Raw genomic sequence first — 57,671 nt, 5'->3', positions numbered from 1 at the left:
TGGTGATTGCCGGACAAGGTACCATTGGTCTTGAGCTAACTCAGCAATGGCGCAATATGGATTATGTGTTCGTCGCGGTTGGCGGTGGTGGTCTCATCTCAGGTGTCGCGGCATTTTTGGGCGAAGTTGCGCCGCATGTCAAAGTGATTGCGGTGGAAGCAGAGCAATCAGCTTCTCTTAAAGCGGCTCTTGAAGCCAATGAGCGCGTTAAGCTTGAGCAAGTTGGACTGTTCGTCGATGGCGTGGCAGTTGCTCAAATCGGCGAATTGCCATTTGAAATTGTCCGCATGCAAAAGAGTGATAAATCAGGTCCTTTAGTCGAGCCTGAAGTGGTGACTTGTACCAATGACGAAGTATGTGCGGCGGTTAAAGACATCTTTGAAGAAAATCGCAGTATCGTTGAGCCTGCGGGCGCGTTACCCGTTGCTGGTATGAAAAAATATATCGAAGCCCATAATCTGCAAGGTAAAAACTGCGTCGGTATTATTTGCGGTGCCAATATGAACTTTGACCGCCTACGTTATATCGCTGAGCGTACTGAAATTGGTGAGAAAAAAGAAGCCATCTTTGGTGTGACGATTCCTGAGCAGACAGGCGCTTTCTTAAATTTCTGCCGTAGCTTACATGGACGCAATATCACTGAGTTTAATTATCGCGCCGATAGTAAAAAATCACCTGACTCTATGGAACCTGCATCAATATTTGTCGGTATCGCACTAAAAGAAGGCGACAAAGAGCGTAAAACCATTCGCACCCAATTGGCAGCTGATGGCTATACAGCTCATGATTTGACCGATGATGATATTGCCAAATCACATATCCGCCATTTGATTGGTGGTCATGCGCATGTTGCAAACGAGCAATTATTAAGTGTGGTTTTCCCTGAACGTCCAGGGGCATTGCTGAAGTTTTTAGAAAAACTGGGTGATGACTTTAATATCACTTTGTTTCATTATCGCAATCATGGTGCCGCCGAGGGTCGCGTATTGGTCGGTTTGCAAGCGTCTGAGGGTAACTCTCGTCAATTACAAGACGCGTTACTCGATATCGGCTATGACTGCACCATGCTCAATGACAATATTGGCTATCAATTATTTTTGAAATAAAAATAGACTATCAATCCATCAATGGCTGTTTGTTAATCACTAAAAAGCCGCCATTGATGAATGAACAGTGATTATGCATTAGTAGCTTTCATTAATTCATAGCGACCATGATGAGGTGGTAAAGTGTGACTCAAAAGATATTGATCTTTGTATTATTACTGGTTTTAGCACTTTTGGGTTATAAGATGCTGCAACCTAAAAACACGACCAGTAACCCTATTGCTGACGTTGCGACTGATACTCCAGTTGACGCTGCTTTTACCTCAACTGATCTGGATGACATACCGCCAACGTACGTCGATTCAGATGCAACGTCAACATCAGTCTCGGCAGTAAAACCAGTACTCACGTCGTCAGCATCAAGCTTTACCTGTGATGGCAGAAAGCATTGCTCTCAGATGACGTCATGCGCAGAAGCCACTTACTTTGTACAACACTGCCCGAATACCAAAATGGATGGTAATAATGATGGTATCCCATGTGAGCAGCAGTGGTGTCGCTGATTTTATATCAAATATAAACTGAGAACAGCATGCATATTCCTGCTATTTTTGCCGAAGAAAACCTAGAAAATATCATTGGATTTATCGCAGCCAACCCCTTAGCGACCTTGGTTGCTCAAACCAAAGATGGCATCGAAGCCTGCCATATACCGCTCTTCTGGCATAACGATAACTTTATGCCTGATGCTAGTGTTGGTGTTGGTGTTGATTCTGATTCTGATTCTGATTCTGATATTAACTCTAATGCTCAGCACGGCTATCTTTACGGTCATTTCGGTCGTAAAAACCCTATTTATCGGAACGCCTTACCAGATACTGCGTGGTTAATTATTTTTCAAGATTCTGGACATTATATCAGCCCCAACTGGTATCCTAGTAAAGCGAAAACCCATAAAGAAGTGCCCACTTGGAACTATCAAAGCGTCCATATTCAATCCAAAATTGAACTGCTTGAAGACACCGATACGCTGAAATGGATATTAGCAACCATGACTGCGCAGCAAGAGGTGCTATCCGACCATCCTTGGTCATTAGATGAGGCACCTGCTACTTATATCGATGCTATGTGCCGAGGGATTATTGGCTTTAAGCTGCCCATCGATTCTATACAAGCCCAATTTAAATTAAGCCAAAATAAAACCGTAGAAAATATCACAGGTGTGATTAACGGTTTAGCGCAGTTAAAGACAAATGATGCGGCAGAAATGGCGATGAAAGTTGCCAATCAGAATAATGGCTAAGACGAGACTTTCTCTCTTTACCATAAGAATCTATTTTTAAACATTTTGATAGCGCAAGGCTCTTTCAATTTGCAAAAAAAGCACCATTAATATTATCTTACTTTATGGATATCTATGAGGTTTTGATGAGTAAACACAACAAAAACCACAATCAGCCTAGCCATAGCCAACCTGATGTCGTGCGTATGCGTCTCGATAAGTGGTTGTGGGCAGCACGATTTTATCGGACACGTAATCTCGCCAAAGAAGCCATCGAAAGCGGACGGGTACATTATGCGGGTAGCCGCGTAAAGACCAGTAAAGAGATTATGGTTGGCGATGAACTACAGATTCGTCAAGGCTCAGCCACTGCCATGACTGAAAAGACCGTCGTCGTTGAAGCACTAACGGCGCAACGTGGTAATGCGCTCGCTGCTGAAGTCTTGTATTCAGAAACTGAAGAAAGCGAAGAGCGCCGCGCTTATCATGCTGAGCAGCGCAAACTTGCCAATCTTGCACGGCCTGATAATAAACCCAACAAAAAAGAGCGCCGTGACCTTCAGCGCTTTAAGCACAAACAAGAATAAGCTGGTCAAAGTACAACCTTAGATTATAAATAATATCATCGAAGATTCGTGAACAGATGACCGTATTGTTTAGCTTCTACTCTTGCCATTCAAGGCATTAACCGTTACGCTGACAGCCGATTTACTTAATTAATTGCATGCTAATAAAAGCCGCACTAACATGCCGGTCTCTTATAGCATGTTTTTTTGTTATACAAGGTCATATTATGCTGATGAAAACCTGTACTCCGTCTTCTGTATTATTGGTTTGTTTGGGAAATATTTGCCGATCGCCAACGGCTGAAGAAGTCTTTCGTCAGCAAGCAGCGATTGCTGGATTGTCAATCAAAGTAGATTCAGCAGGAACGAGTGACTCGCATATTGGTCATGCGCCCGACACTCGCTCGCAACGCCATGCAAAAGCGCATGGTTATAAAATCAATAAACTGGTCGCCCGCCAAGTCAGTGCCGATGACTTTCGTAATTTTGATTTAATTCTAGCGATGGATACACAGAATTTAGCTGATTTACAAGCCGTTAAAGACAGCTTGATAGAGACAGAAGACAATTTGGCCAAGTTGGCTTTATTTAGTGAAGAAGATCCTACTTATGGCGGCGACGATGTGCCAGATCCTTATAAAGGCGATGATGACGACTTTGAAGAGGTGATTGAGCGTATTGAGTCAAGCGCACAAGCGTGGATTGAAAGCTGGAAAGCTTGCTAACGATAAAGCTAACTTTCTGCCACCTTTTTATCTTTCATCCTTTATAATAAACACTGTGTAATCCATTATCTATCTGCCACATGGGCTATGTTATGACCTCAGTTTCACGCTTGGATTCTAGTACTCAATTTGCCATGACCACTGATTTGCCAGCGAGCTTATTGACCCGTGAATTAGTCGATTTGTCACATGGTAATACCATGGCCTTAGCCTGTGTCGCAGATACTGTCGTGACACTGACGGCTGAAGCACAGCTTGATGATTTTATGGCAAATTATACAAAAGACATAGCACAAAATAAGCCATTATTTGTGTTGTCTGGCGGTAGTAATGTGTTATTACCAGCGCATCTGAATGCTATCGTATTGCAGCCCCAAATGCGCGGTATCAGCCTAACCGCTCAGACAGATAGTTACGTCGATATCGCAGTAATGGCAGGCGAAAACTGGCATGACTTGGTGGTATATACGGTCAGTCAAGGTTGGTATGGGCTAGAAAATCTGGCACTAATCCCAGGGCTAACTGGTGCGGCACCCGTACAAAATATCGGTGCCTATGGTGTCCAACTAGAAGACTGCTTACAGTATGTACGAGCTATCACTTACCCACTCAAACTTGGCATCATCTCACAGCCGCCGACTGCGAGTTTGGCTATCGTGACAGCATTTTTAAACGTGCGCCTAATACCTGGTTAATCAGCTGTGTTGGATTCAGATTACATACCGATGCAACCAAAATCCTAGCCAGCTATGGTGATGTGCAAACCGTTGCACAACGATATGCCGAGCAAGACGATCGTACGCAGCCAGTGCCTGCGGATATCATGCAAGCGATTATTGATATTCGTCAGCAAAAACTCCCTAATCCCAAGCATCTGCCAAATTGTGGTAGCTTTTTTCAAAACCCCATTATTCCTCAATCGCACTTTATTGCTTTACAATCGACCTACCCTACTATCGTCGGCTACGCTATGCCTGATGCATGGTAAAGGTTGCGGCAGGCTGGTTGATTGAACAGACAGGCTTGAAAGGTGGTGGTATTGCACCGATTGTCACCCATCAGCAGCAAGCCTTGGTGCTGACCAATCATGCCCCTTATCACGCCACTCAAGATGATGTAGCAGATGCCCAACGACATATCGTCGATACGGTTTATGAAAAATTTGCGATTCAGTTAGCGCGTGAGCCAGTTTGGGTAAATACTGACGGCTCTATTGGGTATGATGAGCATGTGGTCTAAGCGGCTATTATCTAAGCGACTATGGCGTTATTACCTGCGTTCAGCTGAGCGTATGATAAAGCTATTTCGCATTATTAATATTACCTTTTTACTTGGTTCAACGACTGTTATTTTAGTACTCATCAGCCTATTCACGCCGCTGTTCTCCCAAGCGATTGTTTATCTATTTACGCTTTTGCCATTGCCCAGCCTACCCTCTGCTGCGTTGAGTTCACCGCCTACCGCTTATGTGGTGTTAGGCGGCGGACTAACCAATGATCATGACAATCAAATTATTCTTAATAGCTACAGCCTCAACCGTGCCCGTACCGCTGCCAGCGCTTATCACGACTTACCCCTACCTATTGTGCTAAGCGGTGCTGAAGCGCCATGGCTTGGTCAATGGCTCATTGAGCATGGTATTGATGCTGATAAGCGAAAATGCCAGTATGAATACCTGCGAAAATGCGCGTTTTACCGCCAAACGTATTCCACTGCATCATGTGTATCTCATTACTGACAGCTACCATATGGCACGTGCTCGTAGACAGTTTGCCTTAAATGGTATCAATAGCACACCACTTAGCGCCCCTTTACCAGTGAGCCGTGACTGGATGAGACCTGCGCAAAACTTAAGTCATTCTCGACGCGCTGTTTATGAAGTTGCCGCTTATTTACGCGATGTGATACGTCCTCAAATGAATTGTCGTCATGCCAACGACGTGACTTCACAGCAGCTGTTAACTCCTAGAGGTAACGCAGCAAAAAAACCTGACGAATAAAGTTAAATACAAGCAGGTAGCCAGTTCAATATCTTTTGATAACTCATCCTAATCACTACCGATCATCCACTATACTTGTGATGAGTGTATAATAATAAAAGAAAATGCTATTTAAGAGAGTTACCATGCTCAGTATATTTTTGTTAATTCCATTAAGTCTCATGCTGTTTGTGGTTGCCATTTGGGCAGTACGCTATGCGGTCAAATCAAACCAGTTTGAAGATCTGGACAATGCATCACAGCGCATCATATTGGATGATCGCCAAGAGCGACGGCAAACCATACAGCTCATGATTACTCAGCGCCTATTTCGCAGAATGACGATACCACAGTGACTGATATAGTCGCTGATGATAAGGTGAGCCATCCTGATACAGAGTCAATCACTCATTCTGACCTTGATAAACAGCCAAAAATCTAGCATTGAGCCACCTTATCTATAGTGGAAGCTATTAAAAGTGTGAATATATGGCAACCGAGCGCAAATAGTACGACTTAGTACATTGAACGAGGTGGATGCCATAACCACTTATCAAGGCTTGTACTATCTGCGCAGCCTACTGTTAAGTGTTGGTTAAACGCCGATTGTATGCGTAGGTTTGCTTTTCATTTTTTAGGAGAATCGCCCCATGACCACCGCTTTACTTATTGCGGCACTACTGATGGGATTTTTTGGTTCACCGCATTGCTTAGGCATGTGTGGCGGTCTGGTGACAGCATTTGGGCTATCGATGAAAGACGTCAGCCCTACCAAACGCCGTGCTCTTGTGGCAACTTACCATTTAGGTCGTTTAACCAGTTACGCATTTTTGGGTTTGATGGCAGGACTGATTGGCACCACTGTACTAGAGCCCTTAATGAAAGGTAACAGTACGCCACGTATCTTGCTAGGCTTGGTGTTAGTATTCGTCGGCGTGACCATGCTTGGCGCACCATTTTTAAAAAATCTTGAGCGTTTTGGTATGAGATTTTGGCAATATCTCAGTCCACTTCGTCAAAAAGTATTTCCACTCAACACCTTTCCGCGAGCATTAACGGCTGGACTGCTTTGGGGATTTTTGCCTTGCGGATTGGTTTACGGTGCATTATTGATTGCAGTAGTCGCTCACAATCCACTAAGCGGTGCCGCACTCATGTTTGTGTTTGGCTTAGGAACCGTTCCGATGCTAGTCGCCACGCACGAAACCGTTGGCTGGTTACGTGACAAGATTGGACGTTTTCGCTTGAGACAGCTTAATGGCGCTGTCATGGTATTATCTGGCTTAGCCGTTGTGTTTGTCCCTATAGCAATGTCTAGCATGCATGGGGGCCATGATATGTCCAATATGCAAGGCGATCATATGCAAATGAGCGATCCACAAATGACGGATATGCCGATGGATACAAATATGGATCACAGCAGCCATAATATGATGCCAAATGATAACAGCACAACTCCCCAAGGTATGGATCATATTATGCATGATATGAGTGATGGCGCGATCAACATGAACCACGATGAATATTCTGAAATGATGGAACAAGCTCAATAGAATCATCGATAATAGATATTGTTAAAATATAAAATCATTTAACATCACAATCCACCATATAAAAAAGCCCTTAACATCAATCATGACGTTGAGCTTTTATGATTCCGACAGCTGTACACTATAGTAGAACTGACGGCTTATAAATCACTACTCTTGCCACTGCTCAAGGGTAAACTTAGTATCTAAGTGCTTCTCTAGCGCGGGTATATTAAAAGCATCATCTTCACTCACAAAACTAATGCTGATGCCTGTCTGTCCAGCACGACCCGTACGGCCAATACGATGCACGTAATCATCTGGCTGATCAGGCAAAGTATAATTAACCACGTGGCTAACATCATCGACATGGATACCGCGTCCTGCGACATCAGTTGCCACCAAGATAGAAGCATGACCATCTTTAAAACGCTGTAAATACTTTTCGCGTTTTTGTTGAATGACATCGCCTGACAACATCACAATTTTATGCGCTTGACGCAGCTTATGATAGAGACGCTTGACTTGGTCTTTACGATTGGCAAAGACAATCACTTTATCCACTGCCGTATCACTGATGATACGCTGCAACGCTTCTAATTTTTGATCTTCTGTCAGTAAGTAAAAGTGCTGATCGACTAACTCACTGGTTTTATGTTCTGGCTCTATTTCAACAAACTGCGGCTCATGCAACCAGCGATAGGCTAGATTCATCACATCTTGGTTAAAGGTGGCAGAAAACAGTAAGCTTTGACGGTCTGTATTGGCTGGCATCCGACCGACCAAACGCTTGATGTCAGGGATGAAACCCATATCTAGCATGCGATCTGCTTCATCTAACACCAGTACTTCCACTCGATCTAAATAAACCATGCCTTTATTGGCAAGATCAATCAAACGACCAGGTGTCGCGACCAAAATATCGACATATTGACGCTCAAGCTCATGCTGCTGAGTCTCATAATTGGTGCCACCCATAATACAAACGCTGTGTAGCGAAGTATATTTGGTCAAAGCGATACAATCATCAAATATTTGCTGAGCAAGCTCGCGAGTGGGCGCCATGACCACTGCGCGCGGCTCACCCAAATAACGCTCTTCATCATTGGTAAAAGGACGTTTAAGCAAGGCTTCCATAATAGTCAATAGAAAGGTTGCCGTCTTGCCAGTACCCGTCTGCGCCTGTCCAATAGCATCTTGATTTGCCAAGGTATGCGGTAATATTTGTGCTTGTATGGGCGTTAATGCCGTAAAACCTAGATCACTTACGGCACGTAAGGTCGGTGCTGAAAGTGGCAAATCAGTAAACGTGGTAAAATTACTCAAAAAAATATCCTTTTAAATTAATCACTTGTTCATTACTAATAATAAGTAGACTCATGATAAATAGGCTCATGATAACCCGTTATATTGCTGTCTAAATTAAGCAGCAACAACAATATGGAATCTATATACAGCTGACTGAGATACGGGCATAAAAAAAGCCAAGCCTAACGCCTGATCCCACCAAACATGCTGATTTTGACTCAACATGGGTAAGATAAAACGGGCTTGACTCAGTAGTATATCAGTAGTGTCTACAGACATTATAGCTAAACCGCTCTAATGACCGGATAGATTACTCTTCTACTTTTCTGACTTCTTCAGCTTGAAGGCCTTTATCACCTTCTACCACACTGAATTCGACCTTTTCGCCATCTTTTAGAGAACGATAGCCATCACCTTGAATCGCGCGGAAATGGACAAAAATATCTTCTCCGCTGTCACGTTGAATGAAGCCAAAGCCTTTTGAGTCATTAAACCACTTAACGATACCTTGCTCACGAGCTGACATAATATTGCTTCCTAAAAAAGTCCGCTTAGCCCCAAATTCCTTTGCAACATTGCATATAAACGGGATCTAAGATGATGAAATCAAAAACTTAAGAGTACTATACTCACTACTATCACCTACATACCGCATCTATAGCAAATAATGGTATGTAGCAACACAGTGAGTATTTACAAACATAACGACTGCCTTACTGATTGCTCTACTTCGGCAGTAGCAACAAACTTGCAATAATTATTGCATAAAAAATATCATAGCACGGGTTTTTAGCAACATAAAGACTTTTAACATGATTTTTTGGCTTTAGCTTTATTTTTCATGTAATTTTTTTATAACCTCGCCATCAAGCTGTTATCATAAAGAGAAAGCTTTGATTAAACTGTGCAATTTTACGCTTATGCCATTTTATGCTTATATAGTATCTAAACCTTATAACAAATAATAAATCCTCAACCTCGTTTCATCGTTATAGAGACCATTATGACCTCTCCCTCTCAGTCTATACCAACCGTCACGCCTTCAAAGCAAAATGCCGATAAAACACTCACTCATAAGTTATTGCTCGTTAATGGGGTCAATTTGAATTTATTGGGTAAGCGCGAACCTGAGATTTATGGTCATACGACACTAGCAGATATCGAGGAACGTCTGATCGCACGTGCAGCTCAGCACGGTATTGAATTGATATGTATACAATCCAATTATGAAGGTAAACTGATAGATGATATCCAATATCATGGACTTTTAGCGGATACCGCCCTGCAAGTCGATGCCATTATCATTAATCCCGCCGCCTTTACTCATACCTCGGTTGCGTTACGTGATGCGCTCTTGGCCACACAAAAACCGTTTATAGAGGTACACTTATCCAATGTGCATGCGCGCGAGCCTTTTCGCCATCATTCTTATCTAAGCGATGTCGCCGTCGGTGTTATTTGTGGTTTGGGGCATCTGGGTTATCAAATGGCATTGTCCTACTGGCTTGATAGCCTCTACTCTGTCACAATCAGCAATTAATGCTCAATCCTGATTACCGAAAATCATGAATTGTATAACTATGCTTTATCAATAGCACACGAGTTAAACAGCAATTGTTTGACTAAAATACTAAAATTATGACTGAGCAAGCAAACAACCCACTACATGGTGATATGAATGGCAAAATCGTCTGGAAAGCGCTTTATGAAATTGGCTGGCATGACAGCAAGCATTGCCGGCAAAGCAGCTAAAAACTCATTTAAGCACCTCTCAAGTGACGAAGAAAAACGTTTGCAAGCACGCTCAGAGCTGATGCAAGATGTGGGCATTCAGATAGCCGAAACGTTGGGTGAAATGAAAGGCGCGGTGATGAAGGTCGGGCAAATTGCCTCGCAATATAAAGACGTGTTCCCACCAGAAGTAGCGACAGCGTTAGAAAAGCTGCAAAAAGATGCGCCGCCCATGCCCTATGCGCAGATACGTGCACAAATTGAGCGCGAGCTTAAAGCGCCTGTCGCAGAATTATTTAGCGAATTTGATGAAACACCGTTTGCGGCGGCTTCCATCGGTCAAGTGCATAAAGCCGTTTTGCCATCTGGTCAAAAAGTGGTGGTTAAAGTTCAATATCCTGATGTCGATGAAAACTGTGATAGTGACCTCAAACAAGTACGCATGGCACTAAAAATCGCGGGTGTGCTCAATATGAGCAAGCAGTTGCAAGAGCAACTATTCAACGAGATTCGCCAAAGTTTACATGATGAGTTGGACTATATTAAAGAAGCGCATAACTTACGAGTGTTTGGCGCATTTCATGCAGAAGACAAAGGTCTTATCATTCCTAAAGTCATTGGCAGCCACTCTTCTAAACGGATTTTAACCCTAACAGAAGAGATGGGAGAAACCCTGACCGTCGCGGCGACTTGGGACAATGACATCAAACAACACATAGCCAAGCGCCTGTTCCACTTTACCGCAGGACAACTATTTGGCTTATACCGTATGCACTGTGACCCACATCCCGGCAACTTTGCCTTTCGCAAAGATGGCAGTGTGGTGGCTTATGATTTTGGCGGCATCCGTAGCTATAGTGACAGCGAAGTTCAATTGTTCCGCCGTTTTGCCAAGCATGCCATTAAAGGAGATGTTACTGCCCTTGAGCAGGACCTCATCGCTCTTGATATTCGCCGTGATGACGATAAAAATATCCCCGGAGAGTTTTATGAGAAATGGCTATCCATTGGGCTAAAGCCTCTGTCTATTCAACCTTATCAACAAGGCGCTTTTGATTTTGGTCAAAGTCAGGTTCATCACGAAGTCATTGCTCAAATGCGGACGTCGTTGAAGTACTTTGGTCAATTCCAACCTTCTGCAACCACCATGATGCTAGATCGCACAGTGTCAGGACAATACTGGAACTTGGTCAACCTCGGTGTTGAGATTGACTTATCACCGCTCGTTAGTGAATACATTGATGTATAACGATATAAAATATAGAGTGTTAAGAAAGTAAACAACGCACAAACACGGCTAAATGTGCAAAGCGTGTCCACAACGATCACAGAATTCTGCTGCAATGGCATGACCGAACTTGCCACAATTAGGACAGGTGACGGGATTGAGTTGCGGACGCATATTACGTGCCAGCTCAGAAGTAAAAATCCCCGTTGGCACTGCAATGATCGAATAACCCGTAATCATGACCATGCTCGCAATCGCTTGACCTAGCGGCGTTTTGGGTGACATATCACCGTAACCGACCGTGGTCATGGTGACGACTGCCCAGTAGATAGACAGCGGAATACTGGTAAAGCCATTTTCAGGACCTTCTACCACGTAAATAATCGAGCCGAAAATCGTGACCAATAATACCAGCGACAAAAAGAATACCGTGATTTTTTGCTGACTGGTTTTAAGCGCCGAGGCCAAAAATCCCGCTTGCTGCATATAAGCTTTGAGCTTGAGAACGCGAAACACACGTAAAATACGCAAAACCCGTATCACTAATAGATACTGTACCCCCACAAACATGAGGCTTAGGTAACTTGGCAGCACAGACAATAAATCGACTACCCCAAAAAAACTAAAGACGTAACGCACGCGGTTAGGCGCTGAAAACAACCTGAGCGCATACTCTATCGTGAATAAAATGGTAAAAAACCATTCAGCATAAAAGAATATAGTGCCATATTGCAGGCGCATGTATAGCACACTGTCAAGCATGACCACAGCCACACTGGTCAAAATCGCAATCAATAATACAATATCAAAAAGTTTACCCAAACGGGTATCTGTGCCTTCAATAATAATATGAATGCGGTTGCGCAGGTGGGTAATGGCTTCAGCCGTCGGTTGCTTCATATAGTCAGTAGTATCGAGTCAGTAGCGATATAAAATTAATGGCTTGATAGCAACCAATGATTTAAAATACGCTGGATAAGCCAAGTTAGTCAAAATAGATAAAATTGGTTTATAATATTGCTCACAGGTCACCTGTGAATACAATCACTAAGTTGCCACAGTGTAGCAAAAAAGCACTCTCAACAAAATACAAATCGTTAACGTCTCGGTAGCTCTGTTACTTCAAAGAGATAGTGCAAGCTATATCATAGAAACAGGCGATTTGAGGTGTGTCATCATGCAGATTGAAAAATCTTAAAATGTATAAATACGCTCATTCATGACACACTCATAGTAAAAGATTGTTATTAAAACTTGTTTTAAGCACAATAAATAATACGCAAAACTTAAGGATGTTATATGGCAGGCCATTCAAAATGGGCAAATATTAAACACCGTAAAGCCCGTCAGGATGCGGTAAAAGGTAAAGTATTCACTAAAATTATTCGTGAAATTGTCTCTGCTGCCAAGCAAGGTGATCCTGACCCTAACAAGAATCCGCGCCTACGTGCTGTCATTGAAAAAGCCCTATCTGTCAACATGACGCGAGACACCATCAACCGTGCAGTAGCTCGTGGTACAGGCGGTGATGACAATGACAATATGGACGAAGTAGCTATGAAGGCTATGGTATCGGCGGCGTCGCAGTACTTGTCGAAACCTTGACTGACAATCTTAACCGAACAGTCAGTGAAGTACGCCACGCCTTTACCAAAAATGAAGGCAATCTGGGTACTACTGGCTCGGTCGCTTATCTATTTAATAAGCGCGGTGAAATCATATTTAATGATACAAGCCTAGAAGATGAAGTCATGCTAGTGGCATTAGATGCAGGCGCGCTTGATATCGAGAATGATGGTGAAAGCTTGCTCGTCATCACTGAATGGGAAAATTTCGGTCATGTCAAAGATGCGCTTAATGCTGCAGGTTTGGTCTCTGACAATGCTGAAGTGACCATGGCACCGTCTACCAGTGCTGAAATAGACAATGTCGATGATGCACTAAAAGTCATGAAAATGATTGATATGTTAGAAGATATTGATGATGTGCAAGAGGTTTATAGCAACGTGAACTTTTCTGCTGACGTAATGACCCAACTTGAGCAATAGTTTTATCCCGCAACCCTTTATGTCTCAAACATCAAAAAGCCAAACGTTTAAAAACGTTTGCTTTTTGATGTTTTATGACTCAATATTTTCTATGATGCAATAACAACCATTTAATAATGAAAAATCGGATTTACTAAAGCGCATTCGCTGCATCGTATGCTGACTTGGTTGCATATGATATATCAGCAACCTCACAACAATCACCTACCTGCACGACCTCAATACCTTTAACGCTCAAAGCCTCTGTATCGAAGACTACGGGACGCGCACCACTAGCGATAACGACATAGTCGTATGGAATTTGGGCAATACTGCCATTTTTATCTTCGCAACTTACTTCACCGCTGTTAATGCTTGTTACCATATATCCAGTATATTGTTCTACACCGTATGCCTTATAATTTTCGAGCATGCTAGGTAAAACAGTCACGCTGATATCACTACCAATCTGATCACGCATCTCTATTATCGATACCTTGCAGCCTTGTGTAGCAAGATATTCAGCGGTCTCACAGCCGACCACACCACCACCGATTACCGCCACGCGCCCAGATACTTTATACTTACCTGCCAGCACCTGCCACGCATCATAGACGTTTTTGCCATCTATACCTGGAATTGGCGGTATAAAACTTGACGCACCGACTGCGACGATAACAGCATAAGGCTCTAGCGCTAGTATGCTTTGAATATTCGCTGTTTGACCCAATTTTAGCGTTACACCCTGAGTGTGTACGGCATGTACCAAGTCTTCTATGGCTCGGCGTATTTCATTTTTACGCGGCGGGACGGCAGCGATGTGCAACTGCCCACCCAGCTCAGTAGCGGTTTCAAACAGGGTTACACTATGACCTTTCTTTGCAGCCACACGGGCAGCTTCCAACCCTGCAGGACCGCCACCGACGACCACAACATTCTTCTTCATTTGAGCAGGCATAATAAAACGCGTTTCTTCAAAGCCATTTTCAGGATTGACTACGCAAGCAATAAACGAGCGATTTAAGACATTATCAACGCAGCCTTCGTTGCAGCATATACAGCGAACGATATCAGTGGCTTTATCTGAGCCCACCTTGTTCGCCCAATCAGGATCCGCTAAGAGCGCACGACCAATCCCAATCATATCAGCCTTGCCATTTTGCAGTATACCCTCACCCATGTCAGGATCGATAATACGCCCTGAGGTGCTAACCGGGATGGAAACCGCTTGCTTAACGGCACCTGTGATATCAGCAAAGAAGCAGTAAGCTGCACGCCCATCGGCGGGATCGTGTCTGCCATATTGCCCGTATGGTTCGCTTGCCCAACATGCAACATATCCACGTTAGCTGCTTCAAGCCACTGTGCAAACTCTGGCGCGTCGATTTCATCAACACCACCTTTACCGCGTTCAGGTGTGACAACCGATAATTTATAATCGATAATCATATCTGGTACGACTTTTTTTAGTGCCTCTACTAACATCAAAGCAAAGCGTGTACGATTCTCAAGAGAGCCGCCAAACTTATCCGTGCGCGTGTTCATTTGTGTGCTGCATAGCGCGCCGACCAGTCTGTCGCCATGCACCTGAATGACATCTACCCCCGCTTTTTGTGCACGCACTGCACAGGCACACATCTTGTCGATAATATCCATCAAAGCGTCTTCTGACACCTCATTAACGAAATGTTGCATGTCATGATTGAGCTGGGTGCGTACCTTGTTCATCTCGCCAGCAGCAAACAAGGCGTTAAGGACGTTAACGTCATACTCAGGATAAAAAATCTGCACGCCAAGCTTGGCACCGTAAGCATGCACATTATCAGCAAGTAGCCGGAAACTGTCTATTTGGCTATCATCAAATAATTTAGGCGTCGGCGCAAAACTACGGACAGGTGCGACGTCACCTAACACGATATAGCCTGTGCCACCCTTGGCAAGACGAGTATAAAAGGCACGGCTCTGTGAGCTGATATTGCCGTCTTTGTCTTCATAGCCAGTCGTCAATGGTGGAAACATCGTACGGTTTTTAAAGATGACACCACCAATGATGATAGGTTGTAATATTTTCATAGCCGATATTTTAGTGGTCGTATTATTCATAATATTCTACTTTTAGCCTATCCTTTGTACACATGCTATTGATACTATTTGCATCGGAAATTTATATCGGAAAAACGATATCAGACTTGTACAATCAAAAGAACTAACGCTTAACCTCGACACCTTCAAGCGCTAACAAGTATGTTTTCTTATCCAGTCCACCTGTATAGCCACCAAGCTTACCATCGCTAGCAATGACTCGATGACACGGAACGATAATGCTAAAAGGATTTTTACTATTAGCATTAGCAACCGCGCGAAACCCTTTGGGACTAGCGACATTTTGTGCCAGTGTCGCATAGCTTATTGTTTCGCCATAGCCAATATCTTGTAACGCTTGCCAAACTCGTTGCTGAAACTTGGTTCCTAAGCTGATATCTAATGGCAAATCGAATGCCTGACGATCACCTTTAAAATACGATTTTAATTGCGCTATAGTCTCTATGAGTAGCGCTTGGGCAGGCTCATTTTTGCTTAGGCTATCCTCATTGATGAACGTAAAGCTCTGATCGACAAGCCCATAGTGTTTCTTAAGTTTAGGAATAGATTTTGAGCTGTGCCAAGAGTCACCCGCTTGCAGCCAGTTGACTTCAACCAGCTTAGGACGACTATGCTCATTGACACTCGCAATTAACGTTAGCTGGTGTGCGCCAAAAGCGGCTGTGGTGACTATCATGATGCTTCCTTTCAAATGATGATATTTTCAAAAATCGTTCATCGACTAAAACCACCTATCGAGCGCTACTCTTTATCATCGGTCTCAAATAAGGCAGCGACAAATTGTTTTGGACTAAAGGCACGTAAATCATCAATCGACTCACCGACACCAATATAACGAATAGGAACATCCGTCGTTTCAGCAATATTAAAGACCACACCACCTTTTGCAGTGCCATCTAGTTTGGTAATGGTAATACCCGTTAATGGTACGACTTTATTAAAGAGTTCTACTTGATTAATCGCATTTTGACCCGTGCCAGCATCGAGGACAATCATGCCTTCGTGCGGTGCGCTTGGATCCGCTTTACGCATGACGCGTACCACTTTTTCAAGCTCTGCCATCAGGTGGGTTTTATTCTGCAAGCGTCCAGCAGTATCAGCGATTAATACATCAATATTTTTTGCTTTGGCAGACTGCATGGCATCAAAGATAACAGAAGCACTATCAGAGCCGTGACCTTGAGCGACGACTGGAATGTTATTACGCTCACCCCAAATTTGTAGCTGTTCAGTAGCAGCGGCACGGAAGGTATCACCAGCTGCCAACATGACGGATTTGCCTTCACCTTGTAAGCGCTTGGCAAGTTTACCAATTGTCGTGGTTTTACCCACACCATTAACACCCACGACTAAAATCACAAAAGGTTTTTTGCTGGTATCAATAATGAGTGGTGCGACTTTTGGCGTTAAAATATCAACCAATTCAGTTTGCAACGCTTTATATAATGAATGCGCATAAATCAAATCACCACGGTCTGTCTGCTCGGTCAGACTTTTGATAATACGATTGGTCGCGTTGACACCGATATCGGCAACCAGCAGTTGATCTTCAACTTCTTCCAATAGCTCATCATCAATCTCTTTGCCACCGATCAGGATGCTGACCATACCTTCGGCAAGATTTTTACGCGACTTACTTAGCCCCGTTTTCATGCGGTTAAACCAGCTGCCTTTTTTCTTGTTTTCTTGCAGCTCTGTAGATTCGATTTCTGCTTGAGTGGTCGCTTGTACCGCACTACTCGCAGGACTGACATTTGGGCTATCCCCAAGTTGCTCCTGTAATGGCATGGTTGGGGCAGTAGAAATAGTGCTAAGCTTAGTATCAATATTTTTATTATTATCGTTATCAGCTGATGAAGCGCTTATAAAGCTTTCAGAGGCGTTTTTGGACGTGCTTTGCTCTTCTGTCCTCACAATTGGCGCACCCAAAGCAATGTTTTGTGCCGCATCAGCACTTGAGACATCTTTGTTTATCGTGCTGTCTTTTTGCTGATCTTCGATGCTTTGATCATTGGGCGCTTGGATAGAGCCTGCATCTTCTTTCTCATCAATAATGGGCACAGATTGCGAAGGCAGACTGGGTAAGGTAATATCATCGTCATCTAGGTCATCAAGATTGCCATCGAGATTAATGATTACACGACTGCTATTATTGGAGTTATTCATAAGCTTGCCCTAGAAGTTATCACGGTCAGTTATTTGATTATTTTAAATGGGTTGGTATGTCGTCATGTTTTTGCCATAGGTCATGACCCACGACAGTCAATTTTTAGCCTAGTTTATCATAATTCGAGTTGTGCTCAGACCTTACCATCATAGCCTATCGTCAATTTTTGCAAATCTGGCAAGTCACACCATCCCTTTAGAAAGTTTCGCTTAAGATTTGGCAACAAAAATCTGACCTTACACATGCTAAACTTCGCCTACTCTACCAGAGTTTATTGTAGAACAAGCCTTATTCCAAAACTTACCAATTACTTCACTATCGCTCACTCAATCCTCATTTTTAGGAATTATCTATGCCATCACTATCTAACACTGACAAAACGTACGGTAAAAAAGCAATCAGCATCAGCGCAGCTTTATTAGTAGCAACACTGGTGCTATCTGCGACAGGATGCAATACCACCCAAGAATTTAAGCCAACAGCCAGTGTGATGGTTGGGGCACATAAATCTTTATAAAACCTGCTATCTATCGCTAGTATTGAGAGTGATCTAACCACTGATCAATTTACAAGTTGCCATTTTATATAAGTAGAATATACCATGCCACTGCCTTTATCATCGTCATCCCTACCTACCGCCTCTCTACGCCTTGCCTGCGCCTTAGTAATAGCAACGACTCTTGCTGCTTGCCAAACCAGTACTATCAGCGCCAACACATTGTCGACTGCTCAGAAGCCAGTCATTCAAAATACCTTGGGTAAAGATGGGCTAAATACCGCTAAATCAGGTCAAGACATTCAGCCTCATCAGCATTGACCATGGATATGTCAGGTCGACACGAATATCAATTAGAAAACGGTCTAAAGGTAGTGGTAAAAGAAGACCATCGCGCACCTGTGGTAATGACTCAAATCTGGTATCGAGTTGGGTCAGCAGATGAGCACTGGATAAAGGGGGCATCTCGCATTTGCTTGAGCATATGATGTTTAAAGGCACTACTAACGTTTCGAGCGACGACTATGAGCGCTTGATTGCTAAATTTGGCGGCGTCAATAATGCGTTTACCAGCTACGACTATACGGGCTATTACGAGCTATTCCCTGCCAACCGTTTTCCTTTGGCATTAGAGCTAGAAGCGGATCGTATGAAAAACCTACTTTTTAATGAGCAGGAATTTACCAAAGAGCACCAAGTGGTCATGGAGGAGCGCCGCCAACGCACTGATGATAATCCACTTGCCAAGGCTTATGAGTCATTTCGCTTATTGGCGCTCCCGAATAGTCCAAAAGGCGAATCCGTTATTGGTCCGATGGATGAGCTTGAATCCATTACCCTTACAGATTTAAAAGACTGGTATAAAACATGGTACGCACCAAACAATGCAACGTTAGTCATCGTTGGCGACGTTAAACCGCAAGAGGTATTGGCTCAAGTCAAACGTTACTTTGGTGAGCTAACACCAAGCGATCTACCTAAACGTCCTGCCGTCAGTCAAAAAGGCTTCCGTGGCTATCAGAAAGTCGACTCCGAGCAAGCCGTACAAGTGCCAGTATTGTTAATGGGTTATAACGTACCCAGTCTCGTCACTGCTGGTGCAGCTAATGAAAAACAAGCTTATGCGCTCTCACTGGCTCAAGATGTATTAGACGGTGGTCTCTCTGCCCGCCTTGAGAGTCGATTGATACGCGAACAAGGTCTGCTTACCACGGTGGGCACTTCATATGACTTGCTAGATCGTGGCGATGGACTGTTTTTGATACAAGCGACTCCACGTGAAGGTGTCAGCTTAGAGCAAGCACAACAAGCCATTATGGCTGAAATAGAAAAGCTCAAAACCGATCCCATCGCTGCTGATGAAATCGAGCGTGCCAAAACCAATACGGTCACAGGGCTCGTCTATGCGCAAGACAGTATGGAAGGTCAGGCGCAGATGATTGGCTCATTACAGTCTATCGGTATTGACGATACGCTGCTTGCCAAATTGCCCACCAAACTCGATAACGTGACGATTGCTGACATACAAGCTGCTAGCAAAAAGTATTTAGTAAAGGACAATTTAACAGTGATGCATGTCATACCACCTAAAAACCAAGCAGCGACAGAGAAATAATCGTGCCGTGTTAGCTCTTTATTCGATACAAGCGCCAATCATAAAGACCTTATTTATAAGAAGAAAACCATGACTCAAAATAGTGATTTGTTGCAAAATAGAAAAAAAGCGTGCAGCTCAATACCATCAGCAACCCCCATAATGCAAAAGCTGTCGCATCTTAGTCTTTGCATCTTGCTAGGTCTAACAACGTTGACAGCACAAGCGAACACAACAGGTGCTGAAGAATATCGTGGCTCTGCGGCCGTGGATACGAGCGCACCGATTGCCGCATTATCAAAGCTAACCAGCCTTGACGATGATAAACCGTTAACCGTTACCATCCCAACGATTCAGCAGTTCAAAACCAAGGTAGGCGTTCCCGTACGTTTTGTACAAACAACAGCCTTACCGATTGTCGATATCGACTTGCGTTTTAACGCTGGTAGCGCCCGTGATGGCAGTATTAGTAATACAGGCTTTGGTATTGCTAATATGACTGCCACTATGTTGACACAAGGCTCTAAACGCTTAGACGAAAATGAATTTACTCGCGCTGTTGAAACCTTGGGCATCAATCTAAATAGTAGTGCTTATAAAGACATGTTTATTGTGTCGCTACGTAGCTTATCTGATGATAAGCATCTACTTCCAGCCGTTGATTTAATGACTCAGATGCTCAGCGAACCCGCTTTTGACGACAGCATCCTAGCACGTAATAAAGCACGATTATTGGTTGGTTTACAGCAGCAAAAACAAGATCCCAACAGCCTTGCTAGCATTGCATTTAGCGAAGCATTGTATGGCGAGCATCCTTACGCCCATCCATCAGCGGGTAGCTTGAAAGCGTTCCTACTATCGAAAAGCAACAGCTAATAGATTTCAAAAACCGCTACTTGGTCGCAGCAAATGCCTCTGTTGCCATCACTGGGAATCTAACCTTAGAGCAAGCAAAAAAACTTGCGGAAGATATCACTAGCAAATTACCGAAAGGTCAGCCTGCAACTGAGCTGCCTGAACCAAAACCACTGAGCCAAGCCAAGCACATTCATATCCCTTTCCAAGTACTCAAACCACCGTACTTATGGGACAATTGGGAGATAAGCGCGCCACCGATCCCCAGTCTCAGCAGAAGCAAACCAACTTTGCGGTTGGTAATGAGGTACTTGCAGGCGGTGATTTTAATGCGCGACTCATGACTGAGATTAGACAAAACTTGGGCTACACTTATGGCATATCAGGCTCTATGAACCCCATGCTGGCACGAGGACCGTACCAAATCGGTTTTTCAACGCGTAATGACAAGGCGCGCGCGGCCATTGATGCCAGCTTAGCCGTCATCAATGACACTTTAGAAAAAGGTATTACCAGCACTGAAATGCGCTTAACGACGGACAATCTTAAGAATAGCTTTCCGATGGGTTTTGCGAGCAATGCGGGAATTAATGGCCTACTTGGGATGATGAATTTTTATCAATTACCAAACAGCTATCTGACTGATTATGTCAAACGTATCGATCAAGTACAGCTATCAGAAGTCAATCAAACCATGCAAGATATCCTTAAGCCTGATGATTTCCTGATTATCACCGTTGGACAAGAGGATCCTTGGAAAGATAAAAAGACCAATAAATAGCCGCACAAAGAAATGCTGGGCAACACTATTTAGTATTGCCCAGCATTTCTTTATAGGTTGGCACTCTTTATGAGTGGTAATAAAAGTCGATAGTGGGTTGTCCATACAAAAAATAATGCTCTTAACCAGAAATAGTCACTGCCACGTCATACATGAAATTTTCAGGCTTATAAGTTGCACCATTATAGGTCAATCGAATCACGTGCTTGTCATAAGAGTCTACTTGATAATCACCATTGGCGAAGTCATGCAGGGCTGGCACTATGAGTAGTGCTTCAATTTGACTGTCGTTAATGCTAACCGAGATCTGCTGACCACTGCGTGGGTATAAGAAATAATCACAATGATTATTCACCATCACTTCTGCAGTACGCTCAACGACCTGACTACCTATTTCTTCTTGTATAAGTTTTGGACAGATATCTGAGCGCTTTGAAGCCAGCCGAGCGTAAGAGTTCTTGATATTATCTTCAATATCTTCAACGTCCTGTAAGTTTCTATCAGGATCAGTAGCAGAATCTTCGGCTGTTAGAGAGCCTTGTTCAGAAAACGTTTCTGGGCTACAAGCACTGATCAATAAAAGAGATAGCAAGACCGAACCAAACAAAGCCATATACGTGTTATTTGATTGCAAAAACGCTTTTTTTGGCTTATCAGACTTATGTGTTTTCACCATCGTTGAATACCGCTTCTTCATAAATCCTACTTACAATAGACGCTATATGATTTCATAAACTAAATGATCATTAGCCATAGTTTTTTAATGCTAAACTATTTATCATTTAGCACTGCCTTTCATCAGTATTATTATAGCGCTTTTACTCTATTTTAATTCGCTCTGGCTTATATTTATTTGATTTTTTGATAGATCATAAATGACTTAATAGCGGCACGAAGATGAGCTGCTGGCATGATTAAAGCCCCATTTACGATAACCATCCGTGTCTAGATGTATCGCACCCGTAGCATATAGCCCTAAACCGAAATTATGAGATTGACCCTGATATTGCCAAAACTGGCATAGGCCATCTTGCATTGTACTGAGCCGCCATAAGTTATCTTCATACTCTGGCACCCAGATGTCGATAGCACTGGCATTCATATGCTTGCTACTATCGGCCCCGCCTGCACAGCCATTAAGGCCAGGACTGCGATATACCGAGCGTATTTCACTACTGGTGGGTAAAACCCTTGATGCTTTAATTCGCCATACAAACGTAATGTTGGGACGATATTTGCCCATAACTCCTGCGGTGGCAACTGATAAGGCTCATAACCACATTTGCTCCAGCTTCGTGCTGTTGTGAGCAACTGCGACATAGGCGGTACATTTTGTGCGCTACCCGCGAATTTAGGTAGCGTTGAAAATCTGCTACTTGCCTAGCACGGTAGCTATTGCTATTCAACCACGCGTTAAAATCCATACTAATAGAGTCAGTATAAGTACTATTGTAAGTATTGTTCGCAGTGCTGTAGCTGTTATTACTGTAAGTTGTATTATAAGCAGCGCGCGCCGATTGACATTCATGCGCTTATTTTCTTCAATAGACAGACTGTCATCGAAATCAAAATCAAGCTGCTTTTGAGCAATCAATCCTTGCATGCTATCGCCACTCAGCATGGTAACGCCAGAATTATAGCTTGTATTATTCGTCGAAGGTCTGATGTGAGCATTACTGCTACTACCCTGACGTACTTGGATACGGCGTTCACTATTGTCGCTGATAATAGCGGCATGAACAGAGATGCTACTGGCACACATAAGTAGTGCAAGCATAGGCTTGTGAATCTGCTTATAAGGATATTTTTTTGTATTGGTCATTGCAACAAGCTACCGCTAAAAACGTTTTATCGATACTATCAAATTTTCAGCAAGCAAGCTAAACTATCGCCTCTAATCAGAGGCGTGTTATTGGTAATTAACACTTATCCTTATAATTTTTATAATTATGTGACTTTATTTCTTATGTGTTACTTTATCTACGATATTTTACTTGCATAGATATAGATATGGTGCGATTACCTTTAAATGTTGATCTGATTTGAAAATTCCCTCTTACCTCAATTGCCAGACACACTTTGCCTATGTCTTCTAATCCGCAATACCGTTTTTCACGTCAGAGCCATCATTTAGGCCAAGGCCATGCGCCATCGTTATGGCAGCGTATACATATCGATCCATGGTTGACCCTCCTCTTATTGACGGTTTGCTGCATTGGTTTGACAATTTTATATAGTGCGGCCGGTCAAGATGTCGGTATGGTATTACGTCAAATGGTCAGCTATGGTGTGGCCTTTACGGTTATGTTTATCATGGCACAGATACCGCCTAGCCTTTATCGCACTTTTACACCCATCTTCTATGTAATGGGATTAATTTTATTGGTATTGGTCGATATCATCGGTGAAGTACGTATGGGTGCTCAGCGCTGGATTAATTTACCAGGGTTTGGCAGTGTGCAACCCTCAGAATTTATGAAACTTGGGATGCCAATGATGTGTGCTTGGTTTTTATCCAAGCGTGATCTACCGCCCTCTCTATCTAGCATCGTCATTACCTTAGCCTTAATCATCGTCCCTGTATTATTAATTGCAAAAGAACCTGATCTTGGGACGTCGCTATTGGTGGCAGCCAGTGGTATTTTTGTGCTTTTTTTGGCAGGGTTGTCTTGGCGATTGATTTCAGCTGCCGCCATATTAGCGATACCGCTTATTGCGATTGCTTGGAATTTTCTATTACATGATTATCAGCGTACCCGTGTCTTAACACTGCTCAATCCTGAAGCCGATGTACAAGGAGCGGGGTGGAATATAATTCAGTCAAAAACCGCCATCGGTGCGGGTGGACTCACTGGTAAGGGCTATTTAGAAGGCACGCAGTCGCATTTACATTTTTTACCAGAAGGTCATACTGATTTTATTATCGCGGCTTTTTCAGAAGAGTTTGGTTTGTTGGGCGTGATTTTATTAATGTTCATTTATTCCTGTTTACTCCTGCGCGCCTTATACATCGCTTTTACCCATCCTGATGTATACAGTAGATTACTAGCGGGTGCAATTGCCATGTCTTTCTTTGTTTATGTGTTCGTTAATGTGGGTATGGTTGGTGGTATTTTACCCGTCGTTGGCGTTCCTCTGCCATTCATTAGCTATGGCGGTACTGCGATCGTCACTTTGATGGCAGGATTTGGACTACTTATGTCCATTCACACTCACAAGCCAGTTGATGCACAGTTACCAGTGATTCTCTAATGAACATTCAAACTTTACCTTAATGCTATTCATGTTAAAAATCAAAAAATACGCGTTATATAAAAGTCGTAAGGCGGATGAACCAGCCAATTAAAGTCTTCATTTAGAGTGTTGTCACATGCAAAATGGTCGAAAATAAATATAAATCAACAACAAATTAAGAGTTTCTAACAAATTTTATTGTTTCATCATTTATGGCAAGTCCTATAACTTGCCATAAAAATCCTCCTATCTACTTTTAATAATAAATACAAGCCATTGATTTAATTGAAATAATTAAAAATACCCTCATATTTCTTCTCATTAAAACACTTCGTTGCCAATTGGTACTGATAGATTTTAATCCTTGTTTTTTACAAATAATTGCGTTAACCTCGTTTTACTGTACTTTGATACATAACCCGTACATAGCTACTAATAAACTTTGCATTTAATTATATTTTGGTTGTAGCTCGTACGTATAGTTAGCGAATTGTAGATTCCAAGCTTTCAAATACACTACTTAATTAACGGTTTAATAACAAAGACACACGTAAGGCCTTCTAAAACCTTTATTAATTTAGCAATGTTAGAAAGTTTGTAAATAGCACATATAGCGGACTCGGTACTCAACCTTTGTATTCAGATTGGGTATTCTACTAATATCGTTAGCTGTCATTTGAGCGTTTCATAAGTATCTTTGGTCGTATTATCCTGACCCGCTTATGATAATAAAATGAAAAATTACCATACCTTAAAATCTATAAAAGCCACGTTTAGTATCAATAATTATATGAAAAAAATATTGATGATGCGGCTTTAGAGTTTGTGACGCTGTTAGATTGGTCTAACATTGCCACGCTCAGTCTAGAACTATTAGAGTTAGATTTTAAAGTATAAGTTATAGAGGTATCTATGAATAAGCGTTTATCTGGTTTACTTACCATGTCAGCAGTATTGTTTGCTGGCTCCGCAGTTGCTACTAATGCAAATGCTGTAGAAGCAAAAACCTCTCTTGCGATGATTTCACAAGATAACGCCTCCCATATCGATCGTGTACTTGGTGAGCTTAGCCGTCAGCATGATGGTGCATCAAGTTTGGTGAAGTCAGCACGCCAACCAACTTCATTGGCACTTAGCAGCTCGCTGTTAGCCAGTGACACCTCTCAACTGACTAATGATGAAGATGTATTAGAGCGTCTGACAGCCGTAGCCTCTAACTCGGTTAGTAAATTCAAGCAAACAGGCCTAGCCTCTTGGTATGGTCGTAAATTCCATGGTCGTAAAACAGCCAGTGGCGAAACATTCGATATGAATGGTTTGACAGCGGCGCACCGCTCACTGCCATTAAATTGCTATGTTAAAGTCACGAATAAGACCAATGGTAAAAGCGTCGTGGTAAAAGTGAATGATCGTGGTCCATTCCATGGTAATCGTGTGCTAGATTTGTCTTATGGTGCTGCCAAAAAACTCGGTATTACGGGTAAAGGTGTGGGTAATGTTGCTATTGAGCGCGTTTCAGGACCATAATTCTAAAAAAACAGTCTATTTGTATTAGACCATAAAAAGCGCCTAACACATCAGTGTTAGCGCTTTTTTATAGTTTCAGTTTATTGTATCCATTAGGCTACAAATAAAGCTGTAGCGCTTAGCAATAACTTATAAAACAAGGTGTAATCAAAATGATTAACCTTACACCTTACAGTTCAAATGCACTCTCAATGGCATCATCGAGACGTTCAACGGCAATCACATTGATGCCTTTAAATTGAGGAGCATCCTTAGCAGGCGCATTGGCTTTTGGAATAATGGCGTGCTTAAATCCATGTTTCATCGCTTCCTTTAAACGTTCTTGACCGTTTGGTACAGGACGGATTTCACCCGACAATCCCACTTCACCAAATACAGCCAATGACGATGGCAAGGCTTTTTCTTTAATACTTGAGCACAAGCCAACAATACTGCCAAGTCAGACCCAGTCTCTATAACCTTGACACCACCGACGACGTTGACATACACATCTTGTCCGCTGGTATGAATACCGCCATGACGATGCATGACGGCCAGCAGCATGGACAGACGCTGAAAATCCAATCCCAATGCCATTCGTCTAGGTGAGCCTTGCGAATCATCGACTAACGCTTGTACCTCCACCAACAAGGGTCGTGTGCCTTCGCGGCTGACCATGACGACAGATCCAGCAACGGGTTTGTCATAGCGACTCAAAAATATCGCTGATGGATTGGCGACCTCTTTCAGTCCCATATCTGTCATACCAAAAATACCTAATTCGTTGACGGCACCGAAGCGGTTTTTGACGGCACGAATCATCCGAAAACGTGAGTCTGATTGACCTTCAAAATATAAGACAGTATCAACCATGTGTTCAAGAACGCGCGGCCCTGCGAGCGTGCCTTCCTTGGTCACGTGACCCACTAAGAATAGCGCGGTGCCAGTCTGTTTGGCATAGCGAGTCAAGATAGCCGCAGACTCTCGAATTTGACTGACGCCGCCAGGTGCAGAATTGATTGCATCCGTATAAATGGTTTGAATAGAGTCAATAATAGCGATGGCGGGCTGCTCTTGAGTCAAGGCGGCACAAATAGTCTCTACATTGGTTTCGGCCAGTACGCGTAATCTATCAGCCGGTAAATCTAAGCGCCTAGCGCGCATAGCAACCTGTGCCAATGATTCTTCACCAGTGACATACAAGGCGCTACCTGCCAATGAGTCGGCACGTGCCATATTAGTCGCAGTTTGCAGCAAAATCGTCGATTTACCGATACCAGGATCACCGCCGATTAAAACGACTGAACCAGCAACCAATCCTCCACCAAGTACACGATCAAACTCACTAATACCAGTTGGTAAGCGTGTATCTAGCGTTACGCTCACAGCATTAAGCGGCATGACCGCACTATGCGTACCCGAATAATTTCCTGATGGTGCACCACCTAATTCACGAGAGGCTGATCGATTTGCTGCTGGTTTAGAAACGTTTTTATTGTGATGCGGCATGCTCACATTTGGTGCTTCGACCAAGCTATTCCATTCACCGCAATCGGTACATTGCCCTGCCCACTTGCCAAAATGCGCGCCGCAATGCTGACAGACATAACTGCTCTTATTTTTTGCCATAACGTATGAACCTTATTCAAGTGTCCAATCAAAATTAATTGATAAAATATCGTGACGCTCTGATAAGCGTTAATTTGAGAATGATTTTTGAGATAAATTAGCCATCAGTATGATGGACTAGATCTTATAGAAGAGGTAATGCTAAATATGATGAATAGCTAGATATAGGAAAAGTAGCAAGCGCTGTCTTGAGAACTTAATGGAAATTATAAGTTTAACAGACAGCGTGAATAGTAGCGCGAAAAACACGTTGAAATATTAGGGATGTATTGAACATTTAAAAATACGCAGAGCTAATCGATGCGCATTTAGCAAAAATGTATTCGAGACAAGCACAATGTTCAACACATCCTCATTTATACGTGAAAGTCTTTACCCAAATAAACGGCTTTCACCAATTCATTTTCTAACACTTCACTAGAAGTACCCTCAGCGATAATAGCACCTTCTGAGACGATATAAGCTTTCTCACAAATAGCCAAGGTATCGCGAACGTTATGATCGGTAATCAAAACACCAATACCACGATTTTTGAGGGTCAAAATAACGTCTTTGATATCACCAACAGAGATAGGATCCACGCCTGCAAATGGCTCATCTAATAAAATGAATTTTGGGTCAGCCGCCAATGCACGGGCAATTTCACAGCGACGACGCTCACCACCTGATACGCTCATGCCTAATGATTTTCGTACATGCTCTAAATGGAACTCACCGATTAACTTTTCAAGTTCTTGCTTTTGCTCGCTTTTATTCAATTCTTTACGAGTTTCTAAAATAGCCAAGATGTTGTCTTCGATAGACAATTTTCGAAAAATAGACGCCTCTTGTGGTAAGTAACCAATTCCTGCCCGTGCACGCTCATGCATGGCATATTTAGACAGATCCATTTTTCCTAGAGTGACACGGCCTTTGTCCATATTGACCAACCCAACTACCATATAAAAGCTGGTTGTCTTCCCTGCACCATTTGGACCTAGTAAACCAACGACCTGCCCTTGTTCTACGGAGAAAGAGACATCTTTTACAACCCAGCGCTTACCATAGCGTTTGCCTAGATTTTGCATTGATAGTCGCGTCGCAGGTGCTGCGTTATTATTGGTTGCCAAAGGGTTTGTATTTTTATTATCACTCATAACTTACTCATACGGTTGCAGAATTCAAGCACTGATACACTAAAGGGTGTTGATACAGTTACATTAACCATTCAGATTTTTAGCGGATGCTACTTTGGCTACCATTACTACTGGGCGGAAAAACCAACTCTACGCGCTGATTACCGCCAGCAGTTGCTTCAACATCACCAGCTTTTAGGCTATAACGAATGACATTACCCGCAAAACTTGCGCCATTTTGAACCAACTTAGCATTACCCGTCAAAGTAACAATACCCGTGACCGCATTATAATCAATCTTATTGGCTTGACCTTTTGCCAGCCCTTTTTCTTGTGTGACTACCTGTTGCATGGTTGCAGGGCGTCCGGTCGCTACTGCTGAATTGATACTGCGACCCTGTGATAGGTTAACCGTAATGTTATCAGCGGTCATTTTAAACGTACCTTGAGTGATAATGACACTACCCGAGTAGCTGGTAACGCCTGTACGCTCACTATAGGTTGCTTTATCAGCCAATAGTTTGATTTCTTGATTGGCATCTGATGGCAGCGCATGACTGTAAAGTGGTAGTGCCAGCAGCATAACCGTTGGCAGCACATGTAATTGACGCAAGCGGCACGATGTTAGATTGAAGCGTGCTAATGATGAGCGCAAAGTAGGCAAAAATTTAGATGTCATAAAAATCACTCGTTTTATAATGGGTAGTAGGATTTGCAAACTTTATGCTAGCTGCTATTTTTATTACATAGTCAATAAAAGTTACTGCGATCAAAACAGTGCTTTATCTTGGCGTTCAGCTGGAGTAAAAGCGACAGCCACTTGACCAAACTCATATTCACCGGTCTCAAGGTTGGCGGTCATGCTAGAAGCTTCAAACCGATTCATGCCTTGTTCAATCTTAACAGGCGCGTCACTATATACTTGCCTGATTTGGTATTGCCTTTAAGGATACTACCTGTCACCTTTATCGGTTCAATATCTGGCGCGTCTTTATTGCCTTCACTGACCAGTGAAAAGCCCCCTGACAAGCTGAGTTCACCCGTCTGCTGACTGATAGCAGCACTACCCGCTTCAATACGATAACGCTGCTCTGCCGATGGCTCCCAATTCATAGTGATGCCTGACATCTCGTCTAAATTGGTCTCTGGATTGTGCGTCAATGTTTTGGCAGTCAGCTCATACTCAGTTTCGCCTTTCTCATTAGTTTGTACCGCTTTGATATCTGTTGCTTCATAATCAACATCGGTCGCTTCCATGCTAACTGGCGGCGCTATCTCTCCTTGCTGTTGAAAAAACCAACCTGCAATACCAGCAATAATCAAGGCAAGAACTATTAAAACACGAGTATTCACGAAAAATTATCCTGAGTTTTTGCTGCATCAAGCGTATAGTGCGCGATGAAGTCTTGATAGTGTCCATGACCTTTCAAAATGAGGTCACATACTTCACGTACAGCGCCAGTGCCACCTGCTCGGGTGGTGACCATGTCACTGCGATTGATGACTTCAGCATGCGCATTGGGTACTGTTGCAGCAAATCCAACGGTCTGCATCGCTTTAATGTCTGGTAAATCATCGCCCATATAAGCGCAATCAGCAGCCGTGATATTGAGCGCTGGATCAAGTATGGTTAGCAGCTCATTTAAAGCAACCAGCTTATCATCACGACCTTGCACCACATAATTAACGCCCATTTCCGCGGCGCGCTTATCTACCATGGCACTGCTACGACCTGTAATAATAGCCGTCAAAATGCCATAACGTGCTAACGACTTAACGCCTACGCCATCATGGACAGAAAAGGCCTTGGTCTCGATACCATTGGCATCATAGATAATTTGACCGTTTGATAAAATACCATCGACATCCATTATCAACAGCTTTACTTGTCCGGCTTTTTTGATTAAGTCTTGCATCATATCCCTCTTTCTTAAGGCTATTTTTTACATTTTATTGTTATAAATCGATACTGTGCGAATCTATACTGTATAAACCGATATCTTTATTAATGCTATTTATTTTACACCGGCTTGTAGCAAATCATGTACCGTAATAATTGCTTCTAAACGATCTTGGTCGTCAATAATTAGCAACTGGCTAATACCATTTTCATTCATCACACTGAGCGCATCTGATGCGCGCATGGTCTTACTAATGCGCCGTGGATTACTAACCATTACTTCAGCCATCGGCGTTTGCAAATCGATGCCTTTTTCTAGACCACGGCGTAGGTCACCATCTGTAAATACCCCAACCACCTTATCATTATCATCGGTCACCACCGTCATTCCTAAGCGCCCAGCAGACATAGTAAAAAGCGCTTCTTGTAGTGGCGCTTGCTGATGAATAAGCGGCAAATCTTCTGACTTAGTATGCATTAAATCTTCAACTCGCGTTAGCAGCTGACGACCTAATGCGCCTGCTGGATGCGATAATGCAAAATCTTCTGAGGTAAAGTTGCGCGCATGGACTAAGGCAACGGCCAATGCATCGCCAAGCGCTAAGGTCGCCGTGGTACTGGAAGTAGGAGCAAGATTAAGTGGACAAGCCTCTTGCGATTTACCGAGCGTCAGCACAATGTTCGCGGCACGAGGCAACATACCACGCTTATCACGGCTAATACTAATCAGTGGAATATTTAGGTGTTTAACCACTGGCAGCAGCATCTTAATCTCATCGGACTCACCAGAGTTAGAGATAGCAAGCAATACATCACCTTTTACCAACATGCCTAAATCGCCATGCCCAGCTTCACCAGGATGCATAAAAAAGGCTGGCGTGCCAGTAGAGGCAAACGTCGCCGCTATTTTACGCCCAATCAATCCTGACTTACCCATACCAGTGACCACGACTCGACCCTTGCAAGCCAAAATAATATCGCATGCTTGTGCAAACCTATCGTCTATCTGCTCTGTTAGTAAAGCCAATGCCGATATCTCAGTGTTAATCGCTTCGATGGCCTTACTAATAAACTGCTCATGGGTTAGATTGATTTGGGTATTACTCATGGATTCGCTCTATTTTATAATGAATCAATACTGTATTTTACTATACTATGCCCAATATTAATAATAATCTACGAAACCAATCGCTAACAACTCGGCACGTCATTTTAGACCATTATTATACGTTTATTTATACAAAAAAACCCACTATAAAAGCAGGTTTTGATCGGATAAATCACGTATTAGTAATGCACCTTCGATAATGAATCTTGGTCTCTAACCATTATTATCATTAGATCCATCATTTGGTTTTTCCTCAAAACCCGTATTATCTGCTGGGTTTTCGAAGCCACGGTCTTGACCAAAACCGCCACGCTCAAAGCCACGCTCCTGACTCTGACCAAAGCTACCACGCTCAAAACCACGGTCTTGACCTTGGCTAAAGCCGCCACGATTAAAACCACTGCGATTAGACGCAAAGCCGCGCTCTTCAAAGCCACCTGTGCTAGCAGGATTACTACCGCGTTCAAATCCGCCGCCTTGATAACCTGCTGGAGCAGCGCTTTGCGATTGAGTACTCGTACCTGTCGTTGTCGTACTGCTACGTGGATTACGTGCCGGCACGACGGTTGAGATAGCGTGTTTGTATACCATTTGACTGACAGTGTTTTTGAGCAATACCACGTACTGATCAAATGATTCAATCTGACCTTGCAGCTTGATACCATTGACCAAAAAAATAGAGACAGGAATGCGATCTTTGCGCAGCGAGTTCAAAAACGGATCTTGTAAAGTTTGTCCTTTTGACATGAGAGCTCTCCTAAATATTATTAATTATGTTTTAGTGCCAATTATTTTAAGTGTTAATTTAATTATAATGGCTAACGGCAGATACAATAATAAATTTTCTTTATAAAACGTATCTAAATAAACGCTACTTGTTCTTAAGTGATTCCACTTTATCGCGAATACATTATTATTGTAAATAATTAAGTAACTAGTTGTTTCATTAGTTATTTTTATCAACAAACGTCAATTAATATTGATTAAAAAAACAGTTAGGCTAATACTACACCTACTATTTTGATGAATTTAAATTATAACAGCTATCTACGATATATTTTGATACTAATTGTCATTACTTTCTAATAGTTGCATAGAGCTTTTTGCAATACTATATTTTTAGTACACCATATTGTATTTATAAGGTATTAACTCATACCATATTTTGGGGCGATAGTGGTTTTGCTATAACTGATGGCTTTAGTATCATTGATAGATTTAATATAAATAGTCTCTTGCCTGCGCCATCGTCGTGAATGCTTTTACCACCATATTGCGGTCTATAGAATAGCCTTCCTCGCTAAAGGTATCGGCTGCTATCGCCCCATTCATGGAAGTACTAGGCAATTGCATAACTTTGCGTAACCATGTGTACTGACGTTTTGCCAATTGTCTTGTCGCATATAATGCCTTATTTTGCATTTGCTGACAAGCAAGTGCCTCGGTCGCACCATCAGACAAGCTTGATTGAGCTGAAGACTGGAGCACTTCAAAAGTACTGTAAAATTGCGCTTTGTCTAGATGAGGCTGTTCAAATACTGGGTGATCGATATGTACTAGGTATTCTAGTACTTGTCGATAACCAACGCAGCGCATAGATGGTAGATTTGGTGTTAAAGGATAGCGCTCCAGCAGACCAATGACCTCAGTCACCAACCCGTCATTCCACATGATATCTAAACGTTGCTCGATACGTGTATGCAACCATGGACGATCAGGCATGACTGTCAATGCATGCCATTGCTGATTGGGATTATTTGCCAATGCCTGCTTGGGCTTTCGCTGCCATTCACTTATAGGGATATCAGTTTGCAGATAAACTTCAACTGCTCGGGTGATACGCTGAGTATCCGTCGCATTAAGACGCTCATGGCTAATCGGATCTATCTCACCCAAATAGTCATATAGTGCACTAATGCCTTCATCTTGCCGCCACTGCTCCACACGTGCGCGAACACTATCATCACTGTCAGGTACTGGAGATAGCCCGTCTAGCAGTGCCATGTAATACATCATAGTACCGCCAACCAGCAACGGTATTTTGCCATTCTCGTGACAGCTATCAATCAAACCGGCAACGTCATTCACAAATTCGGCGACGCTATAGCTCTGCATAGGATCGATAATATCAACCAAATGATGTGGATAACGCGCCAACTCAATAGCGGTTGGTTTTGCCGTACCGATATTCATATCACGATAAATCAGCGCTGAATCTACTGAAATTAGCTCATAACGCCCTGTATCATATAACTCATAAGCCAGTGCAGTCTTGCCACTTGCTGTCGGCGCCATCAAACACACCACGCTATTATCTGCTAAATTGGCGTTTAGGCGATAAGATGAGCTGTCAGATGAAAGTTGCATAGGCTTGCCTTTATTAATGATATTAGTAGCAATAAACTTGAGCGTTGTCATTGCTAAAATTTGCTTATTATATTTTTTTGTCGTTATAGCTATCTTGACTCAGGCGCAGATAATAGCATCAATGTTGCTAGTTGATTACCATCTATCGCTTTAATCGCATGCTGAGTCAGTAACGCGTCGATATCCGCCAAGAACACCATCAAATCTTGCTTTGACATCTGCATGCTCACGGTGGCAAGTTGTTGATTAATGTCATTTGCACTGTGCAACCATTGATCTTTTTTATATTCCCTATTGCTAAGTAAACTTGACTCAAATAATGAACGCATCTTTGATTGCCAATTCTCTGCACCGATCAATACACATTGGCTTTGATGATAAAACAATAGCCAAGGCAGTGCTTTATTCTCACTATATGTTGTGCCAACAGATTCGGTTAATGCTTCATTTAAATGAGTAACAACGTCTAGGCAATAAGGCAAAGATATCGAATGTATTGCGACATCGTTAGCGATACCTCTGGTGTTTTGACTTATTTTCTCAGAAACACTTGGTACGTTTAAGGTTTGAGGCGAATACCTATCTTCTGACAACTGATAGGATTGTTTGGGCGCTTTTACCTGATGGCTTTTGCTTGAATGAATGGTCGTTGATGTGTTTGGCATTATGGTCGTTGATGTGTTTGGCATTACAGTAGCGAATGCATTATCGATAGACAGATTACTATCTACTATCTGACTATTACCTAGTATTTGAATAGCATCATTAGCATTAGTAGAACTGATCGTCTCTGTAGTCACTACTGTCTTAAGTTTTGTCCGAATCGCATGGCTTACATGCGCCATAATATTATTGAGCGGACTTATTTTGATACGATGTTTAGAGGGATGCACATTGATATTGAGCCACTGAGTGGGCAAATCAAAATAAAGCGCATAGCCAATTCCTACCAACTGAGCAGTTTGGGCAAGTTGGCGTAGCTGATTGCTTATCAATGCTTCTTTTACCAGTCTGCCATTCACATAGATTAACTTTGGTAAGGTGTCCTGCGAATCAGTGATAGGCCATAACCAACCATTAACGCTTGCTTGATCGCCAAAGCTATTATTAACATACTCTCTAGATGACTGCATTAAACTGGTGAGATCTATCGCTATTTCTAACGCCTTTTTGGTTAACGACAACCCAGTCGCTTGCTCAAGACGTGATAATGGCAAAGGATTGACATTATTATTGCCATTAGCATTTGTAGAAACGGCACTTAAAGACTTTGAATTTGAAAGCCTTGTAGTTGAAGACATCGTACTTAAAGACATCGCACTTGAAGAAAGTGACAATCGTTTTTTATGGTCATGAAAGAGCGTCAGTGCCACATCTGCTCGCGCCAAAGCCACTTCGCGCACAATCGTTTCGATATGACCGAACTCCGTCGCAATAGATTTCAAATTGCCACGGCGTGCTGGTACATTAAAATATAAATCTTTAACCGTAATGGTCGTACCACGATGATGCACAACTGGCATGAGCTTTGGCGCATCATCTAACACACCTGCGACTTGCAACTGGCGACCGATGCCACTGTCATCATGCTACTGGTTAAAGTCAGCCGAGATACTGCCGCCGTCGCCGCCAACGCCTCCCCGCGAAAACCCAACGTCGTAATACCGTGTAAGTTAGCGACATCCGCTATTTTACTGGTTGCATGACGGGTAATTGCCATGACCATATCATCGGGATGAATACCCACGCCATTGTCGACCACTTCAATCATACCCATGCCGCCTTGGGTAATATGTATCTCAATATTGGTCGCACCAGCGTCAATGGCGTTTTCTAGCAGCTCTTTGACTACGGCTGCTGGGCGTGTCACTACCTCACCCGCTGCCAATTGATTAATAAGCAGCGGCGATAGTTTTTTGATGCGAGTATAAGAATGATTGTCTGGCATTTGTGGCATTAAGAAGTATCGTTGTTTTACGTGATGATAAGTAGTACTGGCAGATATTGATGACTTATATTAAGGTCTGTTGAACATTCAAATGTATAATTAAATCTTGACAGAGGATAAATCTAAGTCTTGCGCTTGCCAAGCCTTCGATAGACGCAGCTTAACTTGACGCAACTCGCTATCATTGTCAGTGCTAGTAGCTTGCGTCATATCAATAAACAAGGTGGGCGGCGGTAAATAGCTGTCTGCGCGGCTGGCCCATTCGATGATAACCAACGCGTTTGCTCATCCAGATATTCATCAAAACCGATAAAAGACAGCTCTTCTGGGTCTTGCAGACGATACAAATCCGCGTGGTAAACTGGCTTGACTGAGCCGTCTTTTTGCTCGATGCTATAAGGCTCAACCAAGGTATAAGTCGGGCTTTTGACGGCACCTGCATGCCCGAGCGCCTGCAACCAATAGCGAGTCAGAGTCGTTTTACCTGCCCTAAATCACCTGCCAACCAGACACTACCTGTCAAGGGTAAAGCTGCCAATTGCGCAGCCAAACGCTGAGTATCAGCTTCTGTATACAGTATCAGCGTCTTAGCATTTTTGTCCTCTGTTGTACTATTAGGCATCAGGCTTACCTGCCTGCACTTGAGTCTGTACCTGCATCGTCACCGTTGGGTTGATAAAGCTTTCACCGCGGATCAATTTGGCATATAGCTCAGGGTCATGCCACTCGGCACTGACTTGATCGCTAAACTCAAACGCTTCTAGATGAAGCTTACCCATTTGCTCGTTCGCCACATCATCAGCAAAGCACTGCGCGTAACCGGTAGCAGTTTCGTGTGCAATCACCGAGTAAACGCTGACATCAGATTCACCGTTTTGCATTTGGGTTTGTTTTAGAACTTCTTGCGCCCAAAAGAATATCACGCGTGAAAACTGCTCTGCCGATGGCGATACTGGCAAGCTTATCCAGCGCGCACTGAATTTTTTACAGGCAGCGACATACTCAGGGTCGTCTTTATTCCAAAAACAAATCGCGTGATCAAAGCTATCGATAATGTCCTTGATAGACGATTTTAATAAGCCAAAATCATAGACCATTTGCCCATGATCTAAGCGCTTAGCCTCAAGAATCAGCTCAATCTGATAACTATGACCATGGATAGAGTGTTTGCAGCGCTCAGAGCTACAATTACGCACAATATGTGCATTTTCAAATTTAAAAAGTTTACGGATACGCATAACAATCAACCAAAACAGTAAGCATTTTTATGCTAAATATGAATATTATAAAATTTTGCCGCGATGACTTATCGGCTTGTGGCTTATTATAGCAAATCGTGATGACTCCGTAAGTAAGCACTTATTAATAGCAGTATTGACTAAATAAATCCATGGCATCGAAAATCTACTTATACAACCCATTTATCAGATAAATTTTTAGAAGGAGCATCAAACAAGGGATGGATACAGGATTGACTCAAATCGTAGGTGAATTGTGCTAGCGCTATCTATTGCGACCCCTTAAGCATATACTCATTGCAGTACGCACTATTTGCGTCATCAGCGTTAATCTAACCTTTCAGCTATTTACATTGGCTTAAAAGGTATTACGGCTTATCTCAAGAGGAAAAAACCATGAGTAAAGGTCAAGACAGTAAAAAGAACGTAAAAAAGAAACCGCTATTAACGGCAAAAGAGAAAAAAGCCGCCAAACAATCTAAGAAAGACGACAACGGCAGTATCTTAGGTAAACATTAATATTTAGTGTATCATTGTGTCACTTAAATCTATGTCAATCGAACCTCACGGTTTGATCGGCATTTTTTATGCTAGGTGCGGTCTTTATGCTAAGCACCGCGCGGCGCAAACATAATAATTGCCATGCCTAATAACGCAACCGCAGAACCTACTATATCCCACGTGGTCGGCCTGATACCATTCACCGCCCATAACCATAAAATAGCCATCGAAATATACACGCCGCCATAAGCCGCGTAGACTCTACCAGCTGCGGCAGGATGTAAAGACAACAGCCAAACGAAAGCGACCAAGCTTAGTACGCCAGGGACAAGCAGCCAAATAGACTTACCTTCTCGCAGCCATAGATAAGGCAAATAGCAGCCCGCAATCTCTGCTAATGCGGTCAGTGCAAACAGTCCAACGGTTTTTAATTCAGCCAACCCTATGACTCCTCGATCGTGATAAAACCTGTCATATACTGAACGGCATTACCAGAAATCATTACTCTGTCACCTGCGACCACACAGTCTAAAATACCGCCTCGTTTTGATGCTTGATAAGCGACCAAGTGATTTTTACCCAAACGCTCAGCCCATAATGGTGCAAGCCCTGTATGAGCTGAACCCGTCACTGGGTCTTCATCGCCACCATTGGCTGGCCAAAAATAACGTGAAATAAAATCATAATTTTTGTAGTCAGCAGACATAGCCTGACAAGTCACCACTACATCTAAAGGCGCAAGTTGTTTTAGCTGCTCGTTATCGCGCGCTACTGTTAATACGTCGGACTCTGCATTATAAATCACAAAATAGGCTTGAGCATTTTTATAGACTTCAACGGGTGCAATAGATAGTCCTGCAAGCAAGCTATCAGGGATATTGTCAACTTTCTCAGGCTTAGTATTAGGAAGGTCCATTTGTATCTTACCATCGTCTGTTTGCACAATGGTCAATATACCAACCGCTTTGGCTGAAAATTTGATACAGTTTAAATGAGGGTTTTTGTTAAATAACACAAAGGCTGACGCTAGCGTTGCATGTCCACAAAATGCAATCTCAGTGAAGGGCGAAAACCACCGGATATGATAAATACCGTCATCGTCAAGAACCATAAAAGCTGTCTCGGATAAGTTGTTTTCAAAAGCGATAGACTGCATCAAATCATCACTTAACCAATTATCTGTAATAACGACTGCCGCTGAATTGCCTTTAAAGACGGTATCCGTAAAAGCATCAACGACATTTATTTCTAGTTGCATTTTATGTTCTCGCTTTATTTTTATAGATCTATGGTTTTATAGCTTTATGAATTTTATGGTGTTACTGGCAATATCAATCAACAATAAATAGCTTAGCGCCTATCTTCGTTGACGAACGATGGGCAATCGTATTGTCCGCCACTTGATAAGTCATGCCCGCTGTTAAGGTGAAAGTACGACCATCTTTTAACTCAGTGTTCAGCTCGCCCTCAACACAGAATAAAATATGTCCTTTATCGCACCAGTGATCGGCAAGGTAGCCTGCGGAGTACTCAACCATATGCACATTGATATTGTTAAATTCGCAAGTCTTCCAATACCCCGTGCCCGTTTCACCTCTGTTTTCTACCGCTTCTACTGTCGTCCAATCGGTAATAGCAAAAGGTATATTTTTTATTTCCATAACGTCATCTCCCTGATTTTATTATTCATTCATTTATCATAAAATCTTTACTTACTATACCTCAAATCCAGCGCCGCACTTTATTTAGATAATCCTGATAAGTTTTGCCAAATTTCTGTGCCATCATCCGCTCTTCTGGCTGGATTTGAAAGCGCGTTATATAAAGTATAAAAATGGGCAATAGTACAAACGCCAGAAAGTGAGAAAGATAGAACGCCCAGCCTAATAATATAAGCACCAAACCCACATACATCGGATTGCGGCTATACTGATATACGCCGCTGGTCACTAAACTAGAGACCTGCTCTAACGCTTGCGGATTGGGCGTGGTCTGAGCTATTCTAAATTGAGTCACACCCATGATACCTAAGCTCATTCCGATCACACCCAAAGCCACTGCCAGTGCAGTTGAGCCGTTGAGTGAGAACGTCAAAGCAGGAACCATTTTAGTGACCAGCGGCGGTAATAATCACTTGGGCGACTGGAGGGACTTTAAGTGCTAGAGCGTTCATGATTAGACCTCATAGAGCGTTAAATGAAAAACCTCAACAGTGAGTGCTCATGATACCTGCTCACTATTTTCGTTTTAATTTTTACTTTTAGCCCTTGACTATTTAAACCGTAAAAAAACAATTATTTTCACCTTTTAGATGTCGCTATCCTTTATTTTTATTCTTTGCTCGCTAACCATATCACTGTATTTATACGGTTAACTGGGATTGTTATTTATCAAAATAACGCCATTTATGTAAAGTAAAAACATATATAAAAATATAATACCTCATAGAGTATTATGTCTTAAAGTTGTATTTAAATTTAAATGAGGAAACTGGCATCATGATGCGTATCGGATTGTTCTTATTAACCAACTTAGCGGTGATTGTGGTATTTAGCATCGTGTTTGGTATTTTATCCAGATTTTTTGGAATTGGTGGCGCACATGGTGCGGGCGGGTTAAATTACACCAGTCTTGCCATTATGTGCGGCGTATACGGCATGGTTGGTTCGATGGTATCACTATTTATCTCGAAGTGGATGGCCAAAAGATCAACGGGAACGGTGGTTATTGAAACGCCAAGCAATGCCACTGAAAAATGGCTGGTAGATACGGTGGCTAGACAAGCGCGAGCGGTAAATATTGGCATGCCAGAAGTAGGAATTTTTAATAATTCTCAGCCAAACGCGTTTGCCACAGGCTGGAATAAAAACAAAGCGTTAGTCGCTGTTTCATCTGGCTTACTGCAAAGCATGACACCCGATGAAGTAGAAGCGGTATTGGCACATGAAATTGGTCACGTGGCAAACGGTGATATGGTCACGCTGGCGCTCATCCAAGGGTGGTAAACGCCTTTGTGATGTTCTTTGCGCGTATCATTGGTAGCTTCGTCGATCGGACGGTGTTTAAAAACACCAGTGATAGCCCAGGTATTGGTTACTTCATCACGAGTATTGTGATGGATATTTTGCTTGGATTTTTGGCGTCTGCCATCGTTATGTGGTTCTCGCGTCTACGCGAATTCCGTGCGGATCAGATGGGGGCAAAGCTTGCCAGCCGCGAAAAAATGATTAGTGCGCTTGATGCTTTGCGTCCTTCCGAGCAGCGTCCAGATCAAATGCCTGAGAGCATGAAAGCATTTGCTATTTCATCAGGACAATCTACGGGCTTTAGTATCGCAAACCTTTTCCGCTCACATCCAACGCTTGATGACCGTATTGCGGCGTTGAGAAATTACAATCCTAATGAAGGGTAATGACTGGATCAGCTCCCCTACCTACTCGTAAATTTAACGTAAAAACCCAGACATAAAAAAAGCCTATCTATAAAAGATAGGCTTTTCTAAATCAAACTTATTATTTAAATATCAAACTCAAGCGATCTATCGCCTTCGCTATCTTTGATACGCGTTGGCAAACCAATCTTATTCAGCAGATTGATAAATGGCTTGGCATCCAGCTCTTCGACGTTGACCATCTTGCCAGCATCCCACTCACCAGTTGCGACCAGAATCGCCGCAGCAACGGGTGGTACACCTGCGGTATAAGAGATACCTTGGCTACCGACTTCGTTATAAGCGTCTTTATGATCTGAGATATTGTAAATAAATACCTCGCTATCAACACCGTTGATTTTGCCTTTAACTTTGTCACCGATGCAGGTCTTGCCCGTATAGTTCGGTGCAAGAGAGCTTGGGTCTGGTAGAACCGCTTTCACTACTTTTAACGGAATTACTTCTTGCCCTTCAGCAGTCATCACCGGCTGCTCAGAGAGTAAACCCAAACTTTGTAACACAGTGAATACATTAATATAATGCTCACCAAAGCCCATCCAAAAACGGATATTTGGTACGTCTAAATTGGCGGATAACGAATGCACTTCATCATGACCACTTAAATAACTGTTTTGCACGCCGACCACTGGTAAATCGTCAGTACGCTTCACTTCGAACATTTTATTAGACTGCCACTTGCTGTCCTGCCAAGAGTAAACCGTACCGGTAAATTCACGGAAGTTAATCTCAGGATCGAAGTTAGTAGCGAAGTATTTACCGTGGCTGCCAGCATTGATATCAATGATATCGATATCCGTCACCGAACCTGCATCCATCATGTCATAGCCAAGACGCGCATAGGCGTTGACCATACCGGGGTCAAATCCTGCCCCTAAAATCGCCGTGACATTATTATCCGCACAGCGCTGTTTGCGCTGCCATTCATAGTTGTCATACCATGGCGGCGTCTCACAAATCTTGCGTGGATCTTCGTGAATGGCGGTATCGATATAAGCAACACCTGTCTCGATACAAGCTTCCAATACCGTCATATTGATAAATGCCGAACCGACATTGATGACGATTTGGATACCCGACTCTTGAATCAGCTGTATCAGCGCCTGAGTATCCATAGCATCCACTTGGTGCGTATGCAATACTGCAGGCTGCTTGAAGCTATTCTTATCTTTCACGCTTTGGGCGATGGCATCACATTTATCTTGCGTGCGCGAGGCAATATGAATCTCGCCAAGGATATCGTTATGCATCGCACATTTATGCGCGACCACTTGAGCGACACCGCCGGCTCCGATGATGAGTACGTCTTTTTTGCTAGATTTGGCTTGTTGGTTTGTGTTCAATGAACAATCCTCCTTTGTGTCTCTGTCGATACCATCGATAGTGGCGAGTCAAAACAGAAACGAGTGAATGATATGCGTGAATTAAAAAGGAAGACCGAGGAAAACCCACGCACCCGTCGGGCAAAGCACCATTTGATTGTTGGCTTTTGCCCGTGGCGATTATAACAATTTTTATGACGTCATCGGGAAAAATAATACATAAAAAACGGACGCGTTAAAGTCATCTAATACAGACTTAAGCCTTTGTTTTTTAAAGTCTAAATTAATTTACCGAAACAATTAAATCAAGACAAGCTAGCTTTGTAGTCTTGATAATCAAATTTGCGCTGCACATCTATACTGCCATCTAGACGACGAATCACAATTGCTGGCATATTAACACCATTGAACCAGTTCTTTTTCACCATGGTATAACCTGCGGCATTACCAAACGCAATCTTATCACCTATTTGTAAATCGTTAGGTAAAGCATACTCACCAAAGATATCGCCTGCCAAGCAAGAACGGCCATAAATAATGGTGTTGTCTGATATGTTAGCTGCTTTAGTCATATCGACAGGTAATATATCTATCGATTCTTCGTTAATAGCTGCAATGGGTGCTGACTCGCGATAAATTAGCAAATCCAGCATATGTGCTTCGATAGAAGCATCGACGACAGCTAAGTTTTTTTCATTATGCATGGTATCTAAGACGGTCGTAACCAGTGATCCAGCACCATGAATACTTGCCTCACCCGGTTCAAGATAAACTTGAACACCATATTTTTCACTAAAGTCTCTTAATCTATCAGCCAGTTTTTCTAGTGGATAATCAGGCGCGATAAAGTGAATACCACCGCCCAAACTCACCCACTCAAGCTGCGCTAAAACATCACCAAATCTGTCTTCGATATCCGCCAAGCTAGCACTAAAGGCTTCAAAGCTGTCGTTTTCACAGTTGTTATGAATCATTACCCCAGTAATACCAGCAAGTACCGCCGTAATCTTATTTTTATCATGTTCACCCAAACGGCTAAAAGGACGCGCAGGATCAGCGATAATAAACGATGAATTACTGGTCTTTGGGTTTAAGCGCAGTCCCACTGGTATATTTTTTGCCGCCGCTTGATCTTTAAAAGCATTTAACTGTGAGATAGAGTTAAAGATAATTTTATCAGCATAGCTCAATACTTCATCGATCTCATCAGCGCTATAGGCGACGCTGTAAGCATGAGTTTCTTTTTTATTATCACTGTCTTTACCTTTACCAAAAGTCTCGTAGCCCAAACGCACTTCATTGAGTGACGATGAGGTTGTGCCGTGCAAATAAGGCTGCATCACATCAAACACGCCCCAAGTGGCAAAGCATTTGAGTGCCAATAATGCTTTAGCGCCTGATAGCTCGCACAGCCGCGAGATAATCTGCATATTGGCAACGATTGCCGCTTCATCGAGCAAATAATAAGGCGTAGGCGGTAGAGATGATTGTGTGGTGTTTAGCGAAGTTTTTGCATTCATAAGAGGTTACCTAATAGCTGCTGTTGGCATCATGACAGACATAAATATTTGCGCTATAGTAGACTAAATTCATCATAATTAGAATATCTTATGTCACTATCAACCGATTATTCCACTGCTACTAGCCAAGCTTATTCATCGCAGCTCGACCCAAAAAATATTCATTTAGAACATCTTGATGCTAATGCGCGTACAGTACTGGAGTTTGGTTCGACAAAGACAATGAGCAATATTGGTTTGCGCAAATGATGCTTTTGATAAGCAGATAAAGGATAAATTCGGTGACATCTGGCATGCGGCAAAGCAAGGTGAATGCGTGACATGGCGTATCGCCAACGCACCAACCGATAGCAATAGCTCCATCACGGCGTTGGCAGGCAGACTAGCAGAAATTATTGTCTTAGATCAGTTTTCGCGTAATTTGTGCCGCGGGCAAGCAGGCGCTTTTGCACAAGATAGTATGGCTATCGCATTGGCACAAGAGGCTATTGGACAACCACACTTTGATACGTTACCGACTGAATGGCGCAAGTTTATCATCATGCCATTTATGCACTCTGAATCATTGATGATCCATAAGCGCTACTTACCATTGTTTGAAAAATTACATGATGACAATACGCTGGATTTCGAAAATCGTCATAAAAATATCATCGAGCAATTCGGTCGCTATCCGCATCGCAATGACATTTTAGATCGTGAGTCAACGGATGAAGAAGAAGCCTTCTTGCAACAACCGAACTCATCGTTTTAGCGCTTATATATTTATATGATTGATTGCAATATGGTTTATTGCAATATGATTTATTGTAGTATAGTTACTTCAACTCAAAAGAAGTGTGAAGTACAAGGCAGCTAATTATAGGCATATACACTATTTCAAGCGAGAGGAACGCCGAACTCTTTTATAGTGCAATGGATTGACTATGATAATAAAGCAAGGGCTGAATCAGATAACTGGTTCAGCCCTTGCTTTATTCTACTTACTCTTTAGATATTTTCGTCCAGATTGGTGCTTTTATTCAGATTAAGAACACGTCTTAGTTCACTTAATTATTAGTTCACTATCCCTGTCGTAAAGGTAAAGCTCTCACGCTCGATAGTTTTATTATCCACTAAAATATCAAAGCTGACACGGTAGTCACTGTTGCCATGTAAACCACAGTTTTTGCCTTTTTTACTGGCAATCTGGCAGCTTTTCAAATTATCAGTGATTGGTAATATAAAAGCTTCGTTTGCTGGTAGTGCATTTGCCGTATTTTTATAGGGATCTTGGCGATAGTCTATCAGCTCAATCGGTACATCGATATTTCGCTGGATATCATGGAATGTCACATTGCTGATATCAATCGTTTGAGCAGATGGCATATTGATATAAATGGGTTGCCCGATAGGATCCACTCGCAAGTCACGCCCTGTATGCTTGACAGGATCTGGCGTCTCATTATATAGCGCGGTTACTGTATCCGTCACGCCTTCACATGGATAAGTAAATACGCCTTTAACCGTATTATCTTTAGTCGCTTGGGTCGCTGCTGCATGGTTGACCAAGACATAACCTTGGTTATTCGCCGCCTCTTTATTGTATGGCTTATAGATAACCACGCCAGTACCCGTCACGCTTGCACTAGGCATCATTAATGAACGCAAATGGTAAGGTGCTGCCAACAAGGACTTTGCCATCGAGCCTGCCACAACATTTGAGTGAATAAGATTGCCTGCTGAACTATAGTAGATAGATTGGGCAATATTCTCAGTCACACCATATCGTACATTTGGATAATTTGCGTTTGATAAGCGATCGGTAAAACTTAACCCACCAAAAAATGGATTATTGCTACTGGTAACGCCCGAAATATCTGCAATCTTATTTTCGTAATGCGCGCTGAATGCGGTCGGTGAGCTATTGGCAAAGACGTATTTAATATAATTTGCATGTTTAATGGCAACATCATCAAGCGCGGTATCAACAGATAAGCCGCTCAGACCACAGCTAGCACGCGCCAAACTGAACTTATTGTTGGCAATTAATGCAGCCTTTACCTCATTAGTAGCAGTAGTGCTATCAGGTTGATCGTCAACATTATCGCTTGAATTGTCACTTGTATTATCATTGGGCTGAGCATTTGGCTCGATAGCAGGTGGGTTCGGACTTGGCGCATTGGTATTAGAGCTGCTATCAGAGCCACCACCGCCCCCACCACAAGCCGTTAGAAACACTGTCAAAAAAAGCACTGCAGCAAGATTTTTCTGTGGCGTACTGATGGGTAGTGTACTGAGCGTCATTTTTTATCCTATAGAATAGTAGCGCGTATATAAGTCAATAAATGCCAGCGTTAAGTATGGGTACATAAGCTAAGTAGACTTAAGCTGCTAGGGCGTGTTGAACATTCACAAATAGGCACTGCTGATGGTTAAAATTGTTCCAGACAAGGCGCAAGTCGATGATGATGTTAATACCTTAGCTAGAATTGCAATGCCCTGCTTGTAAATAGCTGGGGGCAATTTTAGTATCAGCCCCAATATTAATAGAAGGGGACAGAACTCTTTTTTGCCGCTTCATTGTTAAAAATATACGCTTAGAATGACTAAACTTACTATTTTTAACGTCGAATCGCCTGCAAAATAGTCCCTGTCAGTGCCATAGTCGAATGTTCAACACGCCCTAACATCACAGTATTGAATTTATTTGTAATGGCATTGTAATACAGTCCAAAAATTTTTACTTGGTGTTTGTTGAAGACTGATACGTTCATTACGGACTATCTTATTTTTAGCCATGACTATTTTTGCTTAGGCTATTTTAAAGAAGCACGCTTAGCTTAACGTGTATTGTTAAGTGGCTTTCTCTAATGACTTCCTGACTGGTGCAAAACTACGTCTATGTGCAGATAATACGCCGTATTTTTCGATTGCCTCCATGTGTGCGCGTGTTGGATAGCCTTTATGCTTGGCGATACCGTATTCTGGATGCTCAGCATCAAGCGCATACATGGCTTTGTCACGGCTGACTTTAGCCAATATACTGGCGGCAGCAATGCTGGTATGACGCGCATCGCCCTTTACCCATGCTTGGCAATCGACAGTCGATTTGTCTATACCCAGTTCAGCGAGCATTGACTCATTTAATTCAGGGCAGCGATTACCATCGAACAAAACTTCGACCTGCCTCATAGAGTTGACAAGATGATGAGCAATGGCTTTTAACAACACTTCGGTACATAAGCGCATACCGAGCATCGTCGCTTGCAAGATATTGACTTGATCGATGACCGCTGCTGGGATCTCGGCGACAACATAACCAATAGCATGCTGCTGAACCAACGGATAAAGACGGTCACGCTTCTTTTCACTCAGCTGCTTGGAGTCGGTCAAGATAGATAATGGCGTGTCCTTTAATGGCTGCATCTCAATCAATCCTGACCAAGTTTTAGGCAATATCGCAGCAGCCACATTGACGCTACCGAGCAACGGCCCACGTCCTGCTTCATCAACGCCTATTTGTAGCGTTGACTGCTGTAAGCCTTGTTCCACTTTGATCGGATACTGAGTAAGTAGCTCATCAACATCTACCTGACCCGATAAACGAATAGGCTCAACCAGCTGTAGATATTGACCTTTGATATCAATTTGCTCAATACTTACTTCAATCGGGGTGACAGATTTGTCGGTTTGGTACTGGTTACTCATAGGGGCGCGGTATCTTTGTTATTAGGTATCATTGTGATTAATAGAAGAAGAAATGATCGCAATCAATAATGGCTTAAATCCGATGTTTCTCTTGGATAAACCATTGCTCAATCACACTATTAGCAGGATCATGATTACTCTGCTGTTGTAATAAGTGCTTGGTGGCGACGAGATCTCTTAATTGCTCAGCATAGGCACGCGGTTGCAGTAGCCGCATGACCGTACGACAGATATTGTCGCCACTCGCCTGCTCTTGAATCAGCTCAGGAACGATTGCAGTATCAGCCAAAATGTTAGGCAGCGCTACATAAGGTACTTTGACCAAGCGTTTGGCAATCTGATAGGTGAGCTTATTTAATTGATAAACCACCACCATCGGTCGCTCTAACAGCATCGCCTCTAGCGTTGCAGTGCCAGATGCTAGCATTACAATATCTGAGGCTGCCATCGCTTGTTGACTAAAGGCTGGCTGGCTAACATCATAAACCACCACAATCGCAGCACGCAGTTGCTCTGAGCGCTGATCAATAACATCTTGGACGATGTATTGGTGATTCTGGTCGACGGTCGGAATGATAAAGCACAGCTTGGGGTCGAGCAATATCAACTTTTGAATACCATCCAGCATCAATGGCAAAATAGCGTGATTTCACCGCGCCGAGAGCCTGGCATTACACAAATAAGCTGGCTGACATCGTCAAATCGTTCAATAAAAAACTGCTGCAAGCCATCGTTGTGCCAAACCAGCTCACTACGGCGCTGATTGATCGGTGCCTCTAATAATGTTTGATCGATCGTACGCAACAGCGGATGACCAACGCATATTGCTGGATGATTATGACGCTCATAAACGGATAGCTCAAAGGGGAACAAACACAACACAAGGTCGGTCGCCTCTTTAATATTATGAATACGTGACTCACGCCATGCCCAAATAGAAGGGCTCACATACTGCACGCAGAATACGCCTTGCGGTTTTAACTTTTTAGCCACTCTAAGATTAAAATCAGGCGCATCAATGCCAATAAACCAATCAATATCAGCGGCTTTAAATGCGCTCAGTAATTCACGGCGAGCTTTAAGCAGGTCAGGCAATTGCGCCATAACTTCTACCAAACCCATCACCGCCAAACGCTCTAACGGAAAAATGCTGTGTAGCCCTTGCGCTTGCATTTTTGTACCACCGACGCCGACCCACACAATATCACCACGTAGATTATTCATCTGCTGCATGAAGTCTGCGCCCAAGCTATCCCCTGACACTTCACCTGCGACGATACCGATGACCAATGGCACAGTCTGTAATTCAGCACTTCGAATTTCAGTCTCTGTTTGGTCTATAAAGTTATGATATTGATCAGGCGTAGCAGAATCTGTCATGACAAGCTCTCGATATTAAAAAATACAATAAATGCATATAAAATAAATGAATGATTATTATAAAATACGACGCATAAAATCTGCGCGAAAGCTCTGTGATACCTAAGCATTCGCCATACTCACTATTTTATCGTCATACCTTTTATATTGTCATCATACGTGACGATGATACAAATAGCTAAATTAGCTGATAAAAGCTAGAAATGACCACTTAACGGGTTAATTCGTTTTTCTATACGGATAGATAAATGGAGTAACAATCTTGCTTGTTGAAGCGCTCATATACGATTGGCGCTGAACAAGTATAACTAAGTTTTGGTTTCCTCATTCCAGTTATCAGTCAATTAACTGCGCGACTGCCCTTGTCAACCAACACTTTTGTCCGCATAATGAAACTCCCTATAAATCAGCTAGACGATATATAACCATGACAACATCAGTTACCCATAATGCAGATATTGACGACGTGAATATTGAAAAGTTCATTCCTTTGATCACTCCCGCTGAGCTAAAAACTGAGCTACCTTTATCAGATGCAGCCTATAAAACCGTATTAAACGGTCGTAATACCATCCAAAACATCTTGGACGGTAAAGACAAGCGCCTCTTTGTGGTCATCGGCCCCTGCTCTATTCATGATATCAAAGCCGCTCACGAATATGCCGATCGTTTGGCCATATTAGCAAAAGAAATCGAAGATAGCGTGTTTGTGGTGATGCGCGTATATTTTGAAAAGCCGCGCACAACCGTTGGCTGGAAAGGCATGATTAATGACCCTGATATGAATGACAGCTTCGACATTGAAAAAGGTCTGCGTACTGCCCGTAAGCTACTGCTCGATTTGAATGAAAAAGGTCTTCCTTGCGCCACCGAAGCATTAGACCCGAATACCCCGCAGTACATGCAGGATTTGATCAGCTGGTCAGCGATTGGCGCACGTACCACTGAGAGCCAAACGCATCGTGAAATGAGTTCAGGCTTATCGTGCCCAGTAGGCTTCAAGAATGGAACAGATGGCGGCATGACAGTCGCTGTTAACGCAATGCAAGCCGTAAAAGAAGGTCATAGCTTCTTGGGTTTGTCAGCAGATGGCAAAGTCTCAATCATCAAATCTAAAGGCAACCCTTACGCGCACGTGGTACTTCGCGGTGGTAACGGCAAGCCCAACTATGACGAGACTGCAGTTGCGCAAGTGGAAAACGAGCTGGCAAAAGGCAAAACCAATAGCAAGATTATGATTGACTCAAGCCATGCCAACTCAGGTAAAGATCCATATCTACAACCGATGGTTATCCAAAACGTTGCGGAACAAATTCAAAACGGCAATAAATCTATCATTGGTATGATGATTGAGAGCCACCTAAAGGGAGGCAATCAAAAATTGACGGCTGACTTAAGTCAGCTCGAATATGGCAAATCTATCACTGACGGTTGCTTAGATTGGGATAGTACGGTCACCGCCCTGTATAATCTACGTGATATGGTTAAAGACATTTTGCCTAACCGTTAATATTGACAGTCCCTCATCACGATAAAGATCACTCTATCTTGATAAGTTGCTCAGCAAAAAGCCCGTCTGACATGATATGTCAAACGGGCTTTTTTGTATGCTCTAACTTATTAGCTTATCACGTTTAATTTTTAAACGTAACTGATAAAATATTACGCTTTATACATTTGTCGCACCTAAAACACTGTTTAGACTTTCAAGTACGTGCTTAGAAGAAGCCTGCTTTTGCAACTCAATCAACCGCTCATGCGCCATTTGACGACGTGGCTCAGCAAGGTATTCCAACGCGCTAACACTTGCAATAAGCGCGACGCCAAAACAGGATTGGCATCATCCAACTTTTTAATCACACCAATATAAAGCTCTAACCCTTCTGCCGTCCATAAAGCCGTTGGCTGCGAGGTAAAGGCACTGACCACTGAGCGTACACGATTGGGCGTATTCCAATCAAAATCTGCGTGAGCGATCAAGGATTGGATAGTATCAGCGGTCACAGTATCAGCAGACGCCTGCACACTAAACCATAAATCGATGACCAAATCATTATTTTGGAAGCGATTATAAAAGTCCGCCAAATACTCATCAGCATTTAGCAGTTGATGATTGACCATCGCTTTCAACGCACCGAAACGCTCCGTCATACAGCTTGCATCATCATACTGCTGCTGCGCCCATTCATCTGCGCCATCGACATTTGCGGTCAGCGCCATATCGAGCACCACATTACGCAAGGCACGGATGCCACGAGCCTCGGCACTATCTTCATAAGACTGCATAGGTAGCTGCTCATAAAGCTCAGCCCATTGATCTTTTAGCGCCTCTGCAAGCTGCTGATACAAGTCGTCGCGCTGCGCTTTCACCAATGCTGGATCGTAATCTTTATGAATAGCAGACGCCAGCTCTTGCGCAGATGGAATATCAAGCAAGCGGGCAGCCAACATTGCATCCTCAGCCGCGAGCACAGGCAATGTCTGCGCTAGTGCTTGCAGATAGATATCAGGACTGCTCTTCTCACCTTGACCTTGCAACAAGATACGATTGACCAGCATCTGCGTCACTTGCCAGCGGTTAAAACCATTGGTTTCATGTTTGAGCAAAAATGCCAAATCTGCATCTTGATAATCATAATTGAGCTGTACTGGCGCACTAAAATCACGTAGCAAGGATACTACAGGCTCACGCGTTATATTTTCGAAGGTAAAGGTTTGCGTGGCTTGATCGAGTAGCAGCATACGCTCAGCCACAATGTCACCAGTGTCTTTATCAAATAGCGCAGTCGCTACCGGAATAGGCAAAGGTTTTGGCGCAGCAAAGCCACTGATATGACGGGTTTGCTGACTTAACGTAATCGTCAGTGTCTGCGCTGCATGGTCATAATGTTGATGACCAGACACCATTGGTGTGCCCGGCTGACGATACCAGTCGATAAAGCTTTCAATCTTGCTATCCGTGATGCTAAGCGCTGACAAAAAGTCCTCAACCGTGACTGCTTGCCCATCATAACGACGGAAATACTCATCCGTGCCTTTACGAAAATTCTCGGCTCCTAACGTATTGGCAATCATGCGCACGATTTCAGCGCCTTTCTCATAAACAGTCGTCGTATAAAAATTATTAATCTCGACAAAACTCTCAGGGCGTACTGGGTGTGCCAGTGGTCCTGCATCCTCCGCAAACTGATGAGCACGCAAGGTCGCCACATCGTCGATACGCTGTACGGCACTCGACTGCTGATCCGCTGAGAATGATTGATCGCGGTAAACAGTAAAGCCTTCTTTTAAGCACAATTGAAACCAATCACGGCAAGTGATGCGATTGCCTGTCCAGTTATGAAAATACTCATGGGCAATGATGGCTTTCACACTAAAGCTACGCGCATCCGTTGTCGTCTCAGGACTGGATAACACACAAGCGGTGTTAAAAATATTTAGACCCTTGTTTTCCATTGCGCCCATATTAAATTGACTCACGGCAACAATCATATAGCGATCTAAATCGTAGGCGCGACCATAATTGACCTCATCCCATTTCATCGAATCTTTCAACGCTTGCATACCGACATCACATTTATCGATGTCAGCGGACTTTGCGTATATTTCCAGCAACACCTCACGACCTTCGCTGGTGGTATAAGAATCCGTTAATACGTCTAAATCAGCGACAACGCAGGCAAATAGATAGCTTGGCTTATTGGTTGGATCATGCCATATCGCATAGTGACGGTCTGGGGCATCTGCCACTTCACCCGCTTCGACCAAGTTACCATTGGCCAATAGTGTTGGATAACGCTTATCCGCCTCAAGACGCGTGGTAAATATCGCTAGCACATCGGGGCGGTCTGGATAAAAGGTGATTTTACGAAAGCCTTCGGGCTCACACTGAGTGACAAACATCGTCTCATCACCACTGCCCGCCATATAGAACCCTTCAAGTGCGGTATTCGTCTGCGGACAGATGCGTACTTGAATCTCTAAAACAACCTCATCAGGTGCATTATTAATAGTCAACGTACCTGCTTGTTGTTGATAATCCTCAGCCATCAATGGCTTACCATTCATCGTAATGGCGATCAGCTCCAACTCCTCACCGAATAATACGAGATCTCCTGCTGTTTGACGTACCATCTTCAGAGTGCTGTCTACCTGTGCATGATTTTCGAACAGTTTAATATCTAAATCAACCGTTTCCACATCAAAGCTAGGTTTCTGGTAATCTTTTAAATTAATTTTACTTGGTGCATGCGGTGGCACATCTGGCATATCAGGATTAATGATTTGAGCATCAGTTTCAGCAATAGACATGGGTATTCCTATTATTATTTGTGGCAAAAAATATATACGGTAAAAAGCGGGATAATTTAGGTTAAGGCAGGTCATCAATTAGCATAATCTTATGACCATTAACATGATAATGGTATCTTGCTACATTGACCTAAACTGCCAAATTTCAAGAGCATACCCCAATTTTATTATGTTCATCGTCCATGACACTTATCAAAATGCGATGGTAATGAGAGAGTCGATATATCAAAAGATTGGGAGAGTCGATACATTAAAAGAGCGGCATAATCAGCATCAATCACCCATTGGATAATCGCGATTAAAATGATTTAATAGAGTCACTGATGACCAACACTCGATAAACGGCCTATTATATGATAAAGCAAACTGCCAGTCGCTCAGACATTACGTTACCATTACTGATAGATTACATTGAGGCTCTTTTGCCCTCACTAACCATACAAGCGAACGCATCCACAACGACTGAATCTACTGATAATGACACTGAGTTGCTGTGGGTCGTCCCAGACCAAAATGCTCGGTTAGCATTAGAGACACTGCTAAAAAATACCCGCTCACTACAAATATCGACATTATTAGAGCTCAATCAACGACAATTGCCTGAACGTTATGAGCTCGCCTGTTTTTGGTTACCCGCACTCTCACCAGAGTTGCTGCAGCAGTATATTCCGCTGCTCATGCGCTATCGAGATCTTTATGCGGCACACCTGCTCATCGCCCTTGATGACACCCTAGATCTAAAAGCTTATGGCTTTACCCCATTTGATATCTTGCATGAGCCATCTTTAGAGATGAATACTACTTACCAAACAAAGCAGCCTTTATCTGTAAAATCATCAGCGTCCGCTAGACTTTGGCAGTTCAATTTATATGATTATAAACAGCTGCCAAATTGGTTAAATGCGGATTATTGGGCCAACCCTGAAAATTGGGGCAAGCACCGCTGGTAGTGGATCTCATATCTATCTGTAAATTCTAGCATTATTTACAGTAATACTACTTACATAAAGTAACATTTAGTATATGATAGATAGCAATTGCCTAAGTTTTATCGTAAGCAGTTCAAAAAAACAATTTTAATTAATTAAAATTTTAGGAGCTCATTATGTCAACCAGTTTTTCTAAGATCGCAGCCCTCGCTGTATTATCAAGCGCTGTGGCACTAACCACAGGTTGTGCGACCAAACGTGCTACTTCTGAAGTCGTGGTTGCCCCGCTAGGTATCCCAGGTGGTCAAGTTGGATACACTGGCGCAGTCATCGTAGATAACTCAAGCGCGGTTATTATGGGCGCAGAAAACCTACAGGCAGTTGTTTACTTTGCTTTTGATAGCAGTGAAATTACTTCACAAGCAGCGAGTATTCTTAATCAACATGCCAGCTTGCTCAACTCAAATCCAGCAGCCAGCGTTGTTATCGCAGGTAATACTGATGATCGCGGTAGCCGTGAATACAACATGGCACTAGGTGAGCGCCGTGCTGCAGCAGCACGTGATTACCTTGCTACTCAAGGCGTCGCAGTAAACAATATCCGCGTCATCAGCTATGGTGAAGAGCGCCCTGCTGCAGCTGGTAATACTGAAGAAGCTTATGCACTAAATCGCCGTGCTGAACTGTCTTACTAACACCAGTAAAACCAATCACAGTCGATAAAGCTCAACATATTTTATAATTGAAAGCCCAGCAATAATATATCGCTGGGCTTTTTGCATGTTACTAAGCGAACCAATCCAATAGATGCAATCAATGATGCCAAGCTCTATCTTAAACCTAACTCATGTCCAATATACCCAGCTCGATCCTGCAACGTGGTGCGCCACTGCACAAGTGAGCGAACGTTCATCTCAACCTTAAAAGACTGTGGGATGAATTACTGTGGTCATCCGCTAACAATATATCGCAGGTAGATTTTCAGAAACTTTACGAGCTTAATTGGCATTATTGCCTGTCACCAGTAAGTTTATCAACACGTGAAATGGCGCAGCATCAACGTCACCTACAACGTAAAGGCGTTCGATTATTGCTACAACAATTACTGGATGAGCTAAAGTTGCGCGATACTTTGGATGAGTCAAATTTCCCGTACCGGCTTAGCAGCAGTAAATATTACGTATGCTTTAGTCATACAGGCAACAAGAATCATGATACTAATCAAAATACTGTTCAGACAATCAATAAATCATTGAACAGTAAAGTAACAGTGGTCATTAGTCGTCACCGTCCCATTGGTGTTGATATTGAAACCAATCATGTAGCATGGCACGTGGCACAGCGGTTTTATTCTGAGCATGAAATGGCTGCTTTACAAGCATTATCCCCACTTCAGCGTAAGATTATCGCTAAATTACTATGGCAAATAAAAGAAAGTTTTATCAAAATTCATCAATACAAATTGGCACAAGGGTTAGGAATAGATTACTCCTACCTGATTGCTGATTTAGTTTATGCCATTAGAGAACCGTCATCTTTAATGGTCATAGTAGACATTAAGTCCGATTACCGTATCGCGGTATTGTCAGCGCAACAAACCATTGTTATTTTCTAGATTATTTGTACATATGATTTATTCTAACAACTACCCTTTCACAGACAAAAAAACGACCCTTTTTAGGGTCGTTTTTTCTTGCTCTTCTTCTAATAACAGTACTTAAACTGTGATTAGATTAGAAACGGTAAGTTGCACCAAGCTTAACAATTGGCATCCACTCAAGATAGTCTTTATCTTCAAGCTCACGCTCAGCAAGTTTAGCAACTTGACCAGCATTTAAGCCTGAATCTACACCACCTGGAGTAACACCATTATCAATATTCACATTTCTTTCTGGGTCAACTGCATTTACAGTCGCGTTAGTTTTACCCATATAGGCTGCGCCGATTTCGCCGAATACACCCCAGTTGTTACCGATGTTAGGACGGAAACCGATAGTACCATAAGGTGCTAGTTTGTTACGATGTTCCATAGTACCTTGTAAAGAACCTACACCGTTTTCGCCATCAGCAACAAACGTTCTATCGTTAATTTTGTATACGCCGCCATCTGGATTAGCAGTTACGTCGATGTCGTTGTCAGGTACAATGATACCAGCACCCATTGTAAACCAGTTACCAGTAGGACGTAATTGCACACCTAGGTACGGGTTGCTGAAGTCAGAATCAACGTCATAGTTTACGTCGTTTGCGTCAAAGTCACCGCCGAATAGGTCAGCAACATCGCCACCAGCCCAACCAGCTTGTAATTCAGTTTTCTCATTTAGTGACCAACCGATGTTAGCACCATAACCTAGTGTACCAACTTCAGCGCTAACAGAAGCTGGGTTGATAGCAGTTTGGAAGAAAGTCTTAGTACCACCGACAACAGCACCAGTAGTATTGCGAACGATACCAGCGTCAGCATTGTATGCATAAGCAACAGGCTCAGCTTCATATGCAACAGCAACAGGCTCAGCTTCATACACAACTGCATCGTTACCATCAACAACGATAACAGGTTCAGCAGCTAGTGCAGCAGTTGATGCTAAAACGGCAGCAGAAATTGCTGTTAATTTAATAAGTCTCATAAATACTCTCCTAAAGTGTGGAATAAGTCGCCCATAAAAAATGACAATTTAGCTTTTTTTAAATCGATCATTTTGTTGAGCAGATTAAAACAATTTTGGCCGGAAAAGTCACCCCTCTAGGAGCGCTTTTTATTTGCCGTTATGTAAAGATTGCATAGATATTGTAATAATTACTACACCAATCCGCAAAACTTCGACTTTCTGTTACACAATGCTCTTAAAGTAACTCAACAGCGCAAACATGAATATTGGTTAGCTTAATCTTCATGTAAGGATATTACAAAATATGTCATTATAATGACCTACCTCTTTATTTAACTCAATGACAGTTATATAGCTTATTACTACAGTTTGTTGTATTTTGTGAGATGGTGTAGTAATTATTGCTTTTAGAAAACTTTTCAGAAAAAAGTATTGGTATCAGTTTTCAATATTGTATGACTGTGTGACGTTAGTATTGATACATTTAGTATTGGCATAT

Annotated in this window: 48 protein-coding genes and 11 pseudogenes (1 of these 59 running past the window's edge); 26 read left to right on the top strand and 33 right to left on the bottom strand. The window is 42.7% G+C overall.

Features of this window, described 5'->3' with window-relative positions:
• The 10 genes and pseudogenes from ilvA to TT12_RS05635 all read left to right on the top strand — a co-directional run.
• A protein-coding gene (gene ilvA, locus TT12_RS05675) for a threonine ammonia-lyase, biosynthetic (RefSeq protein ID WP_045446449.1) crosses the window boundary here: on the top strand, positions 1-1,106 show its 3' portion. It extends 448 nt beyond the left edge of the window; the window shows 1,106 of its 1,554 coding nt (coding positions 449-1,554); its start codon lies off the left edge, out of view; it ends in the stop codon at positions 1,104-1,106.
• 125 nt (positions 1,107-1,231) lie between these two features.
• Complete coding sequence (locus tag TT12_RS19325) at positions 1,232-1,609, top strand: excalibur calcium-binding domain-containing protein (RefSeq protein WP_227678947.1); 378 nt, start codon at positions 1,232-1,234, stop codon at positions 1,607-1,609.
• A 29-nt stretch (positions 1,610-1,638) separates the two neighbouring features.
• Positions 1,639-2,349 carry an FMN-binding negative transcriptional regulator gene (locus TT12_RS15350; RefSeq protein ID WP_201605786.1) on the top strand — a complete coding sequence of 237 codons (711 nt, stop codon included), beginning with the start codon at positions 1,639-1,641 and terminating at the stop codon, positions 2,347-2,349.
• A gap of 125 nt (positions 2,350-2,474) precedes the next feature.
• A complete protein-coding gene (locus tag TT12_RS05660; RefSeq protein WP_045453058.1) occupies positions 2,475-2,915 on the top strand; it encodes an RNA-binding S4 domain-containing protein in 441 nt (146 codons plus the stop codon).
• A gap of 206 nt (positions 2,916-3,121) precedes the next feature.
• Complete coding sequence (locus tag TT12_RS05655) at positions 3,122-3,619, top strand: low molecular weight protein-tyrosine-phosphatase (RefSeq protein ID WP_045452867.1); 498 nt, start codon at positions 3,122-3,124, stop codon at positions 3,617-3,619.
• Between the two features lie 134 nt (positions 3,620-3,753).
• Positions 3,754-4,858 (top strand): annotated as a pseudogene (gene murB, locus TT12_RS05650) (UDP-N-acetylmuramate dehydrogenase).
• Positions 4,848-5,357: a YdcF family protein gene (locus tag TT12_RS05645; RefSeq protein ID WP_243443416.1), complete on the top strand. Its 510-nt coding sequence runs from the start codon at positions 4,848-4,850 to the stop codon at positions 5,355-5,357. Before murB ends, TT12_RS05645 begins: the two are co-directional and overlap by 11 nt.
• Positions 5,287-5,619, top strand: coding sequence for a YdcF family protein (locus TT12_RS16750; RefSeq protein ID WP_243443415.1), 333 nt, complete (start codon positions 5,287-5,289; stop codon positions 5,617-5,619). The genes TT12_RS05645 and TT12_RS16750 overlap by 71 nt, the downstream gene beginning before the upstream one ends.
• 125 nt (positions 5,620-5,744) lie before the next feature.
• Complete coding sequence (ccoS, locus tag TT12_RS05640) at positions 5,745-5,954, top strand: cbb3-type cytochrome oxidase assembly protein CcoS (RefSeq protein ID WP_045446440.1); 210 nt, start codon at positions 5,745-5,747, stop codon at positions 5,952-5,954.
• 294 nt (positions 5,955-6,248) lie between these two features.
• Positions 6,249-7,151 (top strand): sulfite exporter TauE/SafE family protein, encoded by a 903-nt coding sequence (locus TT12_RS05635; RefSeq protein WP_045452866.1) that lies wholly within the window; start codon positions 6,249-6,251, stop codon positions 7,149-7,151.
• A gap of 147 nt (positions 7,152-7,298) precedes the next feature.
• Here the strand turns inward: TT12_RS05635 and TT12_RS05630 are convergent, their stop codons facing one another.
• Together TT12_RS05630 and TT12_RS05625 are read right to left on the bottom strand one after the other, a co-directional pair.
• Entirely contained in the window at positions 7,299-8,453 is a 1,155-nt protein-coding gene (locus TT12_RS05630; RefSeq protein ID WP_045452864.1) for a DEAD/DEAH box helicase, read from the bottom strand.
• 292 nt (positions 8,454-8,745) lie between these two features.
• A complete protein-coding gene (locus TT12_RS05625; RefSeq protein WP_011513806.1) occupies positions 8,746-8,961 on the bottom strand; it encodes a cold-shock protein in 216 nt (71 codons plus the stop codon).
• 477 nt (positions 8,962-9,438) lie between these two features.
• On the opposite strand from TT12_RS05625, the gene aroQ reads away from it, so the two are divergent.
• Together aroQ and TT12_RS05615 are read left to right on the top strand one after the other, a co-directional pair.
• Positions 9,439-9,975, top strand: a complete 537-nt coding sequence (gene aroQ / locus TT12_RS05620; protein ID WP_045452862.1) for a type II 3-dehydroquinate dehydratase — start codon at positions 9,439-9,441, stop codon at positions 9,973-9,975.
• A gap of 138 nt (positions 9,976-10,113) precedes the next feature.
• Positions 10,114-11,415, top strand: coding sequence for an ABC1 kinase family protein (locus TT12_RS05615; RefSeq protein ID WP_045452859.1), 1,302 nt, complete (start codon positions 10,114-10,116; stop codon positions 11,413-11,415).
• A gap of 48 nt (positions 11,416-11,463) precedes the next feature.
• Here the strand turns inward: TT12_RS05615 and TT12_RS05610 are convergent, their stop codons facing one another.
• Complete coding sequence (locus TT12_RS05610; protein WP_045446426.1) at positions 11,464-12,294, bottom strand: ion transporter; 831 nt, start codon at positions 12,292-12,294, stop codon at positions 11,464-11,466.
• A 399-nt stretch (positions 12,295-12,693) separates the two neighbouring features.
• On the opposite strand from TT12_RS05610, the pseudogene TT12_RS05605 reads away from it, so the two are divergent.
• A pseudogene (locus TT12_RS05605) lies at positions 12,694-13,442 on the top strand (YebC/PmpR family DNA-binding transcriptional regulator).
• Between the two features lie 133 nt (positions 13,443-13,575).
• Here TT12_RS05605 and TT12_RS15345 read toward each other — a convergent pair.
• The 4 genes from TT12_RS15345 to ftsY all read right to left on the bottom strand — a co-directional run bounded on the left by TT12_RS15345 (position 13,576) and on the right by ftsY (position 17,690).
• Complete coding sequence (locus TT12_RS15345) at positions 13,576-14,613, bottom strand: FAD-dependent oxidoreductase (RefSeq protein WP_279378813.1); 1,038 nt, start codon at positions 14,611-14,613, stop codon at positions 13,576-13,578.
• Positions 14,562-15,524 (bottom strand): oxidoreductase, encoded by a 963-nt coding sequence (locus tag TT12_RS15340; RefSeq protein ID WP_207804002.1) that lies wholly within the window; start codon positions 15,522-15,524, stop codon positions 14,562-14,564. The genes TT12_RS15345 and TT12_RS15340 overlap by 52 nt, the downstream gene beginning before the upstream one ends.
• A 103-nt stretch (positions 15,525-15,627) precedes the next feature.
• Positions 15,628-16,200, bottom strand: coding sequence for a methylated-DNA--[protein]-cysteine S-methyltransferase (locus TT12_RS05595; RefSeq protein ID WP_045452856.1), 573 nt, complete (start codon positions 16,198-16,200; stop codon positions 15,628-15,630).
• Between the two features lie 65 nt (positions 16,201-16,265).
• The gene (gene ftsY / locus TT12_RS18840) at positions 16,266-17,690 is read right to left on the bottom strand and encodes a signal recognition particle-docking protein FtsY (RefSeq protein WP_306304329.1); all 1,425 of its coding nucleotides are present in this window, start codon (positions 17,688-17,690) and stop codon (positions 16,266-16,268) included.
• 353 nt (positions 17,691-18,043) lie between these two features.
• Here ftsY and TT12_RS15335 point away from each other — a divergent pair, with 353 nt between their 5' ends.
• From TT12_RS15335 to TT12_RS16740, 4 genes and pseudogenes are all read left to right on the top strand, one after another.
• On the top strand, positions 18,044-18,208 hold the full coding sequence (locus TT12_RS15335) for a hypothetical protein (protein ID WP_157908393.1): 165 nt from the start codon (positions 18,044-18,046) through the stop codon (positions 18,206-18,208).
• A 98-nt stretch (positions 18,209-18,306) separates the two neighbouring features.
• A pseudogene (locus tag TT12_RS05585) lies at positions 18,307-19,802 on the top strand (M16 family metallopeptidase); the annotation flags it as partial.
• Between the two features lie 192 nt (positions 19,803-19,994).
• Entirely contained in the window at positions 19,995-20,657 is a 663-nt protein-coding gene (locus TT12_RS16745; RefSeq protein WP_243443414.1) for a M16 family metallopeptidase, read from the top strand.
• 20 nt (positions 20,658-20,677) lie between these two features.
• A pseudogene (locus TT12_RS16740) lies at positions 20,678-21,417 on the top strand (M16 family metallopeptidase).
• 121 nt (positions 21,418-21,538) lie between these two features.
• On the opposite strand, the gene TT12_RS05575 reads toward TT12_RS16740, so the two are convergent.
• The 3 genes from TT12_RS05575 to TT12_RS16730 all read right to left on the bottom strand — a co-directional run bounded on the left by TT12_RS05575 (position 21,539) and on the right by TT12_RS16730 (position 23,239).
• Positions 21,539-22,093, bottom strand: a complete 555-nt coding sequence (locus tag TT12_RS05575) for a hypothetical protein (protein WP_045452853.1) — start codon at positions 22,091-22,093, stop codon at positions 21,539-21,541.
• 204 nt (positions 22,094-22,297) lie between these two features.
• On the bottom strand, positions 22,298-22,660 hold the full coding sequence (locus TT12_RS16735; RefSeq protein ID WP_243443413.1) for a D-Ala-D-Ala carboxypeptidase family metallohydrolase: 363 nt from the start codon (positions 22,658-22,660) through the stop codon (positions 22,298-22,300).
• A 159-nt stretch (positions 22,661-22,819) separates the two neighbouring features.
• The gene (locus TT12_RS16730; protein WP_045452850.1) at positions 22,820-23,239 is read right to left on the bottom strand and encodes a hypothetical protein; all 420 of its coding nucleotides are present in this window, start codon (positions 23,237-23,239) and stop codon (positions 22,820-22,822) included.
• A 263-nt stretch (positions 23,240-23,502) separates the two neighbouring features.
• On the opposite strand from TT12_RS16730, the gene rodA reads away from it, so the two are divergent.
• Complete coding sequence (rodA, locus tag TT12_RS05560; protein WP_045452847.1) at positions 23,503-24,669, top strand: rod shape-determining protein RodA; 1,167 nt, start codon at positions 23,503-23,505, stop codon at positions 24,667-24,669.
• Positions 24,670-25,836: 1,167 nt separating this feature from the next.
• Positions 25,837-26,178, top strand: a pseudogene (locus tag TT12_RS19320) (septal ring lytic transglycosylase RlpA family protein); the annotation flags it as partial.
• A 169-nt stretch (positions 26,179-26,347) separates the two neighbouring features.
• On the opposite strand, the pseudogene radA reads toward TT12_RS19320, so the two are convergent.
• From radA to TT12_RS05500, 12 genes and pseudogenes are all read right to left on the bottom strand, one after another.
• Positions 26,348-27,786 (bottom strand): annotated as a pseudogene (gene radA, locus TT12_RS05550) (DNA repair protein RadA).
• A 356-nt stretch (positions 27,787-28,142) separates the two neighbouring features.
• Positions 28,143-28,922, bottom strand: a complete 780-nt coding sequence (gene lptB / locus TT12_RS05545; RefSeq protein WP_045452843.1) for an LPS export ABC transporter ATP-binding protein — start codon at positions 28,920-28,922, stop codon at positions 28,143-28,145.
• 79 nt (positions 28,923-29,001) lie between these two features.
• Positions 29,002-29,580 carry a lipopolysaccharide transport periplasmic protein LptA gene (gene lptA / locus TT12_RS05540; protein ID WP_045452840.1) on the bottom strand — a complete coding sequence of 193 codons (579 nt, stop codon included), beginning with the start codon at positions 29,578-29,580 and terminating at the stop codon, positions 29,002-29,004.
• A gap of 203 nt (positions 29,581-29,783) precedes the next feature.
• A complete protein-coding gene (gene lptC / locus TT12_RS05535; protein WP_243443412.1) occupies positions 29,784-30,254 on the bottom strand; it encodes an LPS export ABC transporter periplasmic protein LptC in 471 nt (156 codons plus the stop codon).
• Entirely contained in the window at positions 30,251-30,817 is a 567-nt protein-coding gene (locus TT12_RS05530; protein WP_045453057.1) for a KdsC family phosphatase, read from the bottom strand. The genes lptC and TT12_RS05530 overlap by 4 nt, the downstream gene beginning before the upstream one ends.
• 99 nt (positions 30,818-30,916) lie before the next feature.
• Complete coding sequence (locus TT12_RS05525; protein ID WP_045452836.1) at positions 30,917-31,909, bottom strand: KpsF/GutQ family sugar-phosphate isomerase; 993 nt, start codon at positions 31,907-31,909, stop codon at positions 30,917-30,919.
• Positions 31,910-32,122: 213 nt separating this feature from the next.
• Positions 32,123-32,656 (bottom strand): RNA chaperone Hfq, encoded by a 534-nt coding sequence (gene hfq / locus TT12_RS05520; RefSeq protein ID WP_045452833.1) that lies wholly within the window; start codon positions 32,654-32,656, stop codon positions 32,123-32,125.
• A gap of 471 nt (positions 32,657-33,127) precedes the next feature.
• On the bottom strand, positions 33,128-34,276 hold the full coding sequence (gene miaA, locus TT12_RS05515; RefSeq protein WP_045453054.1) for a tRNA (adenosine(37)-N6)-dimethylallyltransferase MiaA: 1,149 nt from the start codon (positions 34,274-34,276) through the stop codon (positions 33,128-33,130).
• A gap of 89 nt (positions 34,277-34,365) precedes the next feature.
• Positions 34,366-35,838: a DNA mismatch repair MutL family protein gene (locus TT12_RS05510; RefSeq protein ID WP_502685168.1), complete on the bottom strand. Its 1,473-nt coding sequence runs from the start codon at positions 35,836-35,838 to the stop codon at positions 34,366-34,368.
• Positions 35,817-36,233 (bottom strand): DNA mismatch repair endonuclease MutL, encoded by a 417-nt coding sequence (mutL, locus tag TT12_RS19315; protein WP_502685167.1) that lies wholly within the window; start codon positions 36,231-36,233, stop codon positions 35,817-35,819. Before mutL ends, TT12_RS05510 begins: the two co-directional genes overlap by 22 nt.
• A gap of 90 nt (positions 36,234-36,323) precedes the next feature.
• Positions 36,324-36,846, bottom strand: a pseudogene (tsaE, locus tag TT12_RS05505) (tRNA (adenosine(37)-N6)-threonylcarbamoyltransferase complex ATPase subunit type 1 TsaE).
• A complete protein-coding gene (locus TT12_RS05500; RefSeq protein ID WP_045452830.1) occupies positions 36,839-37,462 on the bottom strand; it encodes a 6-pyruvoyl trahydropterin synthase family protein in 624 nt (207 codons plus the stop codon). Before TT12_RS05500 ends, tsaE begins: the two are co-directional and overlap by 8 nt.
• Before the next feature lie 396 nt (positions 37,463-37,858).
• Between TT12_RS05500 and TT12_RS18240 the strand changes: the two genes are divergently transcribed.
• Complete coding sequence (locus tag TT12_RS18240; RefSeq protein ID WP_020443648.1) at positions 37,859-37,981, top strand: hypothetical protein; 123 nt, start codon at positions 37,859-37,861, stop codon at positions 37,979-37,981.
• An 89-nt stretch (positions 37,982-38,070) separates the two neighbouring features.
• Here the strand turns inward: TT12_RS18240 and TT12_RS05495 are convergent, their stop codons facing one another.
• The 4 genes from TT12_RS05495 to TT12_RS05480 all read right to left on the bottom strand — a co-directional run bounded on the left by TT12_RS05495 (position 38,071) and on the right by TT12_RS05480 (position 40,069).
• On the bottom strand, positions 38,071-38,403 hold the full coding sequence (locus TT12_RS05495) for a YnfA family protein (protein ID WP_045452826.1): 333 nt from the start codon (positions 38,401-38,403) through the stop codon (positions 38,071-38,073).
• Positions 38,404-38,405: 2 nt separating this feature from the next.
• Positions 38,406-39,221, bottom strand: a complete 816-nt coding sequence (locus TT12_RS05490; protein ID WP_045452823.1) for a PhzF family phenazine biosynthesis protein — start codon at positions 39,219-39,221, stop codon at positions 38,406-38,408.
• A 73-nt stretch (positions 39,222-39,294) separates the two neighbouring features.
• Complete coding sequence (locus TT12_RS05485; RefSeq protein WP_045452820.1) at positions 39,295-39,624, bottom strand: DHCW motif cupin fold protein; 330 nt, start codon at positions 39,622-39,624, stop codon at positions 39,295-39,297.
• A gap of 61 nt (positions 39,625-39,685) precedes the next feature.
• The gene (locus TT12_RS05480) at positions 39,686-40,069 is read right to left on the bottom strand and encodes a methyltransferase family protein (RefSeq protein ID WP_045452817.1); all 384 of its coding nucleotides are present in this window, start codon (positions 40,067-40,069) and stop codon (positions 39,686-39,688) included.
• 392 nt (positions 40,070-40,461) lie between these two features.
• Here TT12_RS05480 and htpX point away from each other — a divergent pair.
• A pseudogene (gene htpX / locus TT12_RS05475) lies at positions 40,462-41,375 on the top strand (protease HtpX).
• 104 nt (positions 41,376-41,479) lie between these two features.
• Here htpX and TT12_RS05470 read toward each other — a convergent pair.
• A complete protein-coding gene (locus TT12_RS05470; RefSeq protein WP_045452814.1) occupies positions 41,480-42,754 on the bottom strand; it encodes a saccharopine dehydrogenase family protein in 1,275 nt (424 codons plus the stop codon).
• Positions 42,755-43,038: 284 nt separating this feature from the next.
• Positions 43,039-44,253: a carboxynorspermidine decarboxylase gene (nspC, locus tag TT12_RS05465; protein WP_045452812.1), complete on the bottom strand. Its 1,215-nt coding sequence runs from the start codon at positions 44,251-44,253 to the stop codon at positions 43,039-43,041.
• 90 nt (positions 44,254-44,343) lie between these two features.
• Here nspC and TT12_RS05460 point away from each other — a divergent pair.
• Positions 44,344-45,007: pseudogene (locus TT12_RS05460) on the top strand (DUF924 family protein).
• A gap of 302 nt (positions 45,008-45,309) precedes the next feature.
• On the opposite strand, the gene TT12_RS05455 reads toward TT12_RS05460, so the two are convergent.
• The 3 genes and pseudogenes from TT12_RS05455 to lpxB all read right to left on the bottom strand — a co-directional run bounded on the left by TT12_RS05455 (position 45,310) and on the right by lpxB (position 49,323).
• Entirely contained in the window at positions 45,310-46,539 is a 1,230-nt protein-coding gene (locus TT12_RS05455) for a CAP domain-containing protein (protein WP_045452809.1), read from the bottom strand.
• 549 nt (positions 46,540-47,088) lie between these two features.
• Entirely contained in the window at positions 47,089-47,943 is an 855-nt protein-coding gene (rnhB, locus tag TT12_RS05450) for a ribonuclease HII (RefSeq protein ID WP_045452807.1), read from the bottom strand.
• A 73-nt stretch (positions 47,944-48,016) separates the two neighbouring features.
• Positions 48,017-49,323 (bottom strand): annotated as a pseudogene (gene lpxB, locus TT12_RS05445) (lipid-A-disaccharide synthase).
• Between the two features lie 427 nt (positions 49,324-49,750).
• On the opposite strand from lpxB, the gene TT12_RS05440 reads away from it, so the two are divergent.
• Positions 49,751-50,833 carry a 3-deoxy-7-phosphoheptulonate synthase gene (locus TT12_RS05440; RefSeq protein WP_045452804.1) on the top strand — a complete coding sequence of 361 codons (1,083 nt, stop codon included), beginning with the start codon at positions 49,751-49,753 and terminating at the stop codon, positions 50,831-50,833.
• Positions 50,834-50,992: 159 nt separating this feature from the next.
• Here TT12_RS05440 and pepN read toward each other — a convergent pair.
• A pseudogene (gene pepN / locus TT12_RS05435) lies at positions 50,993-53,592 on the bottom strand (aminopeptidase N).
• 395 nt (positions 53,593-53,987) lie between these two features.
• Here pepN and TT12_RS15325 point away from each other — a divergent pair.
• The 3 genes from TT12_RS15325 (at position 53,988) to TT12_RS05415 (ending at position 56,178) form a co-directional block, all read left to right on the top strand.
• Positions 53,988-54,584: a DUF6231 family protein gene (locus TT12_RS15325; protein WP_201605795.1), complete on the top strand. Its 597-nt coding sequence runs from the start codon at positions 53,988-53,990 to the stop codon at positions 54,582-54,584.
• Between the two features lie 155 nt (positions 54,585-54,739).
• Positions 54,740-55,258: a peptidoglycan-associated lipoprotein Pal gene (gene pal, locus TT12_RS05420; RefSeq protein WP_045452798.1), complete on the top strand. Its 519-nt coding sequence runs from the start codon at positions 54,740-54,742 to the stop codon at positions 55,256-55,258.
• Positions 55,259-55,608: 350 nt separating this feature from the next.
• Positions 55,609-56,178, top strand: coding sequence for a 4'-phosphopantetheinyl transferase family protein (locus TT12_RS05415; protein WP_207804001.1), 570 nt, complete (start codon positions 55,609-55,611; stop codon positions 56,176-56,178).
• A gap of 118 nt (positions 56,179-56,296) precedes the next feature.
• Here TT12_RS05415 and TT12_RS05410 read toward each other — a convergent pair whose 3' ends face one another.
• Complete coding sequence (locus TT12_RS05410; protein ID WP_045452795.1) at positions 56,297-57,190, bottom strand: hypothetical protein; 894 nt, start codon at positions 57,188-57,190, stop codon at positions 56,297-56,299.
• Positions 57,191-57,671: the final 481 nt, after the last annotated feature.

The organism is Psychrobacter sp. JCM 18903 (assembly GCF_000586475.1).
Taxonomy (GTDB): domain Bacteria; phylum Pseudomonadota; class Gammaproteobacteria; order Pseudomonadales; family Moraxellaceae; genus Psychrobacter.
This window is presented reverse-complemented; position numbering and strand designations above follow the sequence as displayed.

What these genes read in the sequence shown, in the direction of transcription:
- TT12_RS05525 (WP_045452836.1), bottom strand. Translation starts at nt 31,909, where the DNA reads ATGAGTAATACCCAAATCAATCTAACCCATGAGCAGTTTATTAGTAAG.
- pal (WP_045452798.1), top strand. Translation starts at nt 54,740, where the DNA reads ATGTCAACCAGTTTTTCTAAGATCGCAGCCCTCGCTGTATTATCAAGC.
- hfq (WP_045452833.1), bottom strand. Translation starts at nt 32,656, where the DNA reads ATGTCAAAAGGACAAACTTTACAAGATCCGTTTTTGAACTCGCTGCGC.
- TT12_RS05440 (WP_045452804.1), top strand. Translation starts at nt 49,751, where the DNA reads ATGACAACATCAGTTACCCATAATGCAGATATTGACGACGTGAATATT.
- TT12_RS15340 (WP_207804002.1), bottom strand. Translation starts at nt 15,524, where the DNA reads ATGAATAATACGACCACTAAAATATCGGCTATGAAAATATTACAACCT.
- TT12_RS05485 (WP_045452820.1), bottom strand. Translation starts at nt 39,624, where the DNA reads ATGGAAATAAAAAATATACCTTTTGCTATTACCGATTGGACGACAGTA.
- TT12_RS05655 (WP_045452867.1), top strand. Translation starts at nt 3,122, where the DNA reads ATGCTGATGAAAACCTGTACTCCGTCTTCTGTATTATTGGTTTGTTTG.
- TT12_RS05610 (WP_045446426.1), bottom strand. Translation starts at nt 12,294, where the DNA reads ATGAAGCAACCGACGGCTGAAGCCATTACCCACCTGCGCAACCGCATT.
- TT12_RS16730 (WP_045452850.1), bottom strand. Translation starts at nt 23,239, where the DNA reads ATGACCAATACAAAAAAATATCCTTATAAGCAGATTCACAAGCCTATG.
- TT12_RS05415 (WP_207804001.1), top strand. Translation starts at nt 55,609, where the DNA reads ATGGCGCAGCATCAACGTCACCTACAACGTAAAGGCGTTCGATTATTG.
- TT12_RS05635 (WP_045452866.1), top strand. Translation starts at nt 6,249, where the DNA reads ATGACCACCGCTTTACTTATTGCGGCACTACTGATGGGATTTTTTGGT.
- TT12_RS05455 (WP_045452809.1), bottom strand. Translation starts at nt 46,539, where the DNA reads ATGACGCTCAGTACACTACCCATCAGTACGCCACAGAAAAATCTTGCT.
- TT12_RS05410 (WP_045452795.1), bottom strand. Translation starts at nt 57,190, where the DNA reads ATGAGACTTATTAAATTAACAGCAATTTCTGCTGCCGTTTTAGCATCA.
- lptB (WP_045452843.1), bottom strand. Translation starts at nt 28,922, where the DNA reads ATGAGTGATAATAAAAATACAAACCCTTTGGCAACCAATAATAACGCA.
- TT12_RS05480 (WP_045452817.1), bottom strand. Translation starts at nt 40,069, where the DNA reads ATGGTTCCTGCTTTGACGTTCTCACTCAACGGCTCAACTGCACTGGCA.
- rodA (WP_045452847.1), top strand. Translation starts at nt 23,503, where the DNA reads ATGTCTTCTAATCCGCAATACCGTTTTTCACGTCAGAGCCATCATTTA.
- TT12_RS15335 (WP_157908393.1), top strand. Translation starts at nt 18,044, where the DNA reads ATGCCATCACTATCTAACACTGACAAAACGTACGGTAAAAAAGCAATC.
- miaA (WP_045453054.1), bottom strand. Translation starts at nt 34,276, where the DNA reads ATGCAACTTTCATCTGACAGCTCATCTTATCGCCTAAACGCCAATTTA.
- TT12_RS05660 (WP_045453058.1), top strand. Translation starts at nt 2,475, where the DNA reads ATGAGTAAACACAACAAAAACCACAATCAGCCTAGCCATAGCCAACCT.
- TT12_RS15325 (WP_201605795.1), top strand. Translation starts at nt 53,988, where the DNA reads ATGATAAAGCAAACTGCCAGTCGCTCAGACATTACGTTACCATTACTG.
- ccoS (WP_045446440.1), top strand. Translation starts at nt 5,745, where the DNA reads ATGCTCAGTATATTTTTGTTAATTCCATTAAGTCTCATGCTGTTTGTG.
- TT12_RS16750 (WP_243443415.1), top strand. Translation starts at nt 5,287, where the DNA reads ATGAATACCTGCGAAAATGCGCGTTTTACCGCCAAACGTATTCCACTG.
- ftsY (WP_306304329.1), bottom strand. Translation starts at nt 17,690, where the DNA reads ATGAATAACTCCAATAATAGCAGTCGTGTAATCATTAATCTCGATGGC.
- aroQ (WP_045452862.1), top strand. Translation starts at nt 9,439, where the DNA reads ATGACCTCTCCCTCTCAGTCTATACCAACCGTCACGCCTTCAAAGCAA.
- TT12_RS05595 (WP_045452856.1), bottom strand. Translation starts at nt 16,200, where the DNA reads ATGATAGTCACCACAGCCGCTTTTGGCGCACACCAGCTAACGTTAATT.
- TT12_RS18240 (WP_020443648.1), top strand. Translation starts at nt 37,859, where the DNA reads ATGAGTAAAGGTCAAGACAGTAAAAAGAACGTAAAAAAGAAACCGCTA.
- nspC (WP_045452812.1), bottom strand. Translation starts at nt 44,253, where the DNA reads ATGAATGCAAAAACTTCGCTAAACACCACACAATCATCTCTACCGCCT.
- TT12_RS05645 (WP_243443416.1), top strand. Translation starts at nt 4,848, where the DNA reads ATGTGGTCTAAGCGGCTATTATCTAAGCGACTATGGCGTTATTACCTG.
- TT12_RS05530 (WP_045453057.1), bottom strand. Translation starts at nt 30,817, where the DNA reads ATGCAAGACTTAATCAAAAAAGCCGGACAAGTAAAGCTGTTGATAATG.
- TT12_RS15350 (WP_201605786.1), top strand. Translation starts at nt 1,639, where the DNA reads ATGCATATTCCTGCTATTTTTGCCGAAGAAAACCTAGAAAATATCATT.
- lptA (WP_045452840.1), bottom strand. Translation starts at nt 29,580, where the DNA reads ATGACATCTAAATTTTTGCCTACTTTGCGCTCATCATTAGCACGCTTC.
- rnhB (WP_045452807.1), bottom strand. Translation starts at nt 47,943, where the DNA reads ATGAGTAACCAGTACCAAACCGACAAATCTGTCACCCCGATTGAAGTA.
- TT12_RS05490 (WP_045452823.1), bottom strand. Translation starts at nt 39,221, where the DNA reads ATGCAACTAGAAATAAATGTCGTTGATGCTTTTACGGATACCGTCTTT.
- TT12_RS05575 (WP_045452853.1), bottom strand. Translation starts at nt 22,093, where the DNA reads ATGGTGAAAACACATAAGTCTGATAAGCCAAAAAAAGCGTTTTTGCAA.
- TT12_RS05625 (WP_011513806.1), bottom strand. Translation starts at nt 8,961, where the DNA reads ATGTCAGCTCGTGAGCAAGGTATCGTTAAGTGGTTTAATGACTCAAAA.
- TT12_RS16735 (WP_243443413.1), bottom strand. Translation starts at nt 22,660, where the DNA reads ATGGGCAAATATCGTCCCAACATTACGTTTGTATGGCGAATTAAAGCA.
- TT12_RS05615 (WP_045452859.1), top strand. Translation starts at nt 10,114, where the DNA reads ATGGCAAAATCGTCTGGAAAGCGCTTTATGAAATTGGCTGGCATGACA.
- mutL (WP_502685167.1), bottom strand. Translation starts at nt 36,233, where the DNA reads ATGCCACAAATGCCAGACAATCATTCTTATACTCGCATCAAAAAACTA.
- TT12_RS05500 (WP_045452830.1), bottom strand. Translation starts at nt 37,462, where the DNA reads ATGCGTATCCGTAAACTTTTTAAATTTGAAAATGCACATATTGTGCGT.